The sequence below is a fragment of the Mycobacterium gordonae genome (assembly GCF_002101675.1).
In the GTDB taxonomy this organism is placed as follows: domain Bacteria; phylum Actinomycetota; class Actinomycetes; order Mycobacteriales; family Mycobacteriaceae; genus Mycobacterium; species Mycobacterium gordonae.
The window spans coordinates 1-56,856 of record NZ_LQOY01000238.1 but is presented as its reverse complement, the minus strand read 5'-3'; the positions used below and the strand labels follow the sequence as shown (position 1 = coordinate 56,856).

The following is a 56,856-nucleotide window of genomic DNA, read 5'->3' as shown; positions in this document are numbered from 1 at the left end:
CCGCCGTTACCGCCGGTGCCGCCGTTGCCGCCGTCAGCGTCAAGGCCCAGGCCGGTGCCGCCGGCGCCACCCAGGCCGCCGATACCCCCGGTGCCGCCGGCACCTCCGGCGCCACCGGCGCTCGTCAACCCGTAGCTCGCCCCTCCGTCGCCGCCGGCTCCACCGGCACCACCGGCGAAGCCGATGCCGCCTTTGCCACCGAGGGGCCCTGCGCCCGCCGTCCCCGTGATGCCTGTGCCACCGGCACCACCGGAGCCGCCGACCCCGCCGGCTCCGGCGCCACCGCCGAACAACGCGCGTCCGGCGCCGCCCATGCCGCCGGTCCCACCGGCACCGCCCACACCGACAGCTCCGGCTCCGCCGGTCCCACCGGCACCCCCCGTCCCGCCGAATCCACCCAGCAGTCCGCTGGCTCCGCCGGCCCCGCCCGTTCCACCGACCGCCCCGGCTGCCCCGGTACCTCCGGCTCCGCCGGCGCCACCGTTGCCGAACAGCCCGGCGTCTCCACCGCGCCCACCGGTCAAGCCGGGCGCCCCCGATCCGCCGGTACCGCCGTTACCCCACAGAATTCCGCCAGCGCCTCCGGCCTGTCCGGTGCCCGCGGCGCCGTTGAAGCCGTCACCGATCAGCGGGCGCCCGAGCAGCGTGTTGGTGGGCGCGTTGATCAACCCGAGCACGTTCTGCTCGAGGGGTTGCAGCGGCGAGACGTTGACTGCCTCAGCGGCCGTATACGCGCCCGCGCCGGCACCCACGGCACGCGTGAACTGCTCGTGAAACAGCGACACCTGCGCGCTGAGGGTCTGATAGTCCTGCCCGAAGGCGCCGAAGAGCGTCGTCACCGCCGCCGACACCTCGTCGCCGGCCAGCGGGAGGATCGCAGTGGTGCGAACGGCTGCCGCCGTGGTGGCGGCCCGAAGCCTGTCTTCGATCCCGCGTAAGTCGCTCGCTGCGGCGGTCAACGCTTCAGGCGCTGCGATCACATAAGACGACAATTTGGTCCCCCTCGGCCTCGCGGTAGCAGCTCCCCGATACGACTGCGAAGCGAACGCTATCGCGCGTCTGACCGAAACTTCGGCAAATCGACACATTTGGATACAAATTCCTGCACTGACGAGCATTGGCATTGCCGCAATGCTTCGTCGATGCATCTCTCGGGTATGGCTGGTTGCCTTGAATGCCCTGCGAAACAAGGGATTCAAGGTGTTTTGGGATGATGTAGGCAACGGCGTCGACAATCGCTGAAGCGGCGATACGGGGCAAAATTAGAATCGCGTTTCGATTCATGTTCACCGAATGACCGGCGTATCGATCACGCGCAGCAACAGAAAGTCGCACTGACTGAGATGGCCAGGAATCCGGCCGTCACCGCGGGCTTGATGGGAGGCCTGCCATTGTCGGGCGTTTGAGAGGGCGCGGGAGTGGTAGTCCCTGCCTCGGCTCGTACGACGCTGAAGGAGGTGGCATCCCGTGGCGGCTGACCCCGGACCGGCAGGTGAGCTGGCCGGCATCTTCGCCCGCATGTCGGGCTTGTTGCTGACCGAGGCGACCGTCTCGGCGGCCCTGGCCCGGGTGACCACGCTGGCCGTCGACACCATCCCCGGCAGCACCGGGGCCGGCGTGAGCCTGCTCGATGCGCACGGCAAGCGGATCACCTCTGCGGCCACCGATCCGTTGGTGGAGCGGCTGGATGAACTTCAATATCAGCTCGACGAAGGGCCTTGCCTGAGCGCGTGGCGGGATCTCACCGTGTTGCGCTCGGAGGGGACTGAGGAGGAACGACGTTGGCCGTCGTGGATCAAGTCGGCGCGCCAGCTGGGGATGCGCTCATTCGTCAGTGCCCCCCTGATCAGCGGTCAGAGCGCCATCGGGGCGATCAAGGTCTATTCGACCGGCGCCGCAGAGTTCAGCGAACACGACGCGGACCTGTTGCGGCGATTCGGCGATGAAGCCGCGATATTTGTTGCCAACGTCCAGACTCGGCAGGCCGCCGAGCAGCTCAGCGCTGCGCTGAAAGAGACTTTGCGCTCGCGTGAAGTCATTGCGACGGCGCGAGGCATCTTGATGGCCCGCCGAGGGCTGGACTCGGTGGCGGCCTTCCGTGAGCTGGCGGCCGAATCGCGCCGTACCGGCCGGCTCATGCACGACGTGGCCGCCCGGATGGTGGCAGCACCGGGCGATGTGTGACCAAAGAATGCCTACCTCCAGCGAGTTCAGCAAGCGGTTTCGCGCTGCCTTCGACGCGGCTGACGTCAGCGTCGACGACCTGTGGTTGCGCTACTTCAGCCTCGGCGGGGACGTCGGCCGTTTCGAGATGGACGCCTACCTCAATGGGGCTATCGCCTTGCCGCCCTTGCAGCACGACATGCTTGCGCACGCGATCAACGAGCGACTCGACGAGATCGCGCCGCCCCGAGCTCCGTACAGTGACGAATTGCAGCGGCTGGACGACGACCCGCGTCAGTGACCGCTGCGGGTGTCGATGACCCGCTGCGCGATTTCGATCAGTGAGGTGTTGCTCTCCTGGGAGAGTTGCCGCAGCATCTCGAACGCCCGAACGTCGTCGACGTCGAAGCGCTCCATGATGATCCCCTTGGCCTGACCGATCCGGTCCCTGCTGGCCACCGCGGACCGTAAATTGTCGCTCTGGTTAGTGGCCATGAGTGCGGCCGCGGCGTGCGCCGCCAACACCGTGCCGATCGTCTGCCGCTCGACGTCCCACTCCGTCGGCTGGAAGCCGAACAAATTCAACGCGCCGGCGGTGCGCTCGTGGGTGTAGAGCCGGAAGGACAGCCCACTGAGCACCCCCAGCTTCTGAACCGCGGCGGTGTACGCGGGCCAGCGCGTCTCACGGCGGAAATCGTCGGTACGCACCACGTCGTAGTCCGAGGACGAAGCGGCCTCGATGCAAGGCCCTTCATTGAGGGTGTGCTGGAGTTCGTCTAGCTCGTGCGGCAACTCGTCGGTACCGGCGATCGATTCGAATTGACCGCCCTTCTTGATCAGAAGAATCCCGGCGGTGTCGACGCCTGCAATCAGGTCAACTGCGGCCGAGGTGACCTTGGTGAGAATCTCCTCTGCATTGCGAGGTGCGGCGAGGACGCGGGCCAGTTCGGCCATGCGCACCGCCAAATCATGATCGGACGGCTCGGGCATGGCATTGAGTCTGCCCGCTTCGCCGGTCGTCAAACCGGGTGGCAAGGCACAATGCCGGGGCAGGCGCTCGGTCTGATACCCGAACGCCTGCCCCAGCGGTGGCGATTACAGCAGCCCAAGTAGCCGCAGATCGCTCACGTACTTGGCGATGATCGCCCGTGTGACGTGCGGGATGTCCTTGTCCGCGCCGATCTTGGCCTCCTGCACCGCCGAGCGGAACACGTCGGTGGGCGCGATCGACCCGTTGACCGGCCTCTCCGGCTTCTGGTAGTTGTGCAGCAGCGGCAGCAGCGAGGCGTTGCGCTGCTTCTCCGGCAGGCCGCGCAGCGTGGTCTCAAAGCGCTGCAACCACTCGCCGTAGTCGGCGATCCGCTGGATCGCGCACCCTCCCGAGATCATCCAGTCGACGAACTCGTCGAAGCCGATGCCGTCGTCGTAGGGGTTCATCACGTGGTAGGTGGCGAACCCGTCGCCGCTGCGTGCGCCCAGCACCGCGACGGCTTCGGCGATGAACTCGACCGGCAGACCGTCATAGTGAGCCCGCTGCCGGTTCCCCTCACCATCGAGCTCGTAGAACGAACCGGGCGCGATGCCGGTGGCGGCCAGGCTCAAAATCGTCCGAGTGAACATGTCGGGCACGTTGAGCTGCCCGGCCCAGGTGGTGTCGGCCAGGATCATGTCGCAGCGGAACACCGCGACCGGCAGGCCACACAGGTCGTGTGCTTCGCGTAGCAGCACCTCGCCGGCCCACTTGCTGTTCGCGTAGCCGTTGGCGTACCCGTCGTCGATCTGGCGGGTAGCGCTGATCTGGCGGATGTCGGCGTCCTCGGTGAACTCACCCGGCGCGATTCCGCCGCCGACTGCGATCGTCGAGGTGTAGCTGAAGGGCTTGATCTTGGCGGTCAGCGCCAACCGGATCAGCTCCGCGGTACCCAGCGCGTTCGGTCCGAACAGCTGGCTGTAGGGCAACACGTGGTTGACCAGGGCCGCCGGGTCGACGATCACGTCGACGGTGTCGGCCAACCGCTGCCAGGTGGCGCGGTCGAGCCCGAGGTCGGCCTCGCCCTTGTCACCCGCGAGCACCTCGAGGTGCTTGGCGGCCAACTCCCGGTAGTGCGCCAGCAGCTTGGGGTCGCCGCTATCGAACGTGTTGTCCAAACGGGCGCGAGCGTCCTCGTCCGTCTTCGCGCGGACCAGGCAGATCACTTTGCCGTCCACCAGCGCCATCCGCTGCAGCCATTCCAGCGCCAGATACCGGCCCAGGAAGCCGGTCGCTCCGGTCAGCAACACGGTGCGCACCTGGTCGCTCGGCGCCGGAAGGCCGGCCGCCGTCGCCAGGGTGTCGGCGTCGATGAACTTGTCCAGCGTGAGGTCGGCGGCGTGCACCTCGACGGTGTCCCGGCCGTGCACCGAGGCGAAGGTCGGACGCTTTGAGCCGGGCTGACGCTCGGCCTCGATGTAGCCGGCCAGCGCCTGCAGGTCATTGGCCGGGCTGACGATGACGCCCACCGGCACCTCAACCGCGAAGATCTCCTGCAGCAGGTTGGCGAAGGTCAACGCGGACAACGAGTCTCCACCGAGGTCGGTGAAGTGCGATTCCGGGGACAGGTCGCTGCGCGCGGTGCCCAGCATGGCGGCCGCGGCCCGGCTCACCGTCTCGAGCACCGGCCCGTCGGCCCCGCCGCGGCGCAGTTCGCTCAGCTCGTTGGCCTGGCCGGCGGCCAGGTCGGCGTACAGCTGCTCCAAGCGCTCGCCGTAGTGTGCCTTCAGCTTCGGCCACGCCAGCTTGCGGATGCCGGTCAACAGACCGTTCTCCAGAGTGAACGGAGTGGTCTCGATGATGAAGTCCCGCGGCACTTCGTAGGACTGCAGACCGGCCTCTTTCGCGACGGTCTGCAGCGACTCGGCGATCATCGGCTTCAGCGGCTCGACGCCGTGCGCAGCCAATGCGTCCTCGGTCGGTACCACCACTGCCAGCAGGTAGGGGTGGGCGCTGTTGCCGTAGACGTAGATCTGCCGGATCAGCGGGCTGTTGCCGAAGACGGCTTCCAGCTTGGCGACGGTGACGAATTCGCCCTGGGCGAGCTTGAGCACATTGTTGCGGCGGTCGACGTAGCGCACCTGGTTCGGGGCGATCTCGGCCACGACGTCGCCGGTCCGGTAGTACCCGTCCTCGTCGAATACGCCTGCCGTGATCTCGGGGCGCTTGTAGTAGCCGGGGAACAGGTTCTCGGTCTTGAGCAGCAGCTCGCCCCGCGGGTGGGGCTGGTCGGTGGTGAAGTAGCCCAGGTCCGGCACGTCGACCAGCTTGTAGTCGATCACCGGCGGACGTTGCACCTCACCGTCGAACAGCACCATGCCGGCTTCGGTGGAGCCGTAGCCGTCCAGGAGGTGCATTTCCAGCAGCGACTCCGCCCACTTCTTCAGCTCCGGTGAAATGGGTGCCGAGCCCGTCATCGCGAAAATGAACCGGCCGCCGAGCAGGTTCTCCCGCTGGTCGACCAGCACCTCGGCCTCGACCGCCGCGCGGTCGCCGCCGTCCAGCAGGTGGCGGTCCACCTCGCTCTGGAACTCGCCGTACAAGGTCTCCCAGATGCGCGGGACGAAGTTCATCTCGGTGGGCCGCACCAGCGCCAGGTCTTCCAGGAACGTCGACAGGTCGCTCTTGGCGGCGAAGTAGGCGGTGCCGCCGTTGCCGAGCGTGCCGTACAGGATGCCGCGTCCCATGACATGGCTCATCGGCATGAAGTTGAGGGTGATCGACGCCGCGGTGGGTCCGAACCAGTTCTTGGCGGACCGGCGGAACATCTTGCCGACATTGCGCTGCGGGTACATCGCGCCCTTGGGGGCGCCGGTGCTGCCGGAGGTGTAGATCAGCAGGGCCAGTGCGTCCTCGGCCAACTCCGGATGCGGCTGGGCCGGCGCAGCGGCGCCGCGCTGCAGCACGTCGTTGAGTGTCTCGACGACCACACCGGTGCCCGCCAGAGCGGCCGCGGCACCTTCTAGCGCTTCGCGTTCGTCATCGACCTGCGGGTGGTAGTCGAACACCACCAGCCTCCCGGGCGCCTGGGCGGCCCCGCGGATCAGCTCGACCGCGTCGGCCAGCTGGTTGACACTCGCCGCCAGGAGGCTTGGCTCAGTTTCGGCGACGATCGGTTGCAGCTGGGCGATCGCCGCGCTGGTCTGCAACGGCACCGAGACGGCTCCGATCTGACCCAGCGCCATGTCGATGGTGGTGTAGTCCACGCTGTTGAAGCCCAGGACGCACACGCGGTCGCCGGATTGCACGGTCTCGACGGCCAGGGCGCGTCCGAACGCCGCGATCCGGTCGCCGAGCTCGCGGTACGTGATGGTCTCGAATCGGGGGAGCAGGTTCAGCGAGGTGCGGCCGGTTGTCGGGTCCGCGACGAACTCGGCGGCGCGCTGGCCTAGGGCCGGACGGTCGGCGTAGCCGTCGACCACGGTCTGAATGACCTGCGGGAGTAGCAGATCCGGGTTCTCCAATGCCTCGGCCACCACGGGGTCCGGCTTTGCGGCCGCGAATTGGGGGTCGGTGGCGGCAAGTTCCTCGGCGCGGCGGGCGATCCGCTCTTCTTGGGTGGGCGACATATCAGATCCTCTTTGAAATGAAGGGGAGAATGAAATCTAGGTGGCGCGACATTGCGCTGATAGAAAGAACGTTAGCTAAAGTAAAGATATTCCTCAATGAAGAACCGCTGCATGTTGTCTGTGAATTGCGCCACCGGGCTCAGGCGCGAGAGTCCTCAGGGTCCAGCATGTCAAGCAGCCGTTGCATGGTGGCGCACATGTGCGCGAAGTCGGCGGCCCCTACCAACTGCGACCATCGTGCCTCGATGTCGGCAACCCGGTCACCGGCATCGGCGAGCAACCGTCGGCCACGTTCGGTGAGGTCGATGAGTTTGGCGCGGCCGTCCTTCGGGTCGGGGCGGCGGGTCAGATAACCCAGCGACGCGAGGTCGTTCACCAGTTCCGACGTCGCCGCCAGGCTCAGCTGCGCTCGCGCGGCCAGTTCCGTGAGGCGGATGCCGCCCATTCTTATGTTGCCGAAGATCTGCAGGTGCGGATCGCGGATGTCGCCGTAGCCCTGCTCGGCGTGGGGCGCGGCCAGATCGGCGCGGAACTGCCGCGTCAGCCGCACCAGCAGCTGGCCGACCGCTTGCCGGTCCGTGCGCAGGTCTCTTGACGTCGCCATGGTTCTCGAAGATACTACGGTTACCGAAGTTTCGGTTTCCGAAGTAAATGAGGTCTTTCATGACAGACGAATTCGTGGCCACCGGGTTGGGTCGATTGCACGTCCAGCGCCAAGGCAGCGGTCCGGTAACCGTGCTGTGGCACAGTCTGTTCCTCGATTCCCGATCGTGGGCGCCCCTGGTCGACGCGCTCGGGGAGGTAGCGCCGCGACGCACGGTGGTTGCCGTCGACGGGCCGTCGCACGGTCGCAGCGCGCCGGTTACCCGGGACTTCACCTTCGACGAATGTGCGCAGGCCGCCGGGGAAGTACTGGACGGGCTCGGCATCGACGAGCCGGTGGACTGGGTCGGCAACGCGTGGGGCGGACACGTCGGCATTTTGCTTGCCGCAACCCAGCCGCGCCGGATTCGCACGCTCGCCACCATCGGCACTCCGGTGCACGCGGTGGACTGGCGATTCCGAGTCACCAAGGGCTGGCCGCTGGTTGCGCTGTATCGGCTATTCGGGCCCACGCGAGTGATCAGCGACCCGCTCTCGAGGGCCCTCCTGGGACCGGATGGTTCCGCTGAGGTCATGGAGTCGTTCCGTCAGGCCGACCGAACAGGTATGTATCACGCCGCGCGTTCGATGATGCTCAAGCGGCCGGACCTGCATGACCGGCTGCCGCACATCGCTGCACCGACGCTGATGCTGGCCGCGCACGACGACGACGAGGGTTGGCCTCCGGACCAGGCCAGGGCTGCCTGCGCCACCATGCGCAATGCCCACGCCGACGTGGTCATGGGCGGCGGTCGGGTAGCGCCCCTGCTGGTTGATGCGAAGACGATTGCGGGGACGCTCGTCGACTTCTGGGATGCGCAGCGGCCTGCCTGACCGCGACCGAGGTCGGCCGAGCGTGCGCGTGTTGCCGCCGACACGCCGTGAAAGCTGGCATTTTGCGGACGCTCGCGCCGCAGCGGGCGCGCCGCCGCCGCGCGCCTCACAGGTCGGCGAGCAGCCCCGTCAGCACATCGACCCCTTCAGTCAGCAGTTCGTCGGTGATCGCCAGGGGCGGCAGCAGCCGGATGATGTTGCCGAACATGCCGCAGGTCAACACGATGACCCCGGCGGCATGCGCAGCGGTGGCCACCCGCAAGGTCAACTCCGGGTCGGGGTCGGCGGTGCCGGACTTCACCAATTCGATGGCGATCATCGCGCCGCGGCCACGCACATCACCGATCCGGTCGTCGCGGGCTTGTAGACGCAGCAGCGGCTCGGTCACCAGACGCTCGATCTGCTGGGCCCGCTCGATCAGCCCTTCGGATTCGATGGTCTTGATGGTGGCCAGTGCCGCGGCACACGCAACCGGATTGCCGCCGAATGTGCCGCCCAGGCCGCCGGCGTGCGGAGCGTCCATGACCTCGGCCCGGCCGGTGATCGCCGACAGCGGAAGACCGTCGGCGATGCCCTTGGCGGTCACGATGATGTCGGGCTGAATGCCTTCGTGCTCGCAGGCGAACATGGCTCCGGTGCGCGCGAAACCCGTTTGCACCTCGTCGGCGATGAAGACCACATCGTTCTCCCGGCACCAGCGCAACAGGGCGGGCAGGAATCCCTCGGCCGGGACGATGAACCCGCCTTCGCCCTGGATCGGCTCGATGATGACGGCCGCCAGGTTCTGTGCGCCTACCTGCTTGTCCATCACGCTGATGGCGCGCGCCGCAGCCTTCTCCCCGTCGGTGGCCAGTTCCTTGTCGAGCAGGCCATCCCGGTACGGGTAGGACAGCGGGGCGCGGTAAATCTCCGGCGCGAACGGGCCGAACCCGCTCTTGTAGGGCATCGACTTGGCGGTCAGCGCCATCGTCAGGTTGGTCCGGCCGTGGTAGGCGTGGTCGAACGCGACCACCGCCGACTTACCGGTATAGGAGCGCGCCACCTTGATGGAGCTCTCGACGGCCTCCGCGCCCGAGTTGAACAGCACCGAACGCTTCTCGCCGTCGCCCGGGGTGATCCGGTTCAGCTCCTCGGCCACGGCGACATAACCCTCGTAGGGCGTCACCATGAAGCAGGTGTGGGTGAACTCGGCCACCTGTTGGCGCACCGCCTCCACGACGGGTGGGGCTGCGTTGCCGATCGTGGTCACCGCGATCCCGGAGCCCAGGTCGATGAGCCGGTTGCCGTCCACGTCTTCCACGACGCCGCCGCCGGCGCGTGCTACGAACACCGGCAGCGTGATGCCGACGCCGTGCGACACCGCGGCGGTCCGCCGCTTGTTCAGCTCCAGCGACGCGGGACCGGGGATTTCGGTGGCCAGATGACGGCTCTGCTCGAGGCTGGCCACGGACTCCTCCTCCCGCGGACGCGCAGGTCACGTCGCAGGTGAAAGCCTAGCCGGTGAACAGCTGGCGATGCCGGTCGGTTTGCGACCTGCGGGAATGGCACACTGGACCGTTAGCGACGTGAGTGCGCCCAGGCCAGACCGGCCCCAACCCCGGATTGGGCGGGGTTATTCGAGCACTACCGATACGAAAGACAGGCGTTCTGATGGAGAGTTTTGTCCTTTTCCTGCCGTTCCTGCTCATCATGGGCGGGTTCATGTACTTCGCGTCGCGGCGCCAACGCAAGGCCATGCAGGCCACCATCGACCTGCACGAGTCGTTGCAGCCGGGGGATCGGGTCCACACCACGTCCGGACTGGAAGCGACCGTCGTCAGCTTCACCGACGACACCGTCGACCTCGAGATCGCACCCGGCGTCGTCACGACGTGGATGAAGCTGGCCGTGCGAGACCGGATCCTGCCCGACGACGACGATGACTACGAGGTCGAGGGCAACGCAGTGGAGCTCGGCGAGGATGAGACCAGCGACTCGCAGCCCGGCCGCGTCATCAAGGATTCCTGACTTACCCAGACTGCCGCGTGCGCGATACCCGTCGCGGCGCGGCACGTAGTCTTTTCGGAGGCTTCGTCCGGGGCTGGACGGATCTTCACGACCGAATAAGGAGACAGAAGGAACGTGGCATCGTCTTCGGCGCCGGTGCAGCCTGCCCGCTACCTGTCGGTGTTCCTGCTCATGCTTGTCGGCGTCTACCTGCTGGTGTTTCTCACCGGGGACAAGAAGGCCACCCCCAAGCTGGGCATTGACCTGCAGGGCGGCACCCGCGTGACGCTGACGGCGCGCACTCCGGACGGCTCCCGACCGACCCGTGACGCGCTGGCGCAAGCCCAGCAGATCATCAGCTCCCGCGTGAACGGCCTGGGCGTCTCCGGCTCGGAAGTGGTGGTCGACGGCGACAACCTGGTCATCACCGTGCCGGGCAGTGACGGCAACGAGGCGCGTGATCTGGGCCAGACGGCGCGCCTGTACATCCGGCCGGTTCTGGACTCGGTGCCGGCGCAGAAGGCTCCCGAAGAGCCCACACCCGGTCAGCAGCCGCCGGGTGGTGAACCCGGCGCACCCGCACCCGGTGCTCCCGGCGCGCCGCCCGCCGGCGTGCCCGGTGTCGCTCCCGCCCCCGGCGCGCCGGGAGCTCCCGCCCCGGGCGCTCCGGCGCCCGCGCCGCCGCAGTCGAGCGCGCCGGCGCCGCCGCGCGGGCAACCGCGGCCCTATCCGCAGGATCCGGCGCCCAGCCCCACGCCTGCGCCCAGCCCCACGCCTGCGCCGAGCCCCGCGCCCAGCGGTTCGCCGGCACCCAGCCCCGCACCCAGCGGTTCGCCGGCACCCAGCCCGGGGCCGTCGCCGGCGCCGACCGGTGAGGCACCGGCACCCGAGATGCCCGCCGCGCCGGATCCGCGCAAAGACCTCGCTGAGCGCATCGCGCAAGAGAAGAAACTGCGGCAGAGCACCGTCGGTTACATCCAGAAGATCGTCCTGCAGATCCAGGCGGGCCGCTGCGACAAGGACGACATCCTGGCCGGCAACGACGACCCGAAGCTGCCACTGGTCACCTGCTCGACCGACCACAAGACCGCCTACATCCTGGGCCCGTCGATCATCAGCGGTGACCAGATCCAGGACGCCACCTCGGGCATGAACCAGAACAGCCTGGGCTATGTGGTGGATTTGCAGTTCAAGAGCGCCGCCGCCAACGTCTGGGCCGACTACACCGCCGCGCATACCGGCACCCAGACGGCCTTTACGCTGGATTCACAGGTGGTCAGCGCACCGATGATCAGGGAACCGATTCCGGGCGGGCGCACCCAGATCAGCGGTGGTGACCCACCGTTCAGCGCGGCAACGGCCAAGCAGCTCGCCAACGTGCTGAAGTACGGCTCGCTGCCGCTGTCCTTCGAGTCCTCGGAGGCCCAAACCGTATCCGCCACTTTGGGTTTGACGTCGCTGCGAGCCGGCCTGATTGCCGGTGGGATCGGGTTGCTGCTGGTGCTGGTGTACTCGCTGCTGTACTACCGGGTACTCGGACTGCTCACTGCGCTGTCGTTGATCGCTTCGGGCGCAATGGTTTTCGCGATCCTGGTGCTGCTGGGCCGGTACATCAACTACACCCTGGACCTGGCCGGAATCGCGGGTCTGATCATCGGTATCGGCACCACCGCCGACTCGTTCGTGGTGTTCTTCGAACGCATCAAAGATGAGATACGCGAAGGCCGTTCGTTCCGGTCGGCGGTTCCGCGCGGTTGGGCGCGGGCCCGTAAGACGATCGTGTCCGGCAACGCCGTCACCTTCCTGGCTGCCGCCGTGCTGTATTTCCTGGCGATCGGACAGGTGAAGGGGTTCGCGTTCACTCTTGGCCTCACCACCATCCTCGACCTCGTGGTGGTGTTCCTGGTCACCTGGCCGCTGGTGTACCTGGCTTCCAAGTCGGCGCGGCTGGCCAAGCCGGCCTACAACGGCCTGGGCGCAGTCCAGCAGGTCGCCCGCGAACGGCGGGCAAGTTCGGCCGCAAAGACGGGACGGGTCTAATCCATGGCGTCAACCAAGGACACCGAAGTCATCGAACTCGACGACGACGCGAAAACCGCAGCGGCGCAGCAACACAGTTTCCTGTCCCGCCTGTACACCGGCACCGGTGCGTTCGAGGTGGTCGGGCGTCGCAAGCTCTGGTACGGCGTCAGCGGAGCGATCATGGCCGTCGCCGTGCTGGCGATCCTGATCCGCGGCTTCACCTTCGGTATCGACTTCAAGGGCGGCACCACGGTCTCGATGCCGTCTTCGGGCTCGGGCGGCACCATCCAGGTCACCCAGGTGGAAGACGTGTTCCACAAGACGATCGGCAAAGACCCCGAATCGGTGGTCACCGTCGGCAAGGGGTCGTCGGCCACCGTGCAGATCCGTTCGGAGACCCTGTCCAACGAGCAGACTGAGAAGCTGCGCAACGCCTTGTTCGACGCGTTCCACCCCAAGGGCGCCGATGGCAATCCCAGCAAGAAGGCGATCAGCGACGCGGCAGTGTCGGAAACCTGGGGAGACCAGATCACCACGAAGGCGGTGATCGCTCTGGTGGTGTTCCTGGTGCTGGTCGCCGTCTACATCACCGTGCGCTACGAGCGCTACATGACACTGTCCGCACTGGCGGCGATGATCTTCGACCTGACCGTCACCGCGGGCGTCTACGCGCTGGTGGGCTTTGAGGTCACGCCCGCCACGGTGATCGGATTGCTGACGATCCTCGGCTTCTCTCTCTACGACACCGTCATCGTGTTCGACAAGGTCGAAGAGAACACGCACGGGTTTCAGCACACCACCCGGCGCACGTTCGCCGAACAGGCCAATCTGGCCGTGAACCAGACATTCATGCGGTCGATCAACACCAGCCTCATCTCGGTGTTGCCGGTGCTCGCGCTGATGGTCGTCGCGGTCTGGCTGCTGGGGGTCGGCACGCTGAAGGACCTGGCGCTGGTACAGCTCATCGGCATCATGGTCGGCACCTACTCCTCGATCTTCTTCGCCACTCCGCTGCTGGTCACGCTGCGGGAACGGACGGACTTGGTGCGCACGCACACCCGTCGGGTACTCCGGCGACGCAGCGCCGGCGCGCTTCCCGAGAAGCCGGCCGCCAAGAGGGAGTCCGCCGACGGGGACGCCGGGGAGGACTCAGATGCCCCGGAAGCGGTCACCGAGGCCGCCACCGCCAGCAAACCCGTGGTCACCAACAAGCCGGCACCCGGTGCCCGCCCGGCGCGTCCCACCGGCGCGCGGCGTCCCACCGGCAAGCGAAACGCCGGCAAGCGGTAGGCCGCATGTTCATCCGGTCTCGCTGGCGTGCAGCCATGCTGGCCACTGGCGTGACGGCAGTGCTGGCGGCCTCCACCCTGACCGCGTGCTCGGGTAGTGCCGCGGGGCAGGTCGACTACGTGGTGGATGGTGTCCTGTCCACGTACAACACGAACACGGTGATCGGCGCCGCCTCTGCCGGCGCCCAGGCGTTCGCCCGCACCCTGAGCGGCTTCGGTTATCACGGACCGGACGGGCAGGTCGTCGCCGATCACGACTTCGGCACCATCTCGGTAGTGGGCGGGTCGCCCCTGGTGCTGGACTACCAGATCGCGGACAACGCAATCTATTCCGACGGCAAGCCGGTGACGTGTGACGACCTGGTGCTGGCCTGGGCGGCCCAGTCCGGTCGCTTCGGCGGTTTCGACGCCGCGACCCAGGCGGGGTACGTCGACATCGCCAACATCGAATGCACCCCCGGCCAGAAGAAGGCCCGGGTCTCGTTCATTCCGGACCGCGGCGTGGTCGATTACACCCAGCTGTTCACCGCGACCTCGATGATGCCGTCGCACGTCATCTCCGACGCCCTGGGCACCGATATCACCACGGCCCTGCTGGCCAGCAAGGGCGCGGTGGCCGAGCAGGTCGCGAAGGTGTGGAACAGCACCTGGGACCTCAAACCGGGTATCGATCTCAAGCGTTTCCCCTCCTCCGGGCCGTACAAGATCGAGCGGGTGCTGGACGGCGGCGCGGTGGTGCTGGTGGCCAACGATCGCTGGTGGGGCGCCAAGCCGATCACCAAGCGGATCACCGTGTGGCCGCTGGGCGGCGACATCCAAGATCGGGTGAACAACCGCAGCGTCGACGTGGTCGACGTGGCGGCCGGATCCTCCGGGGCGTTGGCCACTCCGGACAACTACGAGCGTGCCGACGCGCCCTCGGCCGGCATCGAACAGCTGATCTTCGCCCCTCAGGGCCCGCTGGCCACCAGCGCCGCCCGCCATGCGTTCGCGTTGTGCACGCCGCGGGACACCATTGCCCGCGACGCCGGCGCGCCGATCGCCAACTCGCGACTGTCGCCGGCGGCCGAGGATGCGTTGTCCGGGGCCGAGGGCGCCAGCGAGGCCGCCCAATTCGCCAAGGCCGATCCGAACGCCGCGCGTGCCGCGCTGAACAAGGGTGTGCTGACGGTGCGGATCGGTTACCGCGGGCCCAATGCGCGCCTGGCCGCCACCGTCGGATCCATCGCAACCGCCTGCGCACCGGCCGGAATCACCGTCTCCAACGTCACGCTGGACACATCCGGGCCGCAGGCGTTGCGTGACGGGAAGATCGACGTACTGCTGGCCAGCACCGGGGGAGCCAGCGGCAGCGGGTCCACCGGATCGTCGTCGATGGATGCCTACGACCTGCACAGCGGCAACGGGAACAATCTGTCGGGTTACGCAAATCCCCAGGTGGACGGGATCATCGGCGCGCTGGCGGTCTCGGCGGACCCGGCCGAGCGCGCTCGGTTGCTCGCCGAGGGTGCACCGGTACTCTGGGGAGACATGCCGACGTTGCCGTTGTATCGGCAGCAGCGGACGTTGCTGATGTCTAAAAAGATGTATGCCGTGAGCAGGAACCCAACCCGCTGGGGGGCGGGCTGGAACATGGACCGATGGGCGCTAATGCAGTGATGAATCTCAGGGGGAGTGCTCCCGTGGCCGACGTGATCGCGTCGCTGACCCGGGACGTCGCAGATTTCCCAACGCCCGGAATCCAATTCAAAGACCTCACTCCGCTTTTCGCGGACAGCGAGGCGATGTCCGCGGTCATCGACGCGTTGGCCGATGTCGCGGGAGGCACCGACTTGGTGGTCGGCATCGAGTCACGGGGAGCCGTCGTCGCCGCTGCCCTCGCCTCCCGGCTGGGCACCGGCCTGCTGTCCATTCGTAAGAGTGGCAAGCTGCCGCCGCCGGTCCTGAGCGAGGACTACCAAATGGAGTACGGTACGGCGACCATGGAGATCCCGGCGGACAGCCTTGACCTGGCCGGGCGGAATGTGATGCTGATCGACGATGTGCTGGCTACCGGCGGCACGTTGGGTGCCGCGACCCGGTTGCTGGAACGGGTGGGCGCGAATATCACCGGCGCCGCGGTGGTCGTGGAGCTGGAGGCGCTGCGCGGCCGGGAGGCGATCGCCCCACTGCAAGTCCACAGCCTGAGCCGCGCGTAGAGTCTGCCGGATCAGTTGTTTGGCTGTGTGACGCCCCACGGCTCGGTAGTGTGTTTGCTGCAACGGCGGCAACATTCTGGTATTCAAGCGTTCAAAAGGTAGCGCAACGGCCCTTGCCCGGACGGGGATGTGGTTGGCCTACTCGCATTTCCGGGTGTGACGGGCAGTCGCCTTCCAATCGGCTGATTTGCGGAGCATGGGTGCACTGAGGTGAGTTGCAGAGCTGTGGCAGGCCAGCTGCGCCAGTGGCCGGGCTTGTTCGTGCTGACCGCCCTCCTGTGCGGCGCTGGCTCGGAGCTGACCTGGCACACCTCCCGCCTGGCCTCAACAGCGTTTGCAGCGGGTGCTGATTCGTCGTGGCAGTCGTTCACACCTGCCGTAGGCGTCACGTTTTTCCCGTCCGCTGGGGTGACGGTAGCGGCGATGTTGTTGAACAACCGGCGGCTATGGCCGGTGGTCATTGCCGCGTCGATGGCCGCGGCCGCGGTGGTTGACACTCGCCACGGCGTCACGTTGGCAGCCGCCGCCGGGCTGGCGGTCGCCCATGCGCTGGAGTCTGTGGTGGGAGCGTCATTGGTGCGTTTCTGGTGCCGGGGTGCCCCTGATCTGAGACGTCGCATCGATCTGCTCCGCTTCGTCACCGGCGCGTGTGTGCTGGGTCCGCTGGTCGGGGGACTGTTGGGCGCGGCTGTGGGCGCGGAATTCGCCGGAATCTGGTGGCCCGCCGGCGTGCTGCGCTGGCTGGCCGGAGACGGGGTCGGCGTCCTGGTGGTGGGCGTGCCAGTGTTGTTATGGCCACGACAGCTGCCGCTCATCCGGGCGCGACGATGGGAGGTACTCCTCGTCACAGCGGTGACCGCGGTGGTCTCGGTGATCGTCTTCCGGTTGCCGGTGCCGCCGGCGCTGCTGTTGTTGCCGCTACTGGCGTGGGCCGCATTTCGCCTGCAGGTGATCGGTGCGGCGCTGTGCAGCGCCGTAGTGGCCGTTGCCGCGAATTATCTCGCGGCGGCCGGATTCGGTCTTTTCGCGACTCTGCCGGTGGTGGTTCCGGCGCGCTTGGCGGCCACTCAGGGCTTCATCATGGTGCTGATGCTCGTGTCGGTGCTGATCGGCCAAGAGGCGTCCAGCCGTGTAGCGGAGGCTAAGCAGCGCCAGGCCGAACAGCGTGAACGAGACCGCCTCAAATCGCTCGCCGAGCTGGGCAGGGCGCTGGCCGCTGCCACGACGCCCGACGATATCGGCCAAGCCACCGCAGCCCATGTACGTCATGCCGCCGGCGCCGACGCTCTGGTGCTGGGACTGCTCAGCGACGACGGCGCCACCTTGAACTGGCTTCACATGGCCGGTTACTCGCCCGCGATCGAAGCGCAGATCGGTTCGGGATTGTCAATGAAACAACCGAGTGCGGCCGCCGACGCCGTACGTACCGCGGCTCCGGTCCTGATTTCCAGCGTCACCGAATACCGGGAACGCTATCCCGCGGGCGGGCAATGGATGATCGAGGCCGACGCCGCCTCGATCGGGTCATGGCCGTTGATGGTCGGCAGTCGCGCGGTCGGAGTTCTGGGGCTCATGTGGACGCGGCCGCAGCCCTTCGATGCCGCCCAACGTGCCTACGCATCGGCCGTGGCGACGCTTGTCACCCAGGCGGGGTTGCGGGCTCGCGCCTACGCCGACGAGCACATCCGGGCGGAGACGCTGCAGGCGGCGGTGCTGCCGGCGCAGCCCACCAAGATTGACGGACTCGAGGTCGCCGTGTGGTACGAGCCCGCGGCCGTCATGCACGGACTGGGCGGGGACTGGTGGGATGCGCTGCCGCTGCCGAAAAACCGGACCTACCTGGCGGTCGGCGATGTCGTCGGTCACGGCCTGCCCGCGGTGGAAGACATGGCTCAACTGCGCGCCGCCGCGCGGGCGCTCGCCATCCAGGGGCTGCCCCCCGCACAGCTGCTGGCCGAACTCAACATCTTCACCGCCCACACCAGCCACGGCCAGTTCGCCACCGTCTCGGTGGCGATCTTCGATCACGCGACAGGTGTGCTGCGGTACGGCTCCGCCGGGCACCCACCGGCGTTGCTGCGGCGTGCCGCTGCGGGTGAGGTGTCCCGGCTCAACGGTGGCCGCGGCCCGGTGCTCGGTCCGTTGCGCAAGGCCACCTACGCCGAGGAGCAGGTGTCCATCAGCCCCGGCGACGTCCTGCTGATGTACACCGACGGACTCATCGAACGCCGTGGCGACGACCTCGACACCACCATCACCCAGGTGCAGCATCACCTTGCCGACTGGCAGCCGAACGTCGCTCTGCACCAGGCGTGTCGCGATCTGGGCACGTGCTTCGCCGCGCCGCAGCGCAAAGACGACACCTGCATCCTGGCCGTCAGGTTCCTGCATGACGACACCGTCGCCGGTGAGGGACCGCCTGCGGTCGAGGGAAAATAGTTGTGCAACCAACGAAAGGCAATCTGTTGAGCATCGACGACGCAGCGACCCCTCGACGACGGCCCGCAGGAGTGGACGACGCCACGGTCGAGGCCGTGGGAGCGGTGACCGAAGCGCTGGAGTGGGTGGAACGCGCCCGCGGGCACCTGTACTCGTTCCACCAGCTGATGGGACGAGCGGATCTGCTGCTCGGAGAAGCCTGCGAGAAGTTGCGTGCCGCCGGACACGGCGACATCGCGCAACGGCTGGAGACCGAGATGGTCGGCCGCAACGTCCTGCCGGGGCGGTGGACCTTCCAGATCGTCGAGGAGTTTGACGACGACTACTGGTCGGCGTTCCGCGATCATGAGCGCCAGGTCCGCGATGCGCTGCAGGGAGGCATGCGGCACCTATTCGAATCCGAGATGAAAGAAGACCGTCGCACTGACGGCCGACCGCATCACGAGGCCCGCCCGGACGGAGCACCGGATATCCTCTAAGCGGAGGTGACTGACGTGGCGGAAGACCAAAGCACGTTGCAGGCTGCCGCGCCGCCGACCGAACCGCTGCCGGTGGCGGAGATCCCGGAGCCGCCGGTAGAGCCGCTCAAGACCACCACCAGCGCGTCGCGGCGGGTCCGCGCCCGCCTGGCGCGGCGGATGACCGCCCGCAGCGGCGCCATCAACCCGGTGCTCGAGCCGTTGGTGGCGGTGCACCGGGAGGTCTATCCGAAGGCGGATCTGGCGATCCTGCAGCGGGCCTACGAGGTCGCCGACCAACGGCACGCCACCCAGCTCCGGCACTCCGGTGACCCCTACATCACCCATCCGCTGGCCGTCGCGAACATTCTCGCCGAACTGGGCATGGACACCACGACGTTGGTGGCAGCCCTGTTGCACGACACCGTCGAGGACACCGGGTACACCATCGAGCAGTTGTCCGAGGACTTCGGCGAAGAGGTGGGCCACCTCGTGGACGGCGTGACCAAGCTGGACCGGGTCGTGCTGGGCAGCGCGGCCGAGGGCGAGACGATCCGCAAGATGATCACCGCGATGGCCCGTGACCCGCGGGTGCTGGTGATCAAGGTGGCCGACCGGCTGCACAACATGCGCACCATGCGCTTCCTGCCACCGGAGAAGCAGGCGCGCAAGGCCCGCGAAACGCTGGAAGTCATTGCGCCCCTTGCCCACCGCCTCGGTATGGCCAGTGTCAAGTGGGAGCTGGAAGATCTGTCGTTCGCGATCTTGCATCCCAAGAAGTACGAGGAGATCGTCCGGTTGGTCGCCGGTCGCGCGCCGTCTCGGGACACCTATCTGGCCAAGGTCCGCACCGAGATCACCAACACGTTGAACGGGTCGAAGATCAAGGCGACGGTGGAAGGCCGGCCCAAGCACTACTGGTCGATCTACCAGAAGATGATCGTCAAGGGCCGCGACTTCGACGACATCCACGACCTGGTCGGCATCCGGATTCTGTGCGACGAAATCCGCGACTGCTATGCCGCTGTGGGCGTGGTGCATTCACTGTGGCAGCCGATGGCCGGACGGTTCAAGGACTACATCGCCCAGCCCAGATACGGTGTGTACCAATCGCTGCACACCACGGTGGTCGGGCCCGAGGGCAAGCCGCTGGAGGTGCAGATTCGCACCCGCGACATGCACAAGACCGCCGAGTTCGGCATCGCCGCGCACTGGCGTTACAAGGAAGCCAAGGGCCGCAACGGCGTTCCGCATCCGCACGCCGCCGCCGAGATCGACGACATGGCCTGGATGCGTCAGCTGCTCGACTGGCAACGTGAGGCTGCCGACCCGGGGGAGTTCCTGGAGTCGTTGCGTTACGACCTCGCCGTGCAAGAAATTTTCGTGTTCTCGCCCAAGGGCGACGTTTTCACGTTGCCGACCGGATCCACCCCGGTGGACTTCGCCTACGCGGTGCACACCGAGGTCGGCCACCGCTGCATCGGCGCCCGGGTCAACGGACGACTGGTCGCGCTGGAACGCAAGCTCGAAAATGGGGAAGTAGTAGAGGTTTTCACGTCCAAGGCCCAGAACGCCGGGCCGTCGCGGGACTGGCAGCAGTTCGTGGTGTCGCCACGGGCGAAGACGAAGATCCGGCAGTGGTTCGCCAAGGAGCGCCGTGAGGAGGCGCTGGAGGCCGGCAAGGAAGTCATGGCCCGCGAGGTGCGCCGGGGCGGACTTCCGTTGCAGCGCTTGGTCAATGGTGAGTCGATGGCCTCGGTGGCCCGCGAGCTGCACTACACCGACGTGTCGGCGATGTACACCGCGATCGGGGAGGGGCACGTCTCGGCCCGCCACGTGGTGCAGCGGCTACTGGCCGAACTGGGCGGCATCGACCAGGCCGAGGAGGAACTGGCCGAGCGGTCCACCCCGACGACCATGCTGCGCCGTCCCCGCAGCACCGAGGACGTCGGCGTGTCGGTGCCGGGTGCGCCGGGTGTGCTGACCAAGCTGGCCAAGTGCTGCACGCCGGTGCCCGGCGACCAGATCATGGGGTTCGTCACCCGGGGCGGCGGGGTGAGTGTGCACCGCACCGACTGCACCAACGCGGCATCCCTGCAGCAGCAGGCCGAGCGCATCATCGAGGTGCTGTGGGCGCCGTCGGCGTCGTCGGTGTTCCTGGTGGCGATCCAGGTCGAGGCGCTGGACCGGCACCGGCTGCTGTCCGACATCACCCGGGTGCTCGCCGACGAAAAGGTGAACATCCTGTCGGCGTCGGTCACCACCTCAGGTGACCGGGTTGCGATCAGCCGGTTCACCTTCGAGATGGGGGACCCCAAGCACCTGGGGCACCTGCTCAATGTGGTGCGCAATGTCGAGGGCGTGTACGACGTCTACCGGGTGACGTCGGCTTCGTAAGGTGCCTACGGAGAACCCGACTCGGTCGTCGTTTCGGTCGTCTCGGTCTGCTCAACGCCGGTCTTGTCGCTGACGTCGGTGGTGTCGGTCGTCGTTTCCGGTGCCCGACTGGTGGCCGACGTCGAGGTGCGGGTCGTCGGGGTGTTCGAGCCGCCGTCATCGGTCGCGGAGAAGAAAGCGACCAGCGCAGCCACGAGCAGTAACGCCAGGCCCGAGCCCGCGACGGTCCAGACCAACATGGCCCGACTGCTGCCTTCCTTGCTCGCCGGCACATCGGCTGGAGCGTGGGACGGCGCCAACCCGGTGTGCGCCTCGGCCGGCGGCGGGGGAGGCAGGGCAATGCCGGCAGCGCCCAGCGCGGCGCGGGCGGCGTCGGCGAGTTCGGTGACCGTCTGGTAGCGGGCATCGGGGTCCTTGGCCATGCCGCGGGCAACCACCGCATCGAAAGCCGGCGGTACGTCATGGCGGACGGCGGTCGGGCGCGGCGGCGGCGCGTGCAAGTGGCCGGAGACCTGCTCTTCGAAGCTATCGCCCGGGTAGGGCCGCGCGCCGGTGAGGCACTCATAGAGCGTGCAGGCCAGGGCGTAGACGTCGGCTCGTGGATCGGTGATACCCCGGAAGCGTTCGGGTGCCAGGTAGGCCAGCGTGCCCATCGTCATCCCGGTCTGGGTCAGAGCCGTGTCGGTGGTGGCGCGGGCGATGCCGAAGTCGATCAGGTAGACGAAGTCGCGGGCGTTAGCGACCAGAATGTTCGACGGCTTGACGTCACGGTGCACCAGCCCCACCTGGTGCGCGCTGTCCAGAGCGGCCGCGGTCTGCTCGATGATCGCGACGGTCTGCGCGGGGCTGAGCCGGCCGCCGTTCTCGGCGATGAACTTTCCCAAGTCCCGGCCCTCGACCAGTCGCATGTCGACGTAGAGCTGCCCGTCGATCTCGCCGAAGCTGTGGATGGGCACCACGTGAGGGTCGTTAAGGCTGGCCGCCGTGCGCGCCTCGCGGCGGAACCGATGCTCGAACTCTTTGTCCTCGGCCAGACTTGGCGGCAGCAACTTGATGGCGACGATGCGGTCGGTCTGGGTGTCATAGGCGCGATAGACCTGCCCCATGCCACCGCGTCCCAGCAGACCCTGCAGCTGGTATCGACCGAACGAGCTCTCGGCCACGAATCTCCTCCCGGTAAGCCGCCGCCGCTCCGGGGTACCAGGTTAGTCGAGCAAGATCGAGGTGATGGTCACATCCACTGCGGGCGGGCCGTCCTCACCGCCGCCGGCGACACCGGCCGCCGCGATCTTGTCCAGCGTGGCCAGCCCGTCGTCCTGGATCTTGCCGAACACCGTGTACTCCGGCGGCAGCGCCGAGTCGCGGTAGACCAGGAAGAACTGACTGCTGTTGGTGTTGGGTCCTGCGTTGGCCATCGCAATCGTGCCCCGCGGATAGATCACCGGCTCTTTGAGCTTCGGGTCATTGGCGGGGTACTGGTTGGTGGGGTATTCGTTGGCGAACTGATAGCCCGGCCCGCCGGTTCCGTCACCCTTCGGGTCACCGCACTGCAGTACCGACAGCGACGGTGAGGTGGTCAGGCGGTGGCACTTGGTGTCCTTGAAGAAACCCTGGTTGGTCAGACTGGCGAAACTGTTCACCGTGCACGGTGATTCGTTGTTGGCGAGCATCAGGCCAAGATTTCCCTGGGTGGTCACCATGCTGACGCTCACCTGGGCCGGCTCGGTGGGCACCTTGCCGGTCCGCGGTGGCTTGACCGGCTTGACGGCTTTGTCCGGCGACGCGGGGTACTGGCAGTTGGCGCCCAGATTCGCCGGCGCCTTGAACGGCGGCAACGGCACGGCGTTGCCGAGCTGCACCGGGGGCAGGCCGGCGGCCGACGAGCTGGGCGCGGCACTGCTCGAGGTGGTCGACGCCGAGGGGTTGCCTTTGTGGTCGTCCTTGCTGACGACGACGGCGACCACCACGGCGGCCACCACCGCCACCGCGGCGACCGCGCCCCCGGCGATGGTCAGGATGCGGCGCCTCTTGGCCTGCTTGGCGCGGCGCTCCAGCTGCCGCTCGAGTTTGCGCTTTGCTGTCGCACGTCGCTGCTGATTGGTCGGCACGGCCGCTATCATTCCATGGCTTCAGGGATGGAAAACTGGGACCGTGTTGATTACCGGATTTCCCGCCGGGCTGTTGCAGTGCAACTGCTACGTGCTGGCCGAGCGGCCGGGCGCCGACGCCATCATCGTCGACCCCGGCCAGCGTGCGATGGGCCAGTTGCGGCAAATCCTCGACAAGAACCGGCTCACTCCGGCCGCGGTGCTGATCACCCATGGTCACATCGACCACATGTGGTCCGCCCAGAAGGTGTCGGACACCTTCGGGTGCCCCACTTACATCCATCCCGAAGACCGGTTCATGCTCAAAGACCCGATCCACGGCATGGGGCCGCGGGTGGCGCAGGTGTTCGCCGGTGCGTTCTTCCGGGAGCCCAAGCAGGTCGTCGAGCTGGACCGCGACGGCGACAAGATCGACCTCGGCGGCATCTCGGTCAACATCGACCACACCCCGGGACACACCCGCGGATCGGTGTGTTTCCGCGTGCTGCAGGCGGCGCAGAAGGAGGCGGACGTCGTATTCAGCGGCGACACCCTGTTCGAGCGTTCCATCGGCCGCAGCGACCTGTTCGGCGGCAGCGGACGCGACCTGCTGCGCTCGATCGTCAATAAACTGTTGGTGCTCGAGGACAAGACCGTGGTACTACCCGGGCATGGCAACTCCACCACCATCGGCGCCGAACGCCGGTACAACCCCTTCATCGAAGGCCTGAGCCCGTGACGGAATTTGTTGCGCCCAAGGGGGTTCCAGACTACATCCCGCCCGATTCGGCGCAGTTCGTCGCCGTGCGCGAGGGCCTGCTTTCGTCCGCCCGGCGGGCCGGGTACGGCCACATCGAGCTGCCTGTGTTCGAAGACACCGCGTTGTTCGCTCGCGGGGTGGGGGAGTCCACCGATGTGGTGTCCAAGGAGATGTACACCTTCTCCGACCGCGGCGACCGCTCGGTGACGCTGCGGCCCGAGGGCACCGCCGGCGTGGTGCGGGCGGTGATCGAGCATGGCCTGGATCGCGGCGCGCTGCCGGTCAAGCTGTGCTACGCGGGCCCGTTCTTCCGTTACGAGCGTCCGCAGGCCGGCCGGTATCGCCAGTTGCAGCAGGTGGGCGTCGAAGCGATCGGCATCGACGATCCGGCGCTGGACGCCGAGGTGATCGCTGTCGCCGACGCGGGATTCCGGTCGTTGGGCCTGGACGGCTTCCGGCTGGAGATCACCTCGCTGGGGGACGAGAGCTGCCGCCCGCAATACCGGGAACTGTTGCAGGACTTCCTGTTTGGTCTCGACCTTGATGAGCAGACCCGACAGCGCGCGCAACTGAACCCGCTGCGGGTGCTCGACGACAAGCGGCCCGAGGTCAAGGCGATGACTGCTGATGCGCCGGTGCTGCTCGATCACCTCTCCGACGCCGCCAAGCAACACTTCGACACTGTGCAGGCGCACCTGGATGCGCTCGGGGTTCCGTACGTGCTTAACCCGCGCATGGTCCGGGGCCTGGATTACTACACCAAGACCACCTTCGAGTTTGTGCACGACGGGTTGGGCGCGCAATCCGGCATCGGCGGCGGTGGGCGCTATGACGGGTTGATGAAAGAGCTTGGCGGACAAGACGTGTCGGGGATAGGGTTCGGGCTGGGTGTGGACCGAACGCTGCTGGCGCTGCGTGCCGAGGGCAAGAGCGTAGGGTCCGCGGCGCGCTGCGAGGTGTTCGGCGTGCCGTTGAGTGAGGCGGCCAAATTGCGGTTGGCGGTGCTGGCGGCTGAGTTGCGCGCCGCCGGTGTGCGCGTCGACCTGGCCTACGGCGACCGCGGGCTCAAAGGAGCGATGCGCGCCGCCGACCGCTCCGGCGCCCGGGTCGCCCTGGTGGCCGGTGATCGCGATCTGGATGCCGGCACAGTCGGTGTCAAAGACATGGCTTCCGGGGAGCAGGTGTCGGTGGCGATCGATTCGGTTGTCGCTGAGGTTCTTTCGCGACTGGGGTAAATGCGTGCCGCCGATGCTGGGGCGCCGAGCGTGCGCGTGTTGCCAGGGACACGCCGTAGAACGCGTACTTTTGCGGGCGCTCGCGCCGGGGGTGTGGTGTGGCTGGCCGTGCCGGGCGCCGAGCGTGCGCGTGTTGCCAGGGACACGCCGTAGAACGCGTACTTTTGCGGGCGCTCGCGCCGGGGGTCGCGGCAGGCGCCGGTGCTGGGGCGCCGAGCGTGCGCGTGTTGCCAGGGACACGCCGTAGAACGCGTACTTTTGCGGGCGCTCGCGCCGGGGGTGTGGTGTGGCTGGCCGTGCCGGGCGCCGAGCGTGCGCGTGTTGCCAGGGACACGCCGTAGAACGCGTACTTTTGCGGGCGCTCGCGCCGGGGGTCGCGGCAGGCGCCGGTGCTGGGGCGCCGAGCGTGCGCGTGTTGCCAGGGACACGCCGTAGAACGCGTACTTTTGCGGGCGCTCGCGCCGGGGGTGTGGTGTGGCTGGCCGTGCCGGGCGCCGAGCGTGCGCGTGTTGCCAGGGACACGCCGTAGAACGCGTACTTTTGCGGGCGCTCGCGCCGGGGGTCGCGGCAGGCGCCGGTGCTGGGGCGCCGAGCGTGCGCGTGTTGCCAGGGACACGCCGTAGAACGCGTACTTTTGCGGGCGCTCGCGCCGGGGGTGTGGTGTGGCTGGCCGTCCCGGGCGCCGAGCGTGCGCGTGTTGCCAGGGACGCGCCGTAGAACCTGTACCTTTTGCGGGCGCTCGCGCCGGGGGTGTGGTGTGGCTGGCCGTCCCGGGCGCCGAGCGTGCGCGTGTTGCCAGGGACGCGCCGTAGAACCTGTACCTTTTGCGGGCGCTCGCGCCGGGGGTGTGGTGTGGCTGGCCGTCCCGGGCGCCGAGCGTGCGCGTGTTGCCAGGGACGCGCCGTAGAACCCGTACCTTTGCGGGCGCTCGCGCCCGGGGGTCGCGGGCAGGCGCCAAGGCCGCCCGGCCGCGAGAGCGCCAAAGCCACTTGACGGCAGATCGAACTATTGTTCGAATGGAGCTATGAGGTGGGCGGGTCAAGCGGTGGCGGTCAACGGAAGCCCCGTCGACGACGGGGCGTTGCCCGGCCTGCAGCGGTTGGGCCTGGTGAAGAGCGTGCGGGTGCCGCAATTCGACGGGATGACGTTCCACGAGGTGCTGTGCAAGTCCGCGCTGAACAAGGTGCCCAACGCGGCCGCCCTGCCCTTCCGCTACACGGTCAACGGCTATCGTGGCTGCTCACACGCCTGCCGCTACTGCTTCGCCCGCCCCACCCACGAATATCTGGACTTCGACGTCGGCACCGACTTCGACACGCAGATCGTCGTCAAGACGAACGTCGTCGAGGTGCTACGGCAGGAGCTCAGGCGATCGTCGTGGCAGCGCGAAACCGTTGCACTGGGCACCAACACCGACCCCTACCAGCGCGCCGAGGGCCGCTACGCGTTGATGCCCGGCATCATCACCGCGCTCGCCGAGTCCGGCACGCCCATGTCCATCCTCACCAAGGGCACCCTGCTACGCCGCGACCTGCCGCTAATAGCGCAAGCCGCGCAACAGGTTCCGCTGTCGGTGGCGATCTCGCTGGCGGTGGGTGACCCACAAATGCACCGCGATGTCGAGCCCGGAACCCCGACACCGCAGGCCCGGTTGTCGCTGATCAGCGCCATCCGTGAAGCAAACCTCGGCTGCCATGTCATGGTCGCGCCGGTGCTGCCGCATCTCACCGATTCGTCCGAACACCTCGACGCACTGCTGGAGCAGATCGCCGCCGCCGGAGCCACCAGCGTCACCGTGTTCGGTCTGCACCTGCGCGGCGCCACGCGCGGCTGGTTCATGGCCTGGCTCAGCAGCACGCATCCCGAACTCACCAGCCGATACCGCGACCTCTACCGTCGTGGCGCCTACCTGCCGCAGAGCTACCGCGACATGCTCCGCGAGCGCGCCCGGCCGCTGATTGCCAAATATCGGCTGGGCAGCGACCCTCGGCCATCCGCACCGCCGCGTGTGCCCGCGCCTACCCCCGGACAACCGACTCTGTTCTAACCCCCGCGCGGCTTAATCAACGTGAACTCGTCGATCGGGACAACCGCGCCGTATGGTCCCCGCACCGCGTAGTACGTCGCCTTGATCGACGTCTTGCCGCCGGGCGAACCCGGATCCACATCGAATGACACGAAACCGTAAGGGTTGTCGCGGTCGCGAAACGCTGACCACGGCGCGTCCTCCATGACATAGATGGAAGGCTTGTGTCGAACTGCGGGATCGTATGCGCCGACACCGGTGATCACCTGGCAGCGAGGTTCTGGGAACAGCAACCCGTTGGTCGGCACCGACGTCCCGCCGCCTCCGATGACGAGGTGAACTGTTCCTCGAGTGGTGTCGATGACGTCGCGACGTGTGTCGACGGGAATCGGGGTCCTGGTATCGCTACCGAGGGAGCCGCGCAGCGGGTGCGACCGCTCGTAATGGTGTTCGTGTCCGCACAGCACCAGATCGACGTGGTATTGGTCGAACAGCGGCAGCCACTGCTCCCGGATGCCGAGATCGGCACCGTTCTTCTTGGCGGTGGAGATCGCCGTCTGATGCATGCAGATGATCAACCAGTCGATATCCGGGTCGCGTCGCGCGTTGGCGAGTTCACGCTCGAGCCAACGCCGTTGTTCGCCGCCGGAATAGCCATGGATGTAAGAGTTGCCTGCGTCCTGCAGTGCCACATCGTCGTTATTGATGCTGATGACTCGCACCGCCCCGGCCGTGAACGAGTACCACAAGCCACGTAATTGCGGGCTGGCCCCGGAATCGGGCACCTCAAAGTATGTCTGGTAGGCGCCGTAACCTATTGGCCCATTGCCCAATTCGTTCTCGTGGTTGCCTGCTGCCGGCATCCAGGGCCGGTAACGTGCCGAACGGCTGTTGTTGGTGAACCAATTCGACCAGGTGCGGATCCGGTCCTCGGCCAAATTTGCGTAGCACAGGTCGCCGTTGACGAGGTTGAACAATGGTTCGAGGCGCTCGATGGCAGCCGGGATATCGCCGGCGGCGGGCGATCCGATGTGGTCGCTGATGAATCGGCCGTCGACTGACCGGTCCAGCATGGGCGTGGACTGGTCGCCGAAGCTTGTGAAGCGCAGTGCTTTTCGGCCTAGCGGCGCCGTTGTGATTGTTGCGGGCTGGGGATCGGTACCATCATGCACTGCGGCGTAGACGTATTGAGTGTCCGGTGTCAGGCCCGTGAGGCGGGCGTGATACACGCGAACCTCGCTGTTCGACTTCGCGTCTCGGTATGTGCGCGTCGTGGCTGCCACTGTGCTGCCGAAGCCTGCAGTCGGTGTGCCCAGCATCACGCGTGGATTGCTGACGGCCTCGACGGTGTGCCAGGACACCACCACTTCGGTGCTGGCGTTGCGCCCGAATTGCAGATGCAGACCACCGATGGGCGGCGCTCCGGTCCTCGCCGGTTGGTACCAGACGTCGGGGCCGGCACGGTGTCCGGGCAGCAACGCGCCGCCGCCCACCCCGGCGCCTACGCCGAGAACGCCGGCCACCGCCCCGGTCGTGATCAGTGTGCGGCGGCTGAAGCCCGGCGGTTCGCCCCGTTCCGGATCGTCGGTCATGGGGTGCTTCATACCGGACCGGGGTGAACGTCGGCAGAACGGGCCCGGGGAAACGCGCTAGTGGCGGTGCGGCTCCAGCAGCGCCGCCTGCCCGGTCGACGGCGGGTGCGCGGCCAGCCACTCGCGGGTTGCGGCATGCGAGCGATCGATCAGGGTAGCCGCGTGTGAGAAGTCGGCTCCGGAGATGCTGACCGGGCACAGCGGGCGGATGACGTGCAGTTCACAGGCGGTTTCGTAACGCGAGATATCGTCCGCGAGACGATGGTTGAGAGCCAGCGTCATGGCGTGCAGGGCCATGTTGATGGCCGACTTCGGTGTCGCCGGCAGGTCGCAGGAGTAGCCCGTGGGCAACACCCACACCGGGTCGGCGCCGAGCGCGACCGCATGCGACACAGGTGTGTTGTTCACAACACCTCCGTCCATCAGATCGCGTCCGTTGATGGTGACGGGCGGGAAGATCCCCGGGATGGCGGCGCTGGCCGCGATCGCGTCCACCGCATCGCCGGATGACAGCAAGACGTCGGTGCCCGAGACGACGTCGGTGGCCACCACGTGCAGCGGTATGGGTGCATCCTCAAGCCGGGTGAACTCCAACTTCTCGGAGAGAATGCGCCGCAGCCCGGAGTTGGGAACCAGATGCGTCCGTCGTCCGAAGACGCCGAGCACACCCGAGAGCGGGTGCGCCGGAAACACCTGCTGCCGGGTCAGGGACACCCAGAGCTCGCCCAGGCCGCGGATCCCGGCGGCATCGGCGCGGGACGCCAGCCAGCCGCCGTTGACGGCGCCGACGGAGGTGCCCACGATCAGGTCCGGGGTGATCCCTTCATCGGCCAGGGCGCGCAGCATTCCCACATGGATGGCTCCCAGGCTGGCACCGCCGGACAACACGAAGGCTGTGGGCACAGCTAGATGTTAGAGACGTTTGCCAGAAATCGGCAGGTAACGAATCCGGTAGCGTTTCCGATATGACGAACGTGCACAAACTGGCAAGCGCGATCGCCGCGGTCATCCTGGGCGCGGCCTTCGTGGCCGTGACCCCGACCGCGCACGCGGATCCGACCGGCCACCAGGTGACCTACACGATCACCACCACCGGCAACCTGACCGGCAACATCCGTTACATGAACACCGATCCGCCCAGTCAGGCGGCGTTCGACGCCAACTCCTCGCAATTCCTGACCACCGTGCCGGCCACCTTCAGCGCAGATCAGCCACTTGTTTACACCGCTACTCTCGCGAACCCCGGCCAGTGGGCGTTCGTCAGCGCCAGCGGTGGCTGCCACTGGCCGGACTGCGGCTCGGGAAGCACGCCGGAGCTGCGCTGCGAGATTGCCGTGGATGGCCAGGTGGTCGACTCGCGAAGCGCCACCACCGGCGTGACCTGCTCGACGCGGCCCTGGTAGCAGACAGACAAACGCCGGCGGGGGAATGCGGTCCCGCCGGCGTCGTCAGCTTGGTTATTCCGCGGCGTCGCCGGCGAAGAAGCCGAACAACGAGTAGGGCGTCTCTTCGTCGAAGAACAGAACTTCGTGTGCCATCGGTTCGCACCCGACCTTTCACTCAATGTGTTTGAGCCTCAATGGTGCAACGCCGGCACGAGGCTTGGGCAGCCTACGAACGGACCCTATTTGGGTCCCCTGAATGACGTACCGGGCAGGTCCACCGGACGGGTCAGCTCCGCACCGAAGCGGTGAGCCATTCGGACGACTCCGGATCATCGGTGTCCAGCGTCAGGCCGACTTCGCCGAGCAGTGTGCGGAAGTCCTCGACGCTGACCCGGTGGGCCTCGAACGACTGGGTCAGGCTCTGGTCGCCGTACTCAAGGGTGAACTCGCCGAGGACGACCTCTCCGTCGTTGCGCAAGATGGTCATCGTCTGCTGCATCGCACCATCGGCGCGGTGATAGCTGCCGACGGGCCGCTGGTCGAACCAGTCCGGCGGTCGCCACTGGATGACGGCTTTGCCGGTCGGTTTGAGGTGGTGGGCAACGGTGGCGAGCAGGCCCCTGCGTCCGTCCACCCCCGGATAGTTGACCAGGCTGCTTGCCAGCAGGACGCAGTCGTATCTCTCGGGTAGTCGCAGATCCTCGATGCGGGCCTGAACAGTCTTGGCGCCGCGCACGTGGGCAAGCATGTCCGCGGAGTCGTCTACCGCGGTGACCTGAAACCCTCTCTCGGACAACGGGTTCGAAATGCGCCCGGCTCCGGACCCGAGGTCCAGCACCGAGCCGCCGGGCTCAAGCAGCGCTGTGATCCGCTCGAGCTCGTCGGTCACCGACACGCGTCGATAGATTTCGACCAGGCTGCCGTCGCGAGTTATCGGGCTGTCGGGGGTGTTTTCAGTGGACATATCGGTTCCGAGCTTAGGAGGTTCGGGGTTTGCTGGCGAGACCCGGACCGGCGGGGATGTCAACCTCCCACCGGCCCCGGGCCGTTCTCAGTCGGAGGTCTCGTCGACGACGAACGAGATCAGTCCGTAGGTCGCCTCGGTGGCGGCGAACAGGATTTCGTGAGACACGATCATTCTCCTTTGTGGATCGATAACTGCTTCTTATCAGGACACAATGACAAGTTCGGCCAATGTGTAACGCCCAGTCTCGTTACACATAGGCGCAATGTGTATCCCACGACGGGTCCCTTCGGTGTCCCCTGATCGGGGGACACGGCTACGGGTTGGTGATGACGACGACCTCCGCGGGATGCCCACCGACGGCCCTGAGCCGGTGGCCGACGGACGCCTCGAAATAGGCGCTGTCCCCGGCGGCGAGGGTGACGACGCGCTCGCCGTAAGTGAGCTCGACGGTCCCGGCGTGCACGAAAACGAATTCCTGTCCGGTGTGTTCCGGATGCGGATCGTCGGACGCCGCCGCGGTGGGCCGGACCACGAACGGCGACATCGACTTGCCCAGCAGTGCGGTAGCCAGCGCGCGGTAGCGTCCGCCGGCCAGGTCCGCGCGGTCGACGGTGATCTGGTCCTCCGCGGCGTCGTGGGAGAACAGGCGGGCGACATCGACGTCCAGCGCGCGCGCCACCTTGAGGGCGACCGCGATCGACGGCGTGCTGTGGCCGCGCTCGACCTTGGACAGGTAACTCTTGGTCAGCCCGGTCTGACTGGCCAGCTGCTCAAGGGTGAGGCCACGCTGCTTGCGCACCGCCCGAAGCAGAGCTGTCATCGGCCGAACCCCCTATGACACAAGGTTTCCTAGAGTGCTACTATTGTGTCACGATTTCCCGCTCGAGGGAGCCGACCGATGTCAGACACCTTCACCCAGTCGAAAGCCGAATTGATGCGGCGCGCCCAGGAACGCCTGGATGCCGAGAACGCCGAGTATGAACTGACCATCCGCCAGAAGATTGCGCTCACCTGCCGCGCCTTGTTCGACGCCGGCCATGACTCCGGGCTGGCCGGGCAGATCACCGCACGCGCTGAGCGGCCCGGTACCTACTACACCCAGCGTCTGGGCCTGGGCTTCGACGAGATCACCGAGGGCAACCTGCTGCTGGTCGACGAGGATCTCAACGTCCTAGAGGGGTCGGGAATGGCCAACCCCGCCAATCGCTTCCACAGCTGGATCTACCGGGCGCGGCCCGACGTGCACTGCATCGTGCACACTCATCCCTTCCATGTGGCGGCCCTGTCGATGCTGGAGGTGCCGCTGATCGTCTCCCACATGGACACCACCCCGCTCTATGACGATTGCGCCTTCCTGGCCGACTGGCCCGGGGTGCCGGTCGGCAACGAAGAAGGCGAAATCATCACCGCAGCGCTGGGCGACAAGAAGGCCGCACTGCTCGCGCATCACGGGCAGGTGGTGGCCGGCGCCACCGTGGAGGAGGCGTGCTCGCTGGCAGTCCTGATCGAGCGCGCAGCCAAGCTGCAACTTGCGGCCATGGCTGCCGGCACGGTCAAGGAGCTGCCCGAGGAACTGGCCCGGGAGGCCCACGACTGGACGCTGACACCCTCGCGCAGCCGGGCCAACTTCGCCTACTACGCCCGCCGCGCGCTGGTGCGACACCCGGACGTCCTGAATCCGCTGCCCGTCAACTGAATTCGAGGAACCGTGCCCGAAATCCACGGCATCATCGCCTATCCGATCACCCCGTTCACCGCAGATACGGCCGGTATCGACACCGAGCGGCTGGCCAGCCTCGTTGACCGTCTGGTGTCCTCCGGCGTGCACGCGATCGCCCCGCTCGGCAGCACCGGCGAGCTGGCCTACCTCGACGAGCCGGAGTTCGACACCGTCGTCGACACCACGATGGCCGCCGTCAACGGCCGGGTCCCGGTCATCGTCGGCGTGTCAGATCTGACCACCGCCAACACAATTCGGCGTGCTCAATATGCGCAACAGGCCGGCGCCGACGCGGTGATGATTCTGCCGGTCTCCTATTGGAAGCTCACTGACCGGGAGATCGCGCAGCACTACCGCAGCATCGGCGAATCAATAGACATCCCGATCATGGCGTACAACAACCCGGCCACCAGTGGTGTGGACATGAGCCCCGAACTGCTGGTCACCATGTTCGACAACATCGGCAACGTCACCATGGTCAAAGAGTCCACGGGTGATCTGAGCCGGATGCGGCGCATCGCCGAACTCAGCGACGGTCAGTTGCCGTTCTACAACGGCAGCAATCCACTGGTTCTCGACGCACTCAAGGTCGGCGCGTCCGGATGGTGCACGGCCGCACCGAATTTACGGCCCCAGCCATGTATCGACCTGTACAACGCGGTGCGCGCCGACGACCTGGAGAAGGCCCAGATCCTCTACGACGACCTGAAACCGCTGTTGCAGTTCATCGTTGCCGGTGGGCTGCCCACCACCGTGAAGGCCGGCCTCGATTTGCTGGGGTTCCCGGCCGGCGACCCGCGGGCGCCGCTGCTGGCCCTCGACGAGCAGGGTCGTGCGCAGTTGAAGCAGCTGCTGGCCGGATAGCCGGTGTCAACCCAGGACCACCGGCACCTCCTCGAAACGGTTGAGCAGCGGGATCGGTTGTAGTCGCAGCTCTTCCGGCGCGACGGCCAAAGACAGGCCCGGGAACCGTGCGATCAGTTCGGCGATGGCGATCCCGGTTTCCAACCGGGCCAGATGCGATCCCAGGCAGAAGTGGGTGCCCTTGCTGAACGCGAGATGGTTGTTCGGGCTGCGGGTGATGTCGAAGCGGTCGGGCTCGGGGAACTGTGCGGGGTCGCGGTTGGCCGACGTCAGCAGCGTGGTCACCATCGCCCCGCGGGGAATGGTCACCCCGTGCAGGGTGATGTCCTCGCCGGCGAAAGTCGTTGCCTCAGTACCGCCGACGGTACCGGTGTAGCGCAGGATCTCCTCGACCGCACTGCCGATGAGTTCGGGACGCTGCTGCAGTAGGCGCAGCTGGTCGGGGTGGGTGAGTAGCGCCGCAATGCCGTTGCAGATCACGTTCGGGGTGGTCTGATAGTCGCCAGTGATGATCAGGAACAACATCGCGACGATCTCGTCGTCGGTCAGGCTGGCACCGTCCTCGCGGGCGTTGACCAGCCCGGTGATGATGTCCGGGCCCGGGTCGGCGCGCCGTTGTTCGATCAACGCGCGGAGGTAGGTGACGAAACCCTCCATCTGCGCACCGGCGCCGGCGGCGTCATGGTTCAGCATCGCCTCGAACAACAACTCGATGAAGGTGTGGAACGTGGCGCGTTCTTCTCCTGGGACACCGACGATTTCACTGATCACGATGGTCGGGACCGGCAGGGCGAAATCGCGGTGCAGGTCGATGTGGTGACCGGGCCGCCAACCGTCGAGCAACGAGCGGGTGACCGTGCGGACGCGGGCGCGCAGCCGCGCTACCGCACGGGGGGTGAACGGCCGGCTCACCAGTTTGCGCAGCCGCAGGTGCGACGGGTCGTCCTGGTAGACCATGGTGTCGGTGGTCAACAGGCGGATCGCCTCGGGTACTACGGAGACGTCGTCGGCGGTGCCGTCGAGCACGCGGCGGATCCGCGGGTCGGTGACCAGGTCCTGACAATCCCGGTAGCGGGAGATGAAGTAGACGTCTTGCTCGGGCGGCCGCAACGCCAGCCGGCCCCGATACACGGGTGCCTCGCGGCGCATCCAGTCGTAGTAGGCATGCTGGTCGGCGTTGAACTCGGCCGTGCCTACCGTGATCGGATGCTCGAGTTTCACCCCAGATCGTTGGTGTTGAACGTGTCGCACTTGTTGGGTTCGCCGGTCGAATACCCGGTGGTGAACCACTTCTGCCGTTGCGCGGACGAGCCGTGCGTCCAGGATTCGGGATTGACCCGGCCGTTCACCTGCTGCTGAATCCGGTCGTCACCCACCGACGCCGCCGCCGACAGGGCGTCCTGAATGTCCTTGTCCGTCAACGGCTGCAGGAACGGTTGGCCCGTACTGTCCTGCTTGACGGTGGACGCATAGTGCGCCCACACCCCGGCATAGCAGTCGGCCTGCAACTCGGTGCGTACCCCGCTGCCGGTGGCGCCCTGTGCGCCGGACTGGGCGCGTCCGAGCACCCCCAGCAGGTTCTGCACGTGGTGTCCGTACTCGTGGGCCACCACGTATTCTTCCGCGAAAGGTCCGCCGCTGGAACCGAATTGGGTGACCAGGACCTGGAAGAAGTCGGTGTCGAAATAGGCCGTCTTGTCCACCGGGCAGTAGAACGGCCCGACGTCGCTGCTGGCCGGTCCGCATCCTGTGCTCACCTGTCCGCTGAACAGGCGCAGACGGGGGCGGGTGTATTTCGGCATCAGTTGCTTCCACACCGCGTCCAGCGAGTTGCTGGTGGCGACCACGCGGCACTGCACGTACTTGTTGGCGTCCGCCCCGGTCTTGCATCGGTTGAGGTCGAATCCGGGTGCCACGTTCTGGCTCGAGTCCAGTGGCTGCTGGCTGACCACGCCGCCGGGGTCGACGCCGAGCAGCATGGCCACCACCACCAGCAGCAGTCCACCGATGCCACCACCGATGGCCATCCGGCCCATCCCGCCGCCGCCCGAGGACGACGCGGAACTGGTGTCGATCTGCATACCCTCGTTGAAGGTCATCGCACGCTCCCCGGAACTAGAGTTTTACCCGCGCCGACACAGCCTATCGCTGCTGTGTGGTGGCGAATCGGCTGTCGGTGTATGTGCGCAGGTTGCGCAGGAACCGGCGCAACGCGAGATTGAGCAGCGGGCCGAACAGCGCCATGCCCAGACCCGCGCCGCGGGCCGGCTGCTGGGCCATCGTCCAGGTGAGCCGGCAGCCGCCGGGAATGACCGCCACCCGGTAGTCCTCGGCGAACGCGGCAACCGCCTTAGTGGAGCATTCGTTGAACCGGAATGCCATGTGGGTGAACGGTTCCCAGGCGATAAACTCTTCACCGCCGATGATGCCGCCACGCATCTCCACCACACGGGTGGTGCCGATTCCGCGGGGTTCGGGACTGGTCCAGGTGACCTTGGTGATCACCGTCGCCCAGCGCGGCCAGGACTGCGCGTCGCCAAGCACCTCAAACAGCTGCTCAGGCGTGATCGCCAGGTCGACGCTGTTGCGGAAGCGGTAGGGCGCCGTCTCGAAGAAGCTCAGGTCGACGCGTTCACACGGGTGCATAAATCAGACACTATCCGGGGCCGTCACTGGCTGCGGCGAGCAGCGGCACCAGCACGTCGCTGATCGGGGTGGCCAGACCGTGCGCGCGGGCTTTACGGACGATCACGCCGTTGCGCAGGTCCCATTCCATCCGGCGGTGCGCTTCCCGGTCGGCCAGGATCGAGGTGCCCATGTCTTCGGGAACCACCCGGAAAGATTCGACCAGGTGCTCGGCCACGTCGTCGCCGAGTTGGGCACCTTCTGCGCGCGCCACCGCCAGGCATTCGGCCATGTACCGGCGGCCCAGCTCGGCCACGTCGTCCCGGCGGAACATGCCCGAGCGCCGCCCCGACAGCGCCATCAGTCCGGCCAGCGCGTTGATGAGCAGTTTGCGCCAGTTCACCGTGACGAAGTCGGGGTTGCACTCCACTTGGCAGCCCGCGCCGCGCAGCAGATCGGCCAAGGACTCGGCCGGGTGTCCGGTAGGCAGCACCAGCGCGGCCTCACCGCGCAACCGCACCCAACCGCCCGGCTGCGTCTCGGCCGAAAACCAGACGCTGCCCGGTATGACATGCGGAGACGGCGAGAGCGGCGCCACCTGCTCGACCTGTTCCACACCGTTCTGCAGCACGGCGACAACGGTGTCCTCGTCACACAGCCGGGCCAGCCAGCCGGCCGCGGCGGCGTTCTGGGTGGCTTTGACGGCCAGGATCAGCACGTTTACCGGTCCGCTGACGGCTTCGGGGTCGGTGTGCACCGGTCCGGGCACCACGATGGGTTCGGCGTCGTCCGGGCGCAATTCGACGCCGTCTCGCGGGGTGTGGCCGCACAGCAGCACCCGATGGCCGGCCGCGTGCAACAGCGCGGCGACCGTCGTGCCGACGGCGCCGGGCCCTACGAGTGCGATATCGGTAGCAATGCAGCAAAAGTACCGGGTGAAATGGGCGATCGAACCCGCCCTCTAGACTGGGCAGTCAATCTCAGCCGGTGTAAAGGAGTATTTGTGCTGCGCAGCCACGCCGCGGGATCGCTTCGGGACGGCGATGCCGGGCAGCAGGTGACCCTGGCCGGGTGGGTGGCCCGCCGCCGAGACCACGGCGGCGTCATCTTCATCGACCTGCGCGACGCTTCGGGCGTGGCCCAGGTGGTGTTCCGGGAGTCTGAGGTGCTGGCCCAGGCGCACCGGTTGCGCTCGGAGTTCTGCATCGCGGTCACCGGCGTCGTCGAGATCCGCCCGGAGGGCAACGCCAACCCCGACATCGCCACCGGCGATATCGAGGTCAACGCCACCACGCTGACGGTGCTGGGCGAATCCGCGCCGCTGCCCTTCCAGCTCGACGAGCCGGCGGGGGAGGAACTGCGGCTGAAGTATCGCTACCTGGATCTGCGGCGAGACGGCCCGGCCGCGGCAATCCGGTTGCGCTCCAAGGTCAATGCCGCGGCCCGCGAGGTGCTGGCGCACCACGATTTCGTGGAGATCGAGACGCCGACCATCACCCGTTCGACGCCGGAAGGCGCACGCGACTTCCTGGTGCCCGCGCGCCTGCACCCCGGGTCGTTCTATGCGCTGCCGCAGAGCCCGCAGCTGTTCAAGCAGCTGCTGATGGTGGCCGGGATGGAGCGCTACTACCAGATCGCGCGCTGTTATCGCGACGAAGATTTCCGCGCCGACCGCCAGCCCGAATTCACCCAGCTCGACATGGAGCTCAGCTTCGTCGACGTCGAGGACGTCATCGCGGTCTCCGAGGAGATCCTTAGCGCGCTGTGGGCGCTGATCGGCTACCAGATTCCGACACCCATCCCGCGGATGACGTACGCCGATGCGATGCGCCGGTTCGGCTCCGACAAGCCCGACCTGCGGTTCGGCCTGGAGTTGGTCGAGTGCGCAGAGTTCTTCAAAGACACCACCTTCCGGGTATTCCAGGCGCCCTACGTCGGCGCCGTCGTGATGCCGGGCGGTGCCTCCCAACCGCGCCGCACGCTGGACGGCTGGCAGGAGTGGGCCAAGCAGCGTGGCCACCGCGGGCTGGCCTACGTACTGGTCGCCGAGGACGGGACGCTGGGTGGTCCGGTGGCAAAGAACCTGTCCGACGCCGAACGCGACGGCCTGGCCGCCCACGTCGGCGCCGGCCCAGGGGACTGCATTTTCTTCTCCGCCGGACCGGTGAAGACGTCGCGGGCGCTGCTGGGCGCGGCGCGCATCGAGATCGCGCACCGGCTAGGCCTGATCGACCCGGAATCCTGGGAGTTCGTCTGGATCGTCGACCCGCCATTGTTCGAGCCCGCCGAGGATGCCACCGCTTCGGGTGACGTGGCGGTGGGTGCGGGGGCGTGGACGGCTGTGCACCACGCGTTCACCTCGCCCAAACGCGAATACGAGGACAGCATCGAAGCCGACCCGGGCGCCGTGCTCGCCGATGCCTACGACATCGTCTGCAACGGCAACGAGATCGGTGGCGGCTCTATTCGTATCCACCGGCGCGACATTCAGGAACGGGTGTTCGCGGTGATGGGTCTGGACCAGGCCGAGGCCGCGGAGAAATTCGGATTCCTGTTGGAGGCGTTCACCTTTGGCGCTCCGCCGCACGGCGGGATCGCGTTCGGATGGGACCGGATCAACGCGCTGCTCTCCCGCGTCGACTCGATTCGGGAGGTGATCGCGTTCCCCAAGACCGGCGGGGGCGTCGACCCGCTCACCGACGCGCCGGCGCCGATCACGGCCCAGCAGCGCAAGGAGTCCGGAATAGATTTCAAACCCAAGCCGGTTGGGAGTGCATGAAAGCCTCGGCGACGATGCAGAGCGCAGCGATGAGGAGGAGCGGCGCAAGATGACTGAGATCCCCGACACCGAATCGCTCAAGGCGTTCAACAACAGCATCGTCGAGGAGTTCCGGTCCAACGGCGGGAAGGTCGGCGGCCAATTCGCCAATGCCGATCTGCTGTTGCTCACCACCACCGGCGCCAAGTCGGGGCAGCCCCGTATCTCCCCCCTGGCGTACTTCACCATTGACGGCAAGCTGATCATCATCGGGTCGTTCGCCGGGGCGCCGGTCAGCCCGGCTTGGGTGCACAACCTGAGGGCTGACCCGGCCGCGCACGTCGAGATCGGCACCGAGGCTTTCGACGTCACCGCACACGAGCTCGACCGCGCCGAGCGTGACGCCATTTTCGCCCAGATCGCTGCCGCCGCACCAGGTTTCGCCGAGTACCAGGCAAAGACCAGCCGAGTCATCCCGCTGTTCGAGTTGCGGCGCGTCTAGCTGGTCGACGCGGGCTGTCAGAGCACGAAAAGGCCTCTTCGAGGCCGCGCTACCACGCTGCGGACCCGCCGTGCGGTAGTAAAGCGGCATGACCGTTTCGCTGGCTGCCAGAACTGTCATGCATGTACGTGCGGCGCTGCGGCGGTTGCGGTCCGTGCTGTGGCCGATCGCTCAGACCGCAGTCGCCTCCGGCCTGGCTTGGTTTCTGGCGCACGACGTCGTCGGCCACCGCCAGCCGTTCTTCGCACCGATCGCCGCGGCGGTGTGCCTCTCGGCGAGCGACGTACTGCGCACCCAGCGTGCCGTACAGATGATCATCGGAGTCACCTTCGGGATCGCCCTGGGCGCGGCCGTGCAAACCGTGCTGGGTGCTGGCCCGGCCGCGATTGCGGTCGCAGTGCTGATATCGCTGAGCGGCGCGGTGTTGATCGGGCAGGGATACATCGCGCAGGGGCTGATGTTCTTCAACCAGATCACCGTCTCGGCGACCCTGGTCATCGCCGTCTCGCGCAGCGGTGACGTGCTGGAGCGTCTTGCGGACACCCTGATCGGGGGTGGCCTGGCCATCGTTTTCGCCGCCCTCTTGTTCCCGGGAAATCCGCTGAAAGTCCTGCACAGAGCACGCTCCGAGGTGCTCTCGGCCGTCAGCGACGTCTTCGTCCACACCGCGCAGGTCATCGACGGCGCCGCGCCGCCGGGATGGCAGTTGACGGATTTCGATCGCGTCAACCAGCTTCAGGGCATGCTCATCCAGGCGCGCATCTCCGCCCGGCAGACCCTGTTGGCGCCGCGGCGATGGAAGGTGCGTGAGCGGGCTCATCGCGCCGAACTGCAGACCGTCCGCGTCGCCGTACTCGCCGGATCGGCGCTGCACCTGGCTCGTGTCGTCGCAGCGTTCGACGTGAGCCGGTTGCCGTCGGCCCTGCTGCCAGCGATCGCCGACCTTGCCGCCGCAGCGGCCCGTGCCGATGCGGAACCGGCAGCGGCGGCCACGCACACGTCCGCCGCCCGGGGTGCCGCCGCCGCGCTGGATTCCGTGCTGGGCGACAAAGCCGACTCGGTACTGGCCGAAGCCGTGCAGACTTGCGTCGACGACCTCCAACAGGTGGTTGACCTCGCATTGGACGCCGAACCCGCGCCGGGACAGCGGGCCGCGCGCGCCTGACGCTGTGACCGGCGGATTAGACCGCCATGACCCGGGGGATTAGATAGGCGTCATGAGCACTTCGCTAGGCACCAGGGCGGCAGCCGGCGGCCGAGAGGCCGCCGAACGGCTGCGCGTCGCCTTGTGGCCGATCATGCAGACAGCGGCGGCCGCGGGTCTCGCGTGGTACCTCACCCACGACGTGCTGGCCCACCCGCAGCCGTTCTTCGCGCCGATCTCCGCCGTCGTGTGTATGTCGGCGACCAACGTGCTGCGCGCCCGGCGGGCCGCGCAGATGATCGTGGGCGTCGCGCTCGGCATCGTCGTCGGCGGTGTGGTGGAGGCATTCCTGGGCAGCGGTTGGCCCGCCTTCACCGTGGCGGTGTTCCTCGCACTCGGTTTTGCGGTGCTGTTCGGCAGGGGCTTCATCGGGCAAGGCCTGATGTTCGTCAATCAGACCGGTGTGTCCGCGATCCTGGTGCTGGTCTTCGCCCACAGCGCAGGATTGGTGGCGGAGCGACTCTTCGACGCGCTGATCGGTGGTGGCCTGGCCTTCGTGTTCAGCATCCTGCTGTTCCCGGCCAACCCGGTGACGGTGCTCACCGCTGCGCGCGCGAGCGTGCTGGCGGCCCTGCACGACACCCTCGTCCAGATCGCGCTGGTCATCAACGATCCCGAACAAGCCGATCCGGAGTGGCCGCTGACCTGTGTCGACCGGTTGCACAACCAGTTGGGTGGGCTCATCGAGGCGCGCAGCACGGCCCGCTTGATCGTCCGCAGGGCGCCGTTGCGCGCCGCGATGCGCGACACCATCGCGGCCGTCGACCACCACGCCGCCCGACTTGGTCTGCTCGCCAGCACCGTGTTGCAGCTGGCCAGGACCATCACCCTGCCCGTCGAGGATTCGATGGCCGGACCATTGCATGCCGCGGTCGGCGAACTGGCCCAGGCGGTGTCGGCCGCCGATACGGACCCGGCGGCGGCATGCGCACATCTGGATGCGGCCCGTGGTCAAGCCGGTGGTCTGGAATCCGCGGCGCGCGACCGAGCGGAGGTCGTGCTCGCCGAGATTGTCCGGACCTGTGTGGGGGACCTTCAGGAAGTCATCGACTGTCCCGGCTGGTGACCGTCACCGAGAATCCGCCAGAAACTCCTTGACGAGCTGCTTCGGCGCCTGCGCCAGCCAGGCTTCGGTGATCAACTCCCGCAGCTCACCGATCCCGATCTCGCGCAGTTTGACCAGCACCGCCGGGTAACCGTCGAAATGTGGGGTGGTGAAATACACGTCCGGCGCGTTGGCCACCAGCGCGAACTTCACCCCCTCGTCAGGTACCCGCACGCCGAGAATGTCACCCGGCGGCGGCTGCACCCCCTTGCGGGCCAGCGCCTCGACGTCGGATTTGCGCAGCGGTCGCTCCCACGCCACCAACTTCTTGCCCACCCGCCAGTCGTGCGGTGACTGCTCGGTGGTCAATGGCAGCTCACCGACGATGCGGGCCACGTCGTCCCAGGTGGCCACGATTCGATTGTGCGCTTCAAATGCCCAGTTCGGCGCGTTATTCGAAATTGCCCGAGTGGAGCTGCGCCCTGCGGTAACTAACCGTCATGAGCACTTCGTTGCTGGCCAGAGCGTCACATACCGGTGTCTCGTCGGTACGACGGCTGCGTTCGGTCCTCTGGCCCATCACTCAGACGTCCGTTGCGGCCGGTCTTGCGTGGTACATCGCCCACCGATTGCTCGGTGAGCCGGAACCGATCTTCGCGCCGCTGACGGCGGTGGTGAGCCTGTCGGCGACCAGCATGGTGCGTGCGCGCCGCGCCGGGCAGATGATCGTCGGTGTGGCGCTGGGCATCCTGCTCGGTGATCAAGTGGTGGGATGGCTGGGCGTCCGGGCAATCGCGATCGCCCTCGCGGTCCTGTTCTCGCTGTCGGTGGCGGTGCTGATCGGGCGGGGGTTCTTCGCGCAAGGGGTGACCTTCTTCAACCAAACCGCCTCCGCCGCAGTACTTGTCGTCGTGTTCGCCCACCAGGGCAGCGTGGTGAACGAGCGGATCATCGACGTGATGATCGGTGGTGGCCTGGCCCTGGTGTTCAGCATGCTGCTGTTTCCGGCCAACCCGGTCACGGTGCTCAGCAACGCCCGGGCCGGCGTGTTGGCGGCGCTGCACGACATCCTCACCCAGGTCGTCGATGCCATGCGCAACCCCGACGGTCTCGACACCGACTGGCAGTTGCCGGCGTTCGACCAACTGCACCATCAGCTGGGCAGACTGATCGAGGCGCGCAGCACCGCACGGATGGTGACGCAGCGGTCACCGCGACGATGGTCGGCGCGCGGCATCATCCGCGACGCCGATCGGCAGGCCGCGAAACTGGGTCTCCTTGCGGCGTGCGTGCTGCACCTGGCCCGCGCGGCCACGCCCGTGCTTGCGGGGTGGAATCCGCCGGCCCTGCAGGACGCCGTCATCGACCTCGCGGCAGGGATCGCACTCACCGACGCCGATCCACGAGCTGCGACCGTGCACGCGGTGGCCGCTCGGCACTACGTGTCGCGTCTGCACGCGGCGGCCGCCTCCACGAGTCAGACGGTGCTCGTCGCCCTCGTCGAGTCCTGCATCGACGACCTGCAGCAGGTGATTCCGGCCGCTTGACCTAGCCCACCGATTCCGGCAGCGTCACGGCCGGCGCATGACCGAGCCACGCCAATAACTTGTCGTAGATCGAGGGGTGGTTGAGCAGGTCGAAGTGGTTGAGGCCGGTGAGGGTGAGGCCATGGGCGGTCTCGAACGGAACCTTTCGTGATCGGCCGAGGCCGGCCGCGCTCTTGGGGCGCACCAGATGGTCGCCCATGAGCAGGCCGACGGCCCGAGGGGCGGCGGTGGTGGAGACGAAGTGGTAGACCGCGTGCGGCAGGAAGGGCACCTCCTGGCAGCGGTCGCGCAGGAACTCGTCGGGGTCGCAGTCGCGCCAGTCTTCATCGAGCAGTGCACCGAATCGCAAATCCTTGACCCCGGCGCTGCGGGTATTGAGAAACGCCGCCAAGCCCCGCGTTTCGGGCAATTTGGCCAGCGCCCACGCCGCGATGTTGACACCTTTTTCCAGGTCGGCGCCCAGGTGCGGGGAGCCCAGACACACCACGTGCCGAACCGCGTCCGCCCAGGCGTGTTCCTGGTCACGTCCGTAGTGGCAGGCGCTGCGCGACACCAGCCCACCCATCGAGTGGCCGACCAGCACGACGTCTTCGACGGCCGCCGGCCACAACTCGTGCAGCCGGTTGAGCACGTCGGCCAGCGCCTGGCCGTTGTGCGAGATGTGCTGGCCGCTGTTATAACGCAGGTATACCGGGGTGTACCCGAGGTCCTTGCGCAGGCGCTTGCCGTAAGGGCGCAGCTCCTCTCCGGTGCGCGGAGCGCGCCACCACGAACGTTCCGTCATGCACCAGCCGTGCACGAAGACCGCGATCCGGCCGGTGGCCCGGGGAAACGCCTCCGCGATCGAGTCCGCGGTCAGCTCGACGGGATGCCCCCTGCGCCGGACCTGCATCGACAGCGCGAAGCCGTTCTCCCGATTCGTCATCTCGTCGCCGTAAATGCCGTTGACCGCGGCGATGGCACCGGCGACCCGCGGGCGCGCCTGGACGGTCTCGTGGTCGTCGTTGCTCACGGTGTGCGCCGCCAGCGCCCCCGCGCCGTACAGGGAACCCCGCACCGCGCCGTCGACCAGGCGGTACACCGTCGAGGCAGTGGTGTCGTGAATCACCCGGACCGGTTTCGCCGCGGGACCTATCGAGGTGAAAACCCGGCTCGCGATACCGTGATGCACGTCGCGGACCAGGGTGGTCAGTACCCGGGTGCCTTCGCCCGCAAGGTCGGCCAGCGACTTGATTTCGTGTCCCTGCACGTACCAGCTCCTTTCTGCCGTCGGTTCAGAGTTCCCGTTTGAAGCGGGACTAGACCTGGAGTACAGACTGTCAGCATGTGGGGTGAGCTACGCTTGCCGCCACCCGCCGACAGGGAGGTTCGTCTTGCTGTCCGAAGAGCCGTCGCAGGAGTTCAACGGCTGGTCGGCCCCGCAGGCCGCGAAACGCTACCGCGTCACGCACCGCACGGAGTACCGCTATTCCGACGTGGTGACCAGCTCGTACGGGCGCGGGTTCCTCACTCCGCGTGACTCATTGCGCCAGCGCTGCCTGGCGCATGAGCTGATCATCGACCCGGCCCCGGCCGACAGCTCCACCAGCCGTGACACCTACGGCAACATCAGCTCCTATTTCCATGTCACAGAGCCGCACCGCGCCCTGACCATCGTCAGTGACTCGATCGTCGACGTCGCGCCGCAGGCGGCCGGCATCTACAGCACCGGACCGGCACTGCGACCATGGGAGGAAGCGCGGCCCAGCGGTGCGCACGGGGCCCTGGCGAGTGACTTCGCGCTGGACCTGACACCGCCCGAGATCACCGACGAGGTCCGCGAGTACGCGGCACCCAGCTTCGAGCCCGGACGCCCACTGGTTGAGGTGCTACGCGACCTCGCGTCCCGCATCTTCCGTGACTTCACCTACCGGTCGGGGTCTACCACGGTATCTACGCGGGTGAATGAGGTTCTTTCGGCTCGGGAAGGGGTATGCCAGGACTTCGCGCGGTTGGCGATCGCCTGCCTGCGCGCCCATGGTTTGGCGGCCTGCTACGTGTCCGGTTATCTGGCCACCGACCCACCCCCTGGAAAGGATCGAATGATAGGCATTGACGCCACCCACGCCTGGGCGTCGGTGTGGACGCCGCAGCAGCCGGGTCAGTTCGAGTGGTTGGGCCTTGATCCCACCAACGACCAACTGGTTGACCAGCGTTACATCGTGGTCGGGCGCGGGCGCGACTACGCGGACGTGCCGCCGTTGCGCGGCATCATCTATACCAATTCAGAACGCAGCGTCATCGACGTCGGTGTCGACGTTGTCCCGTTCGAAGGGGATGCGCTTCATGCGTGACTTCCACTGCCCCAACTGCGGCCAGCGCCTTGCGTTCGAGAACTCCGAGTGCCTGTCCTGCCACAGCTCGCTGGGGTTCTCCCTGAACCAGATGGCACTGCTGGTGATCGCCAAGCGCGACGAAGACAGTGAACACGCCGGCGCGGTGGCGGCCAACGAGTATCAGCTGTGCGCCAATCTCTATGTTGCCGAATGCAATTGGCTGGTTCCGGTGGGCCATCCGGGTGGGCTGTGTGAGTCGTGCACGCTGACCATCGAGCGGCCCAACGACAACGACACCGTCGGGCTGGCGGAGTTCGCCCGCGCCGAGGCGGCCAAGCGGCGACTCGTCGCCGAGTTGCACGAGCTGAACCTGCCGATCATCGGGCGCAACCAGGATCCCGCTTACGGGCTGGCCTTCCGCTTGCTGTCCAGTGCGCACGAAAACGTGATGACCGGCCACGAAAACGGGGTTATCACACTGGATCTGGCCGAGGGTGACGATGTGCACCGCGAGCAGCTGCGGGTCGAGATGGAGGAGCCGTACCGCACTCTGCTCGGTCACTTCCGCCACGAGGTCGGGCACTACTACTTCTACCGGCTGATCCGCTCGCCTGAGTATTTGCGGCGTTTCAACGAGTTGTTCGGCGACCCCGACGCCGACTACCAGGCGGCGCTGGACCGTCACTACAGCCAGGGTGCGCCGCAGGGTTGGCAGGAGACGTTCGTCTCGTCGTACGCGACCATGCATCCGGCCGAGGACTGGGCCGAGACGTTCGCGCACTATCTCCATATCAGGGATACGCTGGACACCTCGGCGTCCTGCGGGCTGGCCCCGGCGGCTGCGACCTTCGACCGGCCGCCCTTGGGGCCCAGCGCTTTTCCCACCATCATCGAAATGTGGCTGCCGTTGTCGTGGTCGCTGAACATGGTCAACCGGTCGATGGGGCACGACGACCTGTATCCGTTCGTGCTGCCGCCGGCGGTGCTGGACAAGATGCAGTTCGTGCACACCGTGATCGAAGAGGTGACGGCGCAGCTGCAAGCGGCCAGCTGAAGGGGCGAGCAGACACAAAAACCCCGTGGAGCGTCCGCTCCCGGGGGTTTTTGTGTCTGCTCGCGCGGGCTAGGCCCGGTGGTAGACGCGGGCAGGCCGGCCCGATCCGGCGGCCTTGCGATAGCGGTCGGTCCGGACGTAGAGGGGGGAACGGTCCAGGCGGGCTCGTGCGGCCGTGTCGGTGATCTCCGTGCACGCGCGCAGTAACGAATAAGCCTCCACGAACGTCGTTTCCGGGCCGAGCAGGGCGTAGGTGGTGCTCGCATCGGCCAGCAGCCGCTCGCCGATCCGTATCAGTGCGGCGTGCGCAATCTCGCTGTGCTGGAACGGCATCGCGTCGGGAATCTCACAGACCGCAACCGTTCCTGGTGTCCCGGAAGGGACGCGCGCCGCCACGACGATGGACACCGTATGGCCGCGTTCGTCGCGTGTCGGGTCACTGACCACGTCGACGATCGCGACGCCGCTGGTCACCCGCGCGCCTGCCTTCTGCTGCACGATTCTCCTGGCCGCCTGCTCGACGGTCTCACCGTGTTCGGCGTCGAGCAGCCCCCCCGGCAAAGTGGTCGCTCCCCGGTGCGGGGTGCCCGCGCGCCGGATGAGAACGATGCGAGGCACCGGCTCGTCTTCGGTGAGCGCCACCACGTCGACGCTGAGCCAGGTTCGCGTCATGTGCCGGCCCACTGATCGCGGATCGCGCTCTGGCGGCGCAGGTTGGCGCGCACCGCGGCGAAGGACTGGGTTCGCAGCAGCTGGCCGTCTTCGAAGACGGTCCGCAGCTCGTCGTCGGGGTCGTGTTCGGCGTGCTCGATCAGGTAGGGGCGGCCGTCGGCGCGGCGGCGCACGGCCAGGCGCCCGGTGGCCGACTTCTTGGAGCCGTCGTCGGTGATCGGGTCTTTGAGTATGTCGCGGCCCTGACCGTCGACCTGGACCCAGGTGGCTTTGACGGCCATCTTGAACGTGTCGCGGGTCTGATACTGGTAGGTGTAGGACCCGAACCCGAAAACCACTGCGGTGGAGGCAAATCCCTGATCCATCAGGTTGCGGGTGATGGAGTCGGCGCGTTCGTAGGTGATCGAATCGCCGTAGATCGCGCCCACGTGCGCGTCGAGTTCGCGAAACCCTTTGCCGTTGACGACCGTTCCGAACGTCTCTGCGAGCAGCCGCACCACCCCCTTGTGTTCGGGTGTGCCCACCGATGCGTCGGGGTCACCGCACAGGATCAGCTCCGGGTCGCCGGAGTCGGGCCTGATGACGAGCTTGCCGCTGCGCGACTTGATCTCATCGGCACGGGCGGGCAGGTACTCGGTGAGCACTCGCCACAGGTTCCAGGTGTCGGAGACGACAGACAGCGTGCCGCACGGGTACAGCGCAAGCAGGCGATCGAAGGTCTGCAGCTCGCCGTCCCGCCCACCGGCACACATCACCGAGTGCTCGGTGGCGGGAACACTGGCGCCGATCAGCTCGCCGTCGCTTCCCGGGTAGTACTGCTGGATGTAGCGGATCGCGGGCAGCGTATCGGTTCCGGTGAAGCTGATCAGGTGGCCCGCTCCCGATGCGGCCGCGGCTTCGGTGCCGGACATGCCGCGGTAGGCGAACTCGTGGCCCTGAAATTTCACCGCGTCCTCGTCGCCGGACAACGCCGCCCGCTCGTCGAGCAGTGCGCGGTTGCGCCAGGCCAGGGTGGCGCTGGTGATGGGCTGCCACAGCTGTGCGGACAGCTCAGTCTCGAGATAGTTTGTCAGCCAATAGAATCGGGGGTCGGTGTTCTCGACCGTCAGATAGGGCACCCGCAGCGGGATCAGCGTCCCCTCTTCGACCGCCCGCACCCGCAGCGGCAGGTAGCCCAGTGCGTGCAGCTCCCGGAAGTGTTCGGCGCCAATATCATTGGGGCCGAGTAGGGCCGTCACGAACTCCTCATACCCGGTCAGAACCGCATCGAGTTCGTCGGGGTCGAGGTCGAAGAACACCTGCCAGCGCTGCCGCAGTTGCTGGAGGTAAGCCTGCAGCCCGAAGAATACGGTGGCATCGATGTCGGCAAGTCGGGTGCCGCGTGCGGTCAGGTTCGAATAGACGAACTCGGTGCCTTTCGGATACTGGCGGCGGTGGTCGAGTTTGTAGGCGTCGGTGGACAACAGGGTGTCCAGTGCGCGGTTCTGCCTGTCGTTCATGCCTGTGTCCCTTCAGGATTGGCGAGGATGCGGCGCACTGTCTGCGTGACGTAGGGAGTCAGATCCGTGGTCTGGATGTGGTGGCCGCGGGCGCTAGACAGTGAGTCCGTGGTGTAGACGCACTGGTATCCGGCCAGCGCGTCGCGGGAGTGTCCGGGACCGGTGAACCCGCCGTGCGTCACCCACAGGTCCAGCGAGACCTGTGCTGGTATCGCTTGCCGGAGCAGCGCAAAAGTGCCTCCGCCGTCGCAGATGTCGTCCATCACCAGAAAGCGGCCGCTCAGCACGCCGTCGGGGGCGGTGTACCCCTTGAGTTTCCCGGTGGCCTGGTCGCGTGACTTGGCGGCGATGAACACCGGCAGTCCGAGTTTGCCGGCGGCCAGCGCGGCGCGGCCTTTCGATCCGGCATCCGGCCCGATCACCCCCTGATAGGGGCCGCGGTCGCGGACGGCGTCACTGACGATCGTTGCCAGGTCGAGTTCCCAGCGGCCGATGGCCGGGTTCGCAGCGCTCATCGCGTCGAGCCACACCGGGGAGTGCGGGTCGACGGTGATGATGTCGGTGATGCCCGACAGCGCTGCCAACCGGGCGTTCGTGCGCGCGGGGCTGGGCGTGTCCTTGTCGCCCCGGGCACTCGGCAGGTACGGCATCACCAGTACCCGGCGGGCGGCGCCGCCGGTCAGGGATGCCCAGTTGAACACGACGGACCAGTCCGGGCATGGCGTGTGAACCCACAGCCCCTGAACGCCGGGGGAGAGGTCGGTGCCGGTGGTGCGCCGCACGGTCACATCGCCCATCGGGTAGGCGAACACTTCAATCGGCTCGGGTGCCAGCGCACCGCCCTCGAGGGTGAAGAACTCGTATTCGTTCATGAGGCCACCGTAGCACGCATTTCTCACAAATTGTGAGAAATATCGGGCAGGTCGCGCCGAGTGGCGCGAGCAGACGCGAAAGCACCCTTGGAGCAAGCGCTCCAAGGGGCTTTCGCGTCTGCTCGCGCAGGAAAAGCTACGCGGGCATCACGCGGCGCTCGTCGGGTCCGCCCCACAGGGGCTGCATGCCGCCGGGCAGGGCCAGCTGCGTCGCGGTGATCACGTCCGAGAGGTCCCGTAGCGCGGTATGCACGACACCGAGCAGCTCGGCCAATTCCTCCCGGCTGTCGTCGGTAATCTCTTCCAGCTCAACGGGATCTGAACGGCGCAGGCGCGCGCTGATCTCGTCGACGATCCTTTCCGGGCGCGACGATCCCGTCGAACTGGGCAGGTTCTTCAGATTGGTGCGCAGCCGCTCCAATTGGAACTGCAGCGACCGCGGGTTCTGTGCGTCGAACAGCATCAGGTCGGTCACCGCGGCGATGCTGATCTTGCCCAGCGTGCGCCGCCGGTAGATCACCGAGGACTCGCAGGCCTCCAGCATCGCCTCCACGACGGACTGTTCGGCGACGGTGCCGCGCACCGCGGTCAGGGTGTCGGCCAGCAACGCGGTCAGCCACAGGCCCCGTTCGATGCGCTTGCCGATGTCCATCATCGTCCAGCCGACGTCGTGCACCATCGACTCGCCGGCCACCCCGGACAGCGTGAGCATGCCGGCCAGCGCCTGCGACTGCGCCGAAGCCAGCAATGCGTCGGCCTCGGCCAGCGACTGCGGCGGGTCAGACCGCAGTCCCACCGCACGCTCCACGTTAGCCAGCACCATCCAGGTGTCGTTGGACAACTGGTCGCGCACCGCCCGCGCGCACAGGGCCAGCCCTTCCACCGATTGGATCAGCGACCCGGGCCGGTCCAGATCCACGGTCATCGACCACAGCATCGAGGGCGCCACCGCGATCATCTCCGCCTTGTCGGATTCGCCGTCGTTGGTTGCCCCGGTGTCGGTCCCGGTGATCTCGCCCAGCGCGGCCATCAGGACCGGCACGCATTCGCTTTCTTCGGTGTCCTGATGGTGGCGGTAGACGTGATAGCGCTCCCGCGCCACGATCAGCAACCGGGCCATGTTCTCCGCGCGCTCGCCGTAGCGTCCCATCCAGAACAGGTCGGAGAGCACCCGCGGCGAACTCACCGCGAAGGTGCCCGCACCGGTCTTCACCGGCGGCCGGGCCGACGGCAGCGTGATCGTCTCGGCGATCGCCCGTTCCGTCGGGCGCACCCAGATATCTTTGGCGGCAACGGTTTTCAGGGTATAGGCGTCCGGTCCGGGTGCCACCACGTAGCCCAGACCGCCGATCATCGGCGCGTAACCGCTGCGTTGGGCGACGGTGAACAACCGCATCCCCACCCCGGCCGAGGACAACACCCCTGCGTGGTCGGTGGGTGCCGAGGAGAAGGTGGGCAATTCCTGGCCGGCCCACCGCCAGGGCGCGGCCTCGATCTGCGCCGCCACCTCGGCCAGTTGAGTCGACGAAAGCGTCGGTCCGACAAGGGTTTCCCCGCCGTCAGTGGGTTTGATCAACAGCGACGACAGGTTGGCCAGCAGGTGGGACAATTCACTGGGAAGTCCGCCCCAGTAGACCGGCGCGGTGGGCAGCAGCGGCTCTTCTCCGAGCAGGCGCTCGGCCATCTCCGGTAGAAAGCGCAGCAGCCCAGGGCTTTCCAGAATGCCGCTGCCCAGCGTGTTGACCACCGTCACCGTCCCGCGGTGCAGCGCCTCGACCAGACCGACCACGCCGAGCCGGGAGTCCGCCCGCAGATCCAACGGGTCCGCGTACAGGGCGTCGACACGGCGCAATACGACGTCGACCCGTTTGAGGGTGCCCAGCGAACGCATCCAGAGCTTGCCGTCGCGCACCACCAGATCGGCGCTCTCCACCAACGGAAAACCCAGCAGGGTCGCCAGGTACGCCTGGTCGAACGCCGTCTCGGAGTAGATGCCCGGGCTGAGCACCACCACCACCGGGTCCTGCACCACGTCGGGTGCGGCGTCGATAAGCCCGAGCCGCAGTGCCTGTGCGAACGGCGTGGTCGGGCGTGGGGCGATGCGCTCGTAGAGGTCGGGTATCGCATGCGCCAGTACCCGCCGGTCAGCCAGCGCGTAGCCGGCGCCCGAGGGGGCCTGCGTCCAGTCGGCGTTGACCTGGAAGCCGCCGTTCGGCAACCGGCTCAGATCACAACCGTGCATGAACAACTGGTGATGACCGGGCACCTTGATTCCGTTGGCGGGCCGCACGTAACCGGGGTGGGCGAACACCAACTGGGCCGGCAGCACACCCTCGGTCAGCAGGCTGCGCGGCCCGTACAAATCGGCGAGCACCGCATCCAGCAGCCGCGAGCGCTGCACCAGCCCGGCTTCCAGCAGCGCCCAGTCGGCCGCCGACACCACCAGCGGCAGGGTGTCCAGGCTCCAGGGCCCCGGTTCGGGGCCGTGACCGGCGGCGGGCGGCCCCTCGCGTGTCGGGTCGGTGCCCGTGTAGGTGATGCCGTCGTGGTCGATGAGGCTGTGCACCACCGACCGCATCCGGTCCAGCCCCACCCGGCCGCCCTGGGAGATGGTGTCGGCCAGCTCCGTCCAGGTGGCGCGTACGTCGCCGTCGGAGTCGACGAATTCGTCGTAACCGCCGCCGGGACCGTCACGCAGGTCGAACAGCGCTTCCTGGGCGCGCGCGGTCCGGTAACCGGCCAGCAGGCGGTCGACGTCGTAGCGGTCACCGACCGAGAAATCTGGGAGCGCCATTACTGCTGCACGGTACGCACGCGCCGCAGGTCAAGGATGCCCGGCGCGCCGATGTCGGTGAAGAATCGCGCCTGCTTCTCCCGCAGCCCGGCGAGGTCGAACTTGCCGGGGGTGAACCCGGCCGCTTCGAAGCGGCGGGCGCGGCGCGACTCGGCCTCGACGGCGTTGACGGGTGGCTCGTCGTAGGCGCGTCCGCCCGGATGGGCGACGTGGTAGGTGCAGCCCCCGCGCGAGGTTCCGGTGGTCAGGTCGATGAGTTCGAATTGCAGCGGCACATCGGTGGAGATCGTCGGGTGCAGCGCGCTGGGCGGCTGCCACGCCTTGAACCGCACACCGCCGACGTGGATGTCGGGGTTGTCGGTGGCCAGCAGCGGCACGGGGTAGCCGTTGCAGGTCACGGCATAGCGATGCCGGTCGGCGCCGATGACGCGGACCTGGACGCGTTCGACCGACGAGTCGACGTAGCGTGCGGTTCCGGTGGCGGTCGACTCCTCACCCAGGGTGTTCCACGGTTCGATGGCGCCGCGCAGCTCGATCTCCACGCCGTCGAAGACGGCGGTGCCGATGCGCGGGAACCGGAATTCGGTGAACGGGTCCAGCCAGCTGGTCTCGAACCCGATGCCCTGGGCGCGCAGATCGGCCGCCACATCGGCGATGTCGTGAATGAGGAAGTGCGGCAACAGGTATCGCCCGTGCAAGTTGGCGCCGTGCCGGATCAGCGGGGCGCGCAGCGGCTGTTCCCAGAACCACGCCACCAGCGAACGCACCAGCAGCGACTGCACCATCGCCATCCGCAGATGCGGCGGCATTTCGAAGCCGCGCAGTTCCAGCAGTCCAAGCCGGCCCCGGGCGCCCTCGGGGCTGTAGAGCTTGTCGATGCAGAACTCGGCGCGGTGGGTGTTGCCGGTGATGTCGGTGAGCAGATGGCGCAGGGCGCGGTCGGTCACCCACGGCTTCGCGGCCCCGCCGGCACTCAGACGCGCGATCTCGGCGAACGCGATCTCCAGTTCGTAGAGCGCCTCGGCGCGGCCCTCGTCCACCCGGGGCGCCTGCGAGGTGGTGCCGATGAACCGCCCGGCGAACAGATACGACAGCGACGGGTGTCGCTGCCAGTAGGTCAGCAGCGACACCAACAGGTCCGGGCGGCGCAGCAGCGGGGAATCCGCGGGAGTGACGCCGCCCAGGGTGATGTGGTTGCCGCCGCCGGTGCCGCCGTGGGTGCCATCGATGTCGAACGATTCGGTGGACAACCGGGCCAGCCGGGCCTGGGCGTAGAGGGTCTCCAGTTGCTGGCGCTGCTCGTCGAAGCTGGCGGTAGGTGCGACGTTGACCTCGATGACGCCCGGGTCCGGGGTGATCGTGGTCGAGGTCAGGCGGGGATCCGGCGGCGGGCCGTATCCCTCGATCACCACCGGGGTGTCGACCTTGGCGACTGCGGTCTCGATGCGCGCGATCAGGTCGACGAAATCTTCCAGCGCCTCGGTGGGCGGCATGAACACATACAGCAGTCCGTCGCGCACCTCGGCGACCAGCGCCGTCGTCGGGGCGTCGTGTGGTTCCACGAGCACCGCCTGGTCGGGTGCGGCCGGGGGCAGCGGGTCGCGGATCACCACCGGATCGACGTCGAACGACGCCGGCGGCGGGCTCCAGCTGATCGAGTTCAGCGGCAACCGCAGACCTGCCGGCGAATCACCCTCGGTCAGCACCAGCCGACCCCTTCGCAGCCGCCAGTCGGCGCTTGCCCAACCGCTGCCGTCGTCGCGTCGGTGCAGCGGCAGCACGAAGGCCGACGGATCGGTGACCGGCTGATCCAGGCGCGCCAGCAACTCCGAGCGCCGCGCGTCCCCGTCGTCGGCCAGGTCGTCGTCGGGGGCCACCGCATCGCCCGCGGGCAACCGCACTGCCGCGGCCAGCCGGGCCAGCGGGTCCTCGAAGGCCGGGCGCACCTGGGACAGCGGCAGCCCGAGGCCCTCGGCGATCCCCGTCAGGACGTCGCGGGCGGTGTCGATCTCCACCGGATCGCCCTCGACTGACCCCCACGGATCGGCCAGCAACGCCTCGTTGGTCCATACCGGGCGCCCGTCGGTGCGCCAGTAAAGCCCGATCTGCCAGCGCGGCAACGGTTCCCCCGGGTACCACTTGCCCTGGTTGCGCTGCACCAGGCCCTGCGGCGCCCATTGCGCCTTCAACCGGGCGGCCAGATCCGAGGCCAGCTTCCGCTTGTGCGGGCCGTCGGCGGCGGTGCGCCACTCCGGGTCGACCTGGTTGTCCACCGACACGAACGTCGGCTCACCGCCGATGGTGAGCCGGACGTCGCCGGCCGCCAGCCGCTCGTCGACGTGATGGCCCACCGCGCAGATCTTGTCCCACGCGTCGTCGGAGTAGGGCAGGGTGACCCGGGGGTCTTCATGGACGCGGGTGACGGTGTTGGAGAACTCCATCACCGAGTTGCACGGTTCGGTGCTTCCGGTGATGGGCGCCGCGGAGGCCGGGTGCGGTGTGGCCGCCAGCGGAATGTGTCCCTCGCCGGCGAACAGCCCTGATGTCGGGTCCAGTCCGATCCAGCCGGCGCCCGGGATGTACACCTCGGTCCAGGCATGCAGGTCGGTGAAATCGGCGACGGGCCCGGACGGCCCGTCCAGCGCTTCGATGTCGGAGGCCAATTGCACCAGGTAGCCCGAGACGAACCGGGCGGCCAGCCCGAGCTGGCGCAGGATCGACACCAGCAGCCACGCCGAGTCGCGGCACGAGCCGACTCCGCTGCGCAGGGTGTAGTCCGGGGTCTGGACGCCGGGTTCCATCCGCAGGCTGTAGGTGACGTCGACGTTGATCGCCCGGTTCAGCGCGACGAGGAAGTCGATGGTGCGCGTGCCCGCGGGTACCGAGAAGTTCCGCACCCAGGCCTGCGCCAGGTCGCCGGGGCCGGAGCCCTCGCCGTCCTCGTCGACGGGGCGCAGGTACGGCTCCAGGTCGTCGGCCAGCGCTTTGGGGTACAGCGATCTGTCGGACTGCCACGTCTCGGCCCAGTCCTCGATGAAGAAATCGAATGGGTTGATCACCTTGAGGTCGGCGATGAGGCCGACCGTGATGGTCATCTCGCGGGTGGGCTTGGGAAACACCAACCGGGCCAGGAAATTGCCCAGGGCGTCCTGCTGCCAGTTGATGAAGTGCTCGGCCGGTTCGACGCGCAGCGAATAGGCCTCGATCGGCGTGCGCGAATGCGGCGCCGGGCGTAGCCGCACCACATGGGGATAGACGTGGACCAGCTTGTCAAAGGTGTAACTGGTGCGGTGCTCCAGCGCAACTTTGATGCTCATAACCGCTGATCCCATCACAAGAAACAGCCGCCCGCAGCGCGCGCCGGTGATGGCTTGCGTTGCGGGCGGCTGTCATTCGGTTGTGTGGCCGCTGCTGTGAACGGCCTGTTTCGGTTGCTTTACCGCTGGTGTCAGCTGTACTGCCGGGGCGGCGGGTACTGCCCGGGCGGCGGCCCCGGCGGGTACTGGCCGGCCGGGGCGGCCTGCTCGACCTCGGCGACCTGACCGCCGGTCAGCTTGCGGTAGGTGTAGATCTGCACCAGCGCGGCGACGGGCGCGCCCACCACCAGGCCGATGTAGCAGGCGATCTGGCCGACGGCCACCGCCGCGTACTGCACCAGCCAGGACAACGCGCTGGGCCCGAGGTTGGCGCGCACGGTCGCGATGCTGGCCTTGATGGCCTCGATCGGCGACAGGTTCTTGTCGACGACGTAGGGCACGGCGAACTGGGTGAAGAAGGCGATCGCCAACGGCCCGACGATGGTGCAGGACAAAACCGACGAAGCGAGCACGATCAGCAGGGTGGTGAGCAGCACTTTCACCACGTTGCGTGGCTTGAAGAAGGTCGCCATGCTGACGGGCCGGCCGTCGGCGAGGTCAAGGCTGGCCGTGGTGAGGCCGGCCTGCAGGAAGGCCGCAACAACGAGCGCAGCGAGAATGCCGACGGTCATGATGAGCCAGCTGATCAAGCCGAAGCTGGTACTCGACGTCTCGTAACTTACGCCGTATCCGTAATCCGTGGTCGTCGTCGTGGTCTCGGAGGTCGCGAACGCGATGCCGAGCGGGATCCCGATAACGGCGGCCAGGATCAGGAAGTAGATCGCGACCGGTGCGGCCAACGCGACGGCGTTGTTCTTGAACTTCCCCCACGACCAGTTGAAGGCATCGCCGACGCTGAACGGCTGGCCGCCGGGGGCACCACCCAGCCCTGACTGGGGCGGATAACCCTGCGGCGGGGGGCCGTAACCCGGCGGTGGCGGGGGAGGAGG

The 56,856-nt window shown here is 67.3% G+C and carries 46 protein-coding genes and 1 pseudogene; 24 read left to right on the top strand and 23 right to left on the bottom strand.

All coding sequences use genetic code 11. From position 1 onward, the window contains the following. Positions 1–992 (bottom strand): PE family protein (locus AWC08_RS30485; RefSeq protein WP_244906556.1); only part of this gene is annotated, 992 nt, incomplete at its 3' end. Between the two features lie 475 nt (positions 993–1,467). On the opposite strand from AWC08_RS30485, the gene AWC08_RS30480 reads away from it, so the two are divergent. After that, positions 1,468–2,184 carry a GAF and ANTAR domain-containing protein gene (locus AWC08_RS30480; protein ID WP_065132321.1) on the top strand — a complete coding sequence of 239 codons (717 nt, stop codon included), beginning with the start codon at positions 1,468–1,470 and terminating at the stop codon, positions 2,182–2,184. 7 nt (positions 2,185–2,191) lie between these two features. After that, positions 2,192–2,464 carry a hypothetical protein gene (locus AWC08_RS30475; protein WP_065132322.1) on the top strand — a complete coding sequence of 91 codons (273 nt, stop codon included), beginning with the start codon at positions 2,192–2,194 and terminating at the stop codon, positions 2,462–2,464. On the opposite strand, the gene AWC08_RS30470 is transcribed toward AWC08_RS30475, so the two are convergent. The 3 genes from AWC08_RS30470 to AWC08_RS30460 all read right to left on the bottom strand — a co-directional run bounded on the left by AWC08_RS30470 (position 2,458) and on the right by AWC08_RS30460 (position 7,366). Beyond that, a complete protein-coding gene (locus AWC08_RS30470; protein WP_065132323.1) occupies positions 2,458–3,153 on the bottom strand; it encodes an ANTAR domain-containing protein in 696 nt (231 codons plus the stop codon). The two genes, AWC08_RS30475 and AWC08_RS30470, sit on opposite strands and share 7 nt — an antisense overlap. Before the next feature lie 105 nt (positions 3,154–3,258). Next, entirely contained in the window at positions 3,259–6,762 is a 3,504-nt protein-coding gene (gene car / locus AWC08_RS30465; RefSeq protein ID WP_065132324.1) for a carboxylic acid reductase, read from the bottom strand. 139 nt (positions 6,763–6,901) lie between these two features. Beyond that, the gene (locus tag AWC08_RS30460) at positions 6,902–7,366 is read right to left on the bottom strand and encodes a MarR family winged helix-turn-helix transcriptional regulator (RefSeq protein WP_065132325.1); all 465 of its coding nucleotides are present in this window, start codon (positions 7,364–7,366) and stop codon (positions 6,902–6,904) included. A gap of 59 nt (positions 7,367–7,425) precedes the next feature. Between AWC08_RS30460 and AWC08_RS30455 the strand changes: the two genes are divergently transcribed. Then, on the top strand, positions 7,426–8,238 hold the full coding sequence (locus tag AWC08_RS30455; RefSeq protein WP_082986097.1) for an alpha/beta fold hydrolase: 813 nt from the start codon (positions 7,426–7,428) through the stop codon (positions 8,236–8,238). 106 nt (positions 8,239–8,344) lie between these two features. Here AWC08_RS30455 and gabT read toward each other — a convergent pair whose 3' ends face one another. Continuing rightward, positions 8,345–9,685 carry a 4-aminobutyrate--2-oxoglutarate transaminase gene (gabT, locus tag AWC08_RS30450; RefSeq protein ID WP_065132327.1) on the bottom strand — a complete coding sequence of 447 codons (1,341 nt, stop codon included), beginning with the start codon at positions 9,683–9,685 and terminating at the stop codon, positions 8,345–8,347. A gap of 203 nt (positions 9,686–9,888) precedes the next feature. Between gabT and yajC the strand changes: the two genes are divergently transcribed. From yajC to AWC08_RS30410, 8 genes are all read left to right on the top strand, one after another. Next, positions 9,889–10,245: a preprotein translocase subunit YajC gene (gene yajC, locus AWC08_RS30445; RefSeq protein ID WP_065132328.1), complete on the top strand. Its 357-nt coding sequence runs from the start codon at positions 9,889–9,891 to the stop codon at positions 10,243–10,245. A gap of 114 nt (positions 10,246–10,359) precedes the next feature. Further along, entirely contained in the window at positions 10,360–12,264 is a 1,905-nt protein-coding gene (gene secD, locus AWC08_RS30440; RefSeq protein WP_065132329.1) for a protein translocase subunit SecD, read from the top strand. 3 nt (positions 12,265–12,267) lie between these two features. Further along, the gene (gene secF, locus AWC08_RS30435) at positions 12,268–13,536 is read left to right on the top strand and encodes a protein translocase subunit SecF (RefSeq protein WP_065132330.1); all 1,269 of its coding nucleotides are present in this window, start codon (positions 12,268–12,270) and stop codon (positions 13,534–13,536) included. 5 nt (positions 13,537–13,541) lie between these two features. Then, a complete protein-coding gene (locus AWC08_RS30430) occupies positions 13,542–15,194 on the top strand; it encodes an ABC transporter substrate-binding protein (RefSeq protein WP_065132331.1) in 1,653 nt (550 codons plus the stop codon). Further along, positions 15,176–15,733 carry an adenine phosphoribosyltransferase gene (locus AWC08_RS30425; protein WP_082986098.1) on the top strand — a complete coding sequence of 186 codons (558 nt, stop codon included), beginning with the start codon at positions 15,176–15,178 and terminating at the stop codon, positions 15,731–15,733. Before AWC08_RS30430 ends, AWC08_RS30425 begins: the two co-directional genes overlap by 19 nt. Positions 15,734–15,943: 210 nt before the next feature. Continuing rightward, positions 15,944–18,172: a PP2C family protein-serine/threonine phosphatase gene (locus AWC08_RS30420; RefSeq protein WP_082986099.1), complete on the top strand. Its 2,229-nt coding sequence runs from the start codon at positions 15,944–15,946 to the stop codon at positions 18,170–18,172. A 23-nt stretch (positions 18,173–18,195) separates the two neighbouring features. Then, positions 18,196–18,651: a hypothetical protein gene (locus tag AWC08_RS30415; protein ID WP_065132335.1), complete on the top strand. Its 456-nt coding sequence runs from the start codon at positions 18,196–18,198 to the stop codon at positions 18,649–18,651. A gap of 15 nt (positions 18,652–18,666) precedes the next feature. Further along, positions 18,667–21,027: a RelA/SpoT family protein gene (locus AWC08_RS30410; RefSeq protein ID WP_065132334.1), complete on the top strand. Its 2,361-nt coding sequence runs from the start codon at positions 18,667–18,669 to the stop codon at positions 21,025–21,027. Between the two features lie 116 nt (positions 21,028–21,143). Here AWC08_RS30410 and AWC08_RS30405 read toward each other — a convergent pair. Both AWC08_RS30405 and AWC08_RS30400 read right to left on the bottom strand, forming a co-directional pair. Next, a pseudogene (locus AWC08_RS30405) lies at positions 21,144–22,133 on the bottom strand (serine/threonine-protein kinase); the annotation flags it as partial. Between the two features lie 99 nt (positions 22,134–22,232). Beyond that, positions 22,233–23,135, bottom strand: coding sequence for a peptidylprolyl isomerase (locus tag AWC08_RS30400; RefSeq protein ID WP_069434483.1), 903 nt, complete (start codon positions 23,133–23,135; stop codon positions 22,233–22,235). 43 nt (positions 23,136–23,178) lie between these two features. Here AWC08_RS30400 and AWC08_RS30395 point away from each other — a divergent pair, with 43 nt between their 5' ends. The 3 genes from AWC08_RS30395 (at position 23,179) to AWC08_RS30385 (ending at position 27,156) form a co-directional block, all read left to right on the top strand. After that, complete coding sequence (locus AWC08_RS30395) at positions 23,179–23,853, top strand: MBL fold metallo-hydrolase (RefSeq protein ID WP_065134015.1); 675 nt, start codon at positions 23,179–23,181, stop codon at positions 23,851–23,853. Beyond that, positions 23,850–25,109 (top strand): histidine--tRNA ligase, encoded by a 1,260-nt coding sequence (hisS, locus tag AWC08_RS30390; RefSeq protein WP_065134014.1) that lies wholly within the window; start codon positions 23,850–23,852, stop codon positions 25,107–25,109. The genes AWC08_RS30395 and hisS overlap by 4 nt, the downstream gene beginning before the upstream one ends. A gap of 1,024 nt (positions 25,110–26,133) precedes the next feature. Then, positions 26,134–27,156, top strand: a complete 1,023-nt coding sequence (locus AWC08_RS30385) for an Rv2578c family radical SAM protein (RefSeq protein ID WP_065134013.1) — start codon at positions 26,134–26,136, stop codon at positions 27,154–27,156. Here AWC08_RS30385 and AWC08_RS30380 read toward each other — a convergent pair. Beyond that, a complete protein-coding gene (locus tag AWC08_RS30380) occupies positions 27,153–28,727 on the bottom strand; it encodes a purple acid phosphatase family protein (RefSeq protein ID WP_065134012.1) in 1,575 nt (524 codons plus the stop codon). The genes AWC08_RS30385 and AWC08_RS30380 overlap by 4 nt on opposite strands. A gap of 57 nt (positions 28,728–28,784) precedes the next feature. After that, positions 28,785–29,630 (bottom strand): patatin-like phospholipase family protein, encoded by an 846-nt coding sequence (locus AWC08_RS30375; protein ID WP_065134011.1) that lies wholly within the window; start codon positions 29,628–29,630, stop codon positions 28,785–28,787. A gap of 62 nt (positions 29,631–29,692) precedes the next feature. Here AWC08_RS30375 and AWC08_RS30370 point away from each other — a divergent pair, with 62 nt between their 5' ends. Beyond that, the gene (locus AWC08_RS30370) at positions 29,693–30,130 is read left to right on the top strand and encodes a hypothetical protein (protein ID WP_065134010.1); all 438 of its coding nucleotides are present in this window, start codon (positions 29,693–29,695) and stop codon (positions 30,128–30,130) included. A gap of 268 nt (positions 30,131–30,398) precedes the next feature. Here AWC08_RS30370 and AWC08_RS30365 read toward each other — a convergent pair whose 3' ends face one another. Both AWC08_RS30365 and AWC08_RS30360 read right to left on the bottom strand, forming a co-directional pair. Continuing rightward, positions 30,399–31,076: a class I SAM-dependent methyltransferase gene (locus AWC08_RS30365; RefSeq protein WP_065134009.1), complete on the bottom strand. Its 678-nt coding sequence runs from the start codon at positions 31,074–31,076 to the stop codon at positions 30,399–30,401. Positions 31,077–31,392: 316 nt separating this feature from the next. Next, positions 31,393–31,899: a helix-turn-helix domain-containing protein gene (locus tag AWC08_RS30360; RefSeq protein WP_065134008.1), complete on the bottom strand. Its 507-nt coding sequence runs from the start codon at positions 31,897–31,899 to the stop codon at positions 31,393–31,395. Between the two features lie 78 nt (positions 31,900–31,977). On the opposite strand from AWC08_RS30360, the gene AWC08_RS30355 reads away from it, so the two are divergent. Continuing rightward, the gene (locus tag AWC08_RS30355) at positions 31,978–32,775 is read left to right on the top strand and encodes an aldolase (protein WP_065134007.1); all 798 of its coding nucleotides are present in this window, start codon (positions 31,978–31,980) and stop codon (positions 32,773–32,775) included. Positions 32,776–32,787: 12 nt separating this feature from the next. Beyond that, positions 32,788–33,663, top strand: coding sequence for a dihydrodipicolinate synthase family protein (locus tag AWC08_RS30350; protein WP_142283910.1), 876 nt, complete (start codon positions 32,788–32,790; stop codon positions 33,661–33,663). A 6-nt stretch (positions 33,664–33,669) separates the two neighbouring features. Here AWC08_RS30350 and AWC08_RS30345 read toward each other — a convergent pair whose 3' ends face one another. The 4 genes from AWC08_RS30345 to AWC08_RS30330 are packed head-to-tail and all read right to left on the bottom strand — an operon-like array spanning position 33,670 to position 37,207. Then, complete coding sequence (locus AWC08_RS30345) at positions 33,670–34,884, bottom strand: cytochrome P450 family protein (protein ID WP_065134005.1); 1,215 nt, start codon at positions 34,882–34,884, stop codon at positions 33,670–33,672. Beyond that, positions 34,881–35,762, bottom strand: a complete 882-nt coding sequence (ypfJ, locus tag AWC08_RS30340; RefSeq protein WP_065134004.1) for a KPN_02809 family neutral zinc metallopeptidase — start codon at positions 35,760–35,762, stop codon at positions 34,881–34,883. The genes AWC08_RS30345 and ypfJ overlap by 4 nt, the downstream gene beginning before the upstream one ends. A 43-nt stretch (positions 35,763–35,805) precedes the next feature. After that, positions 35,806–36,309 (bottom strand): SRPBCC family protein, encoded by a 504-nt coding sequence (locus AWC08_RS30335; protein WP_065134003.1) that lies wholly within the window; start codon positions 36,307–36,309, stop codon positions 35,806–35,808. 10 nt (positions 36,310–36,319) lie between these two features. Continuing rightward, positions 36,320–37,207: an oxidoreductase gene (locus AWC08_RS30330; RefSeq protein WP_082986339.1), complete on the bottom strand. Its 888-nt coding sequence runs from the start codon at positions 37,205–37,207 to the stop codon at positions 36,320–36,322. Positions 37,208–37,228: 21 nt separating this feature from the next. Here AWC08_RS30330 and aspS point away from each other — a divergent pair, with 21 nt between their 5' ends. The 4 genes from aspS to AWC08_RS30310 all read left to right on the top strand — a co-directional run bounded on the left by aspS (position 37,229) and on the right by AWC08_RS30310 (position 41,818). Beyond that, entirely contained in the window at positions 37,229–39,067 is a 1,839-nt protein-coding gene (gene aspS / locus AWC08_RS30325; RefSeq protein ID WP_142283914.1) for an aspartate--tRNA ligase, read from the top strand. A 49-nt stretch (positions 39,068–39,116) separates the two neighbouring features. Beyond that, complete coding sequence (locus AWC08_RS30320) at positions 39,117–39,548, top strand: nitroreductase family deazaflavin-dependent oxidoreductase (RefSeq protein ID WP_065134017.1); 432 nt, start codon at positions 39,117–39,119, stop codon at positions 39,546–39,548. Positions 39,549–39,636: 88 nt separating this feature from the next. Beyond that, positions 39,637–40,713, top strand: coding sequence for an FUSC family protein (locus AWC08_RS30315; protein ID WP_065134002.1), 1,077 nt, complete (start codon positions 39,637–39,639; stop codon positions 40,711–40,713). 52 nt (positions 40,714–40,765) lie between these two features. Next, entirely contained in the window at positions 40,766–41,818 is a 1,053-nt protein-coding gene (locus AWC08_RS30310; RefSeq protein WP_065134001.1) for an FUSC family protein, read from the top strand. Between the two features lie 3 nt (positions 41,819–41,821). Here the strand turns inward: AWC08_RS30310 and AWC08_RS30305 are convergent, their stop codons facing one another. Beyond that, positions 41,822–42,211: an MmcQ/YjbR family DNA-binding protein gene (locus AWC08_RS30305; protein WP_065134000.1), complete on the bottom strand. Its 390-nt coding sequence runs from the start codon at positions 42,209–42,211 to the stop codon at positions 41,822–41,824. A gap of 86 nt (positions 42,212–42,297) precedes the next feature. Here AWC08_RS30305 and AWC08_RS30300 point away from each other — a divergent pair, with 86 nt between their 5' ends. Then, positions 42,298–43,344: an FUSC family protein gene (locus tag AWC08_RS30300; RefSeq protein ID WP_065133999.1), complete on the top strand. Its 1,047-nt coding sequence runs from the start codon at positions 42,298–42,300 to the stop codon at positions 43,342–43,344. Between the two features lies 1 nt (position 43,345). On the opposite strand, the gene AWC08_RS30295 is transcribed toward AWC08_RS30300, so the two are convergent. Further along, positions 43,346–44,593 carry an esterase/lipase family protein gene (locus AWC08_RS30295; protein ID WP_065133998.1) on the bottom strand — a complete coding sequence of 416 codons (1,248 nt, stop codon included), beginning with the start codon at positions 44,591–44,593 and terminating at the stop codon, positions 43,346–43,348. Between the two features lie 127 nt (positions 44,594–44,720). Here AWC08_RS30295 and AWC08_RS30290 point away from each other — a divergent pair, with 127 nt between their 5' ends. Further along, complete coding sequence (locus AWC08_RS30290) at positions 44,721–45,677, top strand: transglutaminase family protein (protein ID WP_142283913.1); 957 nt, start codon at positions 44,721–44,723, stop codon at positions 45,675–45,677. Continuing rightward, the gene (locus AWC08_RS30285) at positions 45,670–46,713 is read left to right on the top strand and encodes a zinc-binding metallopeptidase family protein (protein ID WP_065134016.1); all 1,044 of its coding nucleotides are present in this window, start codon (positions 45,670–45,672) and stop codon (positions 46,711–46,713) included. Before AWC08_RS30290 ends, AWC08_RS30285 begins: the two co-directional genes overlap by 8 nt. Before the next feature lie 69 nt (positions 46,714–46,782). Here the strand turns inward: AWC08_RS30285 and AWC08_RS30280 are convergent, their stop codons facing one another. From AWC08_RS30280 to AWC08_RS36880, 6 genes are all read right to left on the bottom strand, one after another. Continuing rightward, positions 46,783–47,385 carry an NUDIX domain-containing protein gene (locus AWC08_RS30280; protein ID WP_065133996.1) on the bottom strand — a complete coding sequence of 201 codons (603 nt, stop codon included), beginning with the start codon at positions 47,383–47,385 and terminating at the stop codon, positions 46,783–46,785. Next, the gene (locus tag AWC08_RS30275) at positions 47,382–48,884 is read right to left on the bottom strand and encodes a nicotinate phosphoribosyltransferase (protein WP_065133995.1); all 1,503 of its coding nucleotides are present in this window, start codon (positions 48,882–48,884) and stop codon (positions 47,382–47,384) included. Before AWC08_RS30275 ends, AWC08_RS30280 begins: the two co-directional genes overlap by 4 nt. Further along, entirely contained in the window at positions 48,881–49,756 is an 876-nt protein-coding gene (locus tag AWC08_RS30270) for a ribose-phosphate pyrophosphokinase (RefSeq protein WP_065133994.1), read from the bottom strand. The genes AWC08_RS30275 and AWC08_RS30270 overlap by 4 nt, the downstream gene beginning before the upstream one ends. 136 nt (positions 49,757–49,892) lie before the next feature. Beyond that, the gene (locus AWC08_RS30265) at positions 49,893–52,550 is read right to left on the bottom strand and encodes a circularly permuted type 2 ATP-grasp protein (protein WP_065133993.1); all 2,658 of its coding nucleotides are present in this window, start codon (positions 52,548–52,550) and stop codon (positions 49,893–49,895) included. Further along, positions 52,550–55,867 (bottom strand): transglutaminase family protein, encoded by a 3,318-nt coding sequence (locus AWC08_RS30260; protein WP_065133992.1) that lies wholly within the window; start codon positions 55,865–55,867, stop codon positions 52,550–52,552. Before AWC08_RS30260 ends, AWC08_RS30265 begins: the two co-directional genes overlap by 1 nt. Positions 55,868–55,998: 131 nt before the next feature. Next, the coding region (locus AWC08_RS36880) for a DUF2189 domain-containing protein (RefSeq protein ID WP_085088665.1) at positions 55,999–56,856 on the bottom strand (858 nt) is incomplete at its 5' end.

Excerpts from the sequence above, each read along its gene's own strand:
- AWC08_RS30270 (WP_065133994.1), bottom strand. The coding sequence starts at position 49,756 with ATGAACGAATACGAGTTCTTCACCCTCGAGGGCGGTGCGCTGGCACCC.
- AWC08_RS30300 (WP_065133999.1), top strand. The coding sequence starts at position 42,298 with ATGAGCACTTCGTTGCTGGCCAGAGCGTCACATACCGGTGTCTCGTCG.
- AWC08_RS30385 (WP_065134013.1), top strand. The coding sequence starts at position 26,134 with ATGAGGTGGGCGGGTCAAGCGGTGGCGGTCAACGGAAGCCCCGTCGAC.
- AWC08_RS30425 (WP_082986098.1), top strand. The coding sequence starts at position 15,176 with ATGGGCGCTAATGCAGTGATGAATCTCAGGGGGAGTGCTCCCGTGGCC.
- AWC08_RS30310 (WP_065134001.1), top strand. The coding sequence starts at position 40,766 with ATGAGCACTTCGCTAGGCACCAGGGCGGCAGCCGGCGGCCGAGAGGCC.
- AWC08_RS30380 (WP_065134012.1), bottom strand. The coding sequence starts at position 28,727 with ATGACCGACGATCCGGAACGGGGCGAACCGCCGGGCTTCAGCCGCCGC.
- AWC08_RS30320 (WP_065134017.1), top strand. The coding sequence starts at position 39,117 with ATGACTGAGATCCCCGACACCGAATCGCTCAAGGCGTTCAACAACAGC.
- car (WP_065132324.1), bottom strand. The coding sequence starts at position 6,762 with ATGTCGCCCACCCAAGAAGAGCGGATCGCCCGCCGCGCCGAGGAACTT.
- AWC08_RS30285 (WP_065134016.1), top strand. The coding sequence starts at position 45,670 with ATGCGTGACTTCCACTGCCCCAACTGCGGCCAGCGCCTTGCGTTCGAG.
- AWC08_RS30370 (WP_065134010.1), top strand. The coding sequence starts at position 29,693 with ATGACGAACGTGCACAAACTGGCAAGCGCGATCGCCGCGGTCATCCTG.
- AWC08_RS30265 (WP_065133993.1), bottom strand. The coding sequence starts at position 52,550 with ATGGCGCTCCCAGATTTCTCGGTCGGTGACCGCTACGACGTCGACCGC.
- AWC08_RS30275 (WP_065133995.1), bottom strand. The coding sequence starts at position 48,884 with ATGAACGACAGGCAGAACCGCGCACTGGACACCCTGTTGTCCACCGAC.
- AWC08_RS30460 (WP_065132325.1), bottom strand. The coding sequence starts at position 7,366 with ATGGCGACGTCAAGAGACCTGCGCACGGACCGGCAAGCGGTCGGCCAG.
- AWC08_RS30470 (WP_065132323.1), bottom strand. The coding sequence starts at position 3,153 with ATGCCCGAGCCGTCCGATCATGATTTGGCGGTGCGCATGGCCGAACTG.
- AWC08_RS30355 (WP_065134007.1), top strand. The coding sequence starts at position 31,978 with ATGTCAGACACCTTCACCCAGTCGAAAGCCGAATTGATGCGGCGCGCC.
- AWC08_RS30455 (WP_082986097.1), top strand. The coding sequence starts at position 7,426 with ATGACAGACGAATTCGTGGCCACCGGGTTGGGTCGATTGCACGTCCAG.
- AWC08_RS30365 (WP_065134009.1), bottom strand. The coding sequence starts at position 31,076 with ATGTCCACTGAAAACACCCCCGACAGCCCGATAACTCGCGACGGCAGC.
- AWC08_RS30280 (WP_065133996.1), bottom strand. The coding sequence starts at position 47,385 with ATGACGCGAACCTGGCTCAGCGTCGACGTGGTGGCGCTCACCGAAGAC.
- AWC08_RS30430 (WP_065132331.1), top strand. The coding sequence starts at position 13,542 with ATGTTCATCCGGTCTCGCTGGCGTGCAGCCATGCTGGCCACTGGCGTG.
- AWC08_RS30335 (WP_065134003.1), bottom strand. The coding sequence starts at position 36,309 with ATGCACCCGTGTGAACGCGTCGACCTGAGCTTCTTCGAGACGGCGCCC.
- AWC08_RS30475 (WP_065132322.1), top strand. The coding sequence starts at position 2,192 with ATGCCTACCTCCAGCGAGTTCAGCAAGCGGTTTCGCGCTGCCTTCGAC.
- secF (WP_065132330.1), top strand. The coding sequence starts at position 12,268 with ATGGCGTCAACCAAGGACACCGAAGTCATCGAACTCGACGACGACGCG.
- AWC08_RS30360 (WP_065134008.1), bottom strand. The coding sequence starts at position 31,899 with ATGACAGCTCTGCTTCGGGCGGTGCGCAAGCAGCGTGGCCTCACCCTT.
- ypfJ (WP_065134004.1), bottom strand. The coding sequence starts at position 35,762 with ATGACCTTCAACGAGGGTATGCAGATCGACACCAGTTCCGCGTCGTCC.
- AWC08_RS30260 (WP_065133992.1), bottom strand. The coding sequence starts at position 55,867 with ATGAGCATCAAAGTTGCGCTGGAGCACCGCACCAGTTACACCTTTGAC.
- aspS (WP_142283914.1), top strand. The coding sequence starts at position 37,229 with ATGGGCGATCGAACCCGCCCTCTAGACTGGGCAGTCAATCTCAGCCGG.
- AWC08_RS30315 (WP_065134002.1), top strand. The coding sequence starts at position 39,637 with ATGACCGTTTCGCTGGCTGCCAGAACTGTCATGCATGTACGTGCGGCG.
- yajC (WP_065132328.1), top strand. The coding sequence starts at position 9,889 with ATGGAGAGTTTTGTCCTTTTCCTGCCGTTCCTGCTCATCATGGGCGGG.